Genomic DNA, 57264 nt, shown 5'->3' with positions numbered 1-57264 from the left:
AAAAGCGGGGTTGGCCAACTGCGTGAACGAGTGGTAAGCGCAAGGCAATTCGGGCGTTTCGCGGAAAACCCATGATCACGGGCATGATCACGAGGGTCTGAAATGTCCGTTACGGCGTCAATAAAGGGCCTACGGAAGCGGATTCGGCCCTTCCGGCCCGAACTGTGGCGCAACACACGTTTCTTGATGGGAACCGCGATGCCCTGATAGCGGTTGTCCCATGTCCCACACCGCTCACATACCCAGCCACCGGAAGCCCCGCCGCAGCTCCTCGAAGCTCGCGCTGCGCGCCGGAGTTGCCGGTGGCGTCCTCAGCACCATCGCGGTGGCCGCGTCGCCCGCTCAGGCCGAGCCGGTGACCGAGACCATCGAGATGCCCACGCTCACCAACGTGGACCTGTCCGGTGCGCTCTCCTCCGCCGTCGCCGCCTCCGCCGAGGCGACCCAGCAGGACGCGCTGGTCCAGGACCTCCGGGCTCAGGAGGACGCCGCGGCCGGGAAGGCGGCCAAGGACGCCAAGACGGCCAAGGAGCAGGCGGAGCGCAAGGCCGAGGCCGAGCGCAAGGCCAAGGAGGCCGAGGAGAAGGCCCGGGCCGAGGCCCGGGAGCGCGCCTCCCGCACCGCCGAGCGCACCACCCTGTCCGCGTCGTCGAACAGCGGCGACAGCGACGGTGGCAGCAGCAGCAGCAGCGACAGCGGCTCGTCGCGCTCGACGGCCACCGGTTCCGCCGCCGCCATCGTCGACTTCGCGCGCGCCCAGATCGGCGACGCGTACGTCATGGGCGCCACGGGCCCCAACGCCTGGGACTGTTCGGGTCTCGTCCAGGCCGCCTACCGCCAGGCCGGCATCGACCTGCCCCGCGTCTCCGGCGCGCAGTCCAGCATGGGCACCTCGGTCTCGCTGAGCGACCTCCAGCCCGGCGACATCCTCTACTGGGGCAGCCGCAGCGGCTCGTACCACGTGGCGATCTACGTGGGCGGCGGCAACTTCGTCGGCGCGCAGAACCCCGGCACCGGTGTCGTCGAGCGGTCGCTCGACTACGACGCGCCGTCCGGCGCCGTCCGCATCCTCTGACGCGGCACGGCGGCTGACACGCCGCCGACCACGCACGCCGAGGCCGTCGCTCCCCCGCTCGGGGCGGGAGCGACGGCCTCGGCGTGCGTACGGGCCGTCAGCGGCCGGGCGGCCCGCCGGGGGGCGGCGGCCGGGGGTGGGCACGGGCGCCCGGTGGGCCCCACGCACCCCGGCCCGGCGGACGGGGCGGCTGCGGCTGCGGCTGCGGCTGCGGCGGGCCGATCCCAGCGGGTGCGTGCCCTGGTCCGGTGCCCGGCGCCGGCGGGCCGGTGTCAGCGGAATGCGGAACCCGGGTGCCCCGGCCCCGGCGGCCGGCCCCTGCCGGGCGGGCCCCACGTGAGGCGCCTCGGTGGGTCGGCCCCTGGTGGGTACGGCAGGCGCGGGGTGCCTCGGCCGGCCGGCGTCAGCGGGTGCGGACTCCGGCCGCGTGCACGGCCCCTGCGGCCCGGCACCAGCCGCTGCGGACCCCGCGCGAGGCGCCTCGGTGGTCGGCCCCGGCGGGTGCGGTTGCCGCGCGGGTGCCTCGGCCGGCCGGCGTCAGCGGGTGGGGCGGAACGCCTCGATGAGCCGCGCGTAGCTGTCCCCGCCGTGCCCGTCGGCGACGGCCTTCGCCATCAGCTCCCGGTGCAGCTCCGGGAGGCGTCCGTCGACGCCCCGCTGCGCGCCCGCGTGCAGCAGGTGGTCGACCGCCGCGAGCTGCACGTCGATCGTGGCGTCGTCCCCCGGGTACCGCCCGGCGTCGATCTGCCCCGCGTACCGCTCCACGAACAGGCTCACGGTCGACAGCCAGCGCAGCGCGACCGGGGTGAACGCCTCCGCCGCCACCCCGTCGGCGCCCACGAGCGCGGTCGCGTGCAACCAGCCGCCGAACACCGACCACATCATCCCCAGCAGCCCCGCGTCATAGAGCGAGGCGACCCCCGGGTCCTCGCCGAGGTCGATCGGGTCGCCCAGGACCGCCAGCGTCGCCCGGTGCGCCTCCAGCGCCTCGGTCGAGCCGCTGTACAGGAACATGCTGGCGGCGTCGCCCACCCCGGGCGGCGTCGTCATGATCCCGCCGTCCAGGTACCGCGCGCCCTGCCCGGCGGCCCAGCGTGCCGTCTCCCGCGCCTGCTCCGGCGAACCGGACGTGACGTTGACGAGCGTCCGCCCCGCGAGCCCGTCGGCGAGCGGCTCGAGCAGCTCCCGCACGACCCCGTAGTCCAGGACGCACACCACGACCAGCTCGCTCGCCGCCACGGCGTCCGCGACCGTCCCCGCCCGCCGCGCGCCGTCCGCGACCAGGTCGTCGGCCTTGGCGGGCGTACGGTTCCACACCGTGGTCGGGTGACCGGCCGCCAGGAACGCGGCCGCCAGGGCCGATCCCATCTGTCCCAGTCCGAGCACGGTGACGCTTTCACGGCTCATCGCCTTGTTTCTCCCTCTGCGCGTGGATTTCCTCTGCGTGATCCACCCTCGCAGCGCGCTCCGGGCCCGGACAGTGGCAGGACTGCCCCCGTCCGCAAAATTCCTGCCGTACGCTCCGGAGCATGCCCGCCGGAACCGTCGCCGTGGCCGTCGTCCAGGACGCCGGCCTGTCGCACTGGGAGATGTACGAACTCTCCATCGCCCTCGCCGTCTTCGGCATCCCGCACGAGGACCTCGCCGACCCCTGGTACCGCCTGCGCCTGTGCGCGGCCGAGGCACCGCCCGTGCCCGGCGGGCGGTCGGGGCCGCCCGGCTCGGGGCTGCCGGGGGCGGGCTTCTCGCTCCGTACGGACCACGGACTCGACGGGCTCGTCGGCGCCGACACCGTCATCGTGCCGTCCGTACCGGAGGAGTGCGTCGACGACGGCCGCGAGGTGCCAGCCGAGCTGGTGGAGGCGCTGCGCGCGGCGGCCGCGTCGGGGGCCCGCATGGTGTCGCTGTGCACCGGCGCCTTCGCCCTGGCAGCGGCCGGGCTGCTCGACGGCCGGCGCGCCACGGCGCACTGGCAGCACACGGCCGAACTGGCCGCCCGCCACCCGGGCGTGACCGTGGACGACTCGGTGCTCTACACCGACGACGGCGACGTCCTCACCAGCGCGGGCGCGACCGCCGCGCTCGACCTCTGCCTCCACCTGGTCCGCCGCGACCTCGGCGCACGGGTCGCCAACCAGCTGGCCCGCCGCCTCGTGGTCCACGCGCACCGCGCCGGCGGGCAGGCGCAGTTCATCGACGCGCCGCTGCCGCCGAGCGACGACGAGGGCCTGGGACCGGTGCTCCAGTGGGCGACCGAGCACCTCACGCGACCGCTCACCGTGGACGACCTCGCCCGCCGCGCCCGGATGAGCCCGCGCACCTTCCACCGGCGGCTGTACGAGGCGACCGGCACGACGCCGCTCCAGTGGCTGCTCCAGCAGCGCATCGCCCGCGCGCAGACCCTGCTGGAGTGCACCGACCTGCCCGTCGAACAGGTCGGTGAGCGCAGCGGACTGGGCACGGCGGCGAACCTGCGCCGCCACTTCACCCGGACCGTGGGGGTCTCCCCCACGGTCTACCGCAGGTCGTTCCCGACCGGTGGCCTCACGCCTTCGGGGCGACCTTCGACAGGCCGTTGATGATCCGGTCCATCGCGTCCCCGCCCGTGGGGTCGGTGAGGTTGGCGAGCATCTTGAGGGTGAACCGCATCAGCATCGGGTGGGTGAGCCCGCGCTGCGCCGCGATCTTCATGACCTTCGGGTTGCCGATCAGCTTCACGAAGGCGCGGCCGAGGGTGTAGTAGCCGCCGTAGGTGTCCTTGAGGACCTTCGGGTAGTTGTGCAGCGCCAGCTCCCGCTGGGCGTCCGTCGAGCGGGCGTGGGCCTGCACGATCACGTCGGCGGCGAGCTGCCCGGACTCCATGGCGTAGGCGATGCCCTCACCGTTGAACGGGTTGACCAGTCCGCCCGCGTCACCGACGAGGAGCAGGCCGCGCGTGTAGTGCGGCTGGCGGTTGAACGCCATCGGCAGGGCGGCGCCGCGGATCGGCATGGTCATGTTGTCGGGGGTGAAGCCCCAGTCCTCCGGCATGGACGCGCACCACGCCTTCAGCACCTCGCGCCAGTCCAGCTCGCGGAAGGCGGAGGAGGAGTTGAGGATGCCGAGGCCGACGTTGGACGTGCCGTCGCCCATGCCGAAGATCCAGCCGTAGCCGGGCAGGAGGCGGTCCGGGCCGGGGCCGCGCCGGTCCCACAGCTCCAGCCAGGACTCCAGGTAGTCGTCGTCGTGCCGGGGCGTCGTGAAGTACGTCCGCACGGCGACGCCCATCGGCCGGTCCTCGCGCCGGTGCAGGCCCATCGCGAGGGACAGCCGGCTGGAGTTGCCGTCGGCGGCGACCACGAGCGGGGCGTGGAAGGTGACCGGCGTCTTCTCCTCGCCCACCTTCGCCTGGACGCCGGTGATGCGCCCGGTCCGCGCGTCGAGGACGGGCTCGCCGACGTTGCACCGCTCGTACAGGCGGGCGCCGGCCTTCTGCGCCTGCCGGGCGAGCTGCTCGTCGAAGTCGTCGCGCTTGCGGACCAGTCCGTAGTCCGGGAACGAGGCAAGCTCGGGCCAGTCGAGCTGGAGCCGGACGCCGCCGCCGATGATGCGCAGGCCCTTGTTGCGCAGCCAGCCGGCTTCCTCGGAGATGTCGATGCCCATCGCCACGAGCTGCTTGGTGGCGCGGGGCGTGAGCCCGTCGCCGCACACCTTCTCGCGCGGGAAGGCCGTCTTCTCCAGCAGCAGGACGTCGAGGCCCGCCTTCGCGAGGTAGTACGCGGTGGTGGAACCCGCCGGGCCCGCCCCGACGACGATGACGTCTGCGCGGTGTTCGGAGAGGGTCTCGGTCACGGCGGCTTCTCCCGAGGCTCGAAATTGCGTGCCGACGGCACTGGACATGGGCAGTCTAGGGGGACCCGCTGTTCCCCGACCCGAAGGGCCACCCCCGATGCCCGAGCTGCTCGACGCCGCCGCGGTCCAGCCCGCCGACCGGCCGGCCTTCCGACTGAGGGTGCCCACGGAGGAGGACGCGTACGCCTGGCACCGGGTGTTCGACGACGCCGAGGTGATGGAGTTCCACGGCGGTCGCCCCGCCGAGCTGTCGGTCTACCACGAGTTCACCGCGCGGCAGCGCCGTCACGACGCGGAGCGCGGCTTCTGCCTGTGGACGCTGCTCGACGGGGACGGCGAGGTCGTCGGCTTCACCGGCGCCCAGCCCTGGCCGCACGCGTGGGGTCCGGTGGGCGCCATCGAGATCGGCTGGCGCCTGGCCCGCCCGGCGTGGGGCCGGGGGTACGCGACGGCCGCCGCACGCGAGACGCTGGAGCGGGTGCGGGCGGCGGGCGTCGACCACGTCGTCGCCATGGTCGACGCCCGCAACGCCCGCTCCGTCGCGGTGACCCGGCGCCTGGGCATGGCCCTGGAGGAGACCCTGCCGGTCCCGGGGCGCGACGGCGCGTCGTGCCACCGGTTCGGGCTGCGGCTGTGACGGTGCCGGGCACCGGCGGCGGTGTGGATCCGGCGGCGGTGCCCGTACCGGCGGCGGTGCGGGCCGGGTGCCCGCACCGGTGCGGTGGGGGCTTCAGTCCACGTCGTTCAGCGCCCAGGTCGAGAGCGCGACGTCGAAGGTCTCGCGGGCCGACGACCAGTCACGCTCCCGCGCGGTGAAGTAGATCGCGTACTCGGTGCCGTCCTCGGCGACGTACGCCTGGTCGACCGCGTGCACGGTCTCGCCCGACTCGTCGCGGTAGGTGTACTCCCAGATGGCGCCGGACCGGCCCTGGAACGTGTTCGCCTCCAGCCGCACCCGCTGGTAGCCGGCGTTCCGCTTGCGGGAGTTCGCCTCCAGGCCGGTCAGGTTCTCCAGGGAGGTGTACGGGGCGTTCCGTACGACCCCGACGAGGAAGTGGGCCATGCCGGTGGGGCCGGCGTAGGTGATCTGGCCCTGCTTCGCCGAGACGCGCTCCCACCCGGAGGGCACGGCGAAGGCGAACCCCTCGACGTCGCTGACGAGCGCGTACCCCGCCGGAACGGTCGGTGCCGCACCGCCCGCCGACGGGTCCGGGGCGCCGGCCGAGGGCGCCGCCGAGCCACCGGGCGCCGTCGTCTCCCCCGGTGACGCCTCAAGGGCGCTCGCCGTCGGCGTCACCGCGGGGGCCGGCCCCCGCGTCGCCGCGGGCGTGGCACCGCCGCTCGCGCCCCCCACCGGCTTGGCGTCCGGATCGGGGGCGGGCTGGACGGTGCTCGCGGACCCCCGCTCGTCGCCGAGCACCAGCAGGCCCGTGGTGACGCCGCCGCCGACCGCGAACGCGGCGACGAGTGCCCCGCCCCACAGCAGCACCGCCCGCCGCCGCGCCCTCGGGGCGGGCGGTGCGGGCACGGGCTCGATCGCCGGGCCCCCGTCGGGATGCGGACCGGGGTACGTGCCGCCGGGGTCGGCGGGGTACGGGTGGTGACCCGGCGCGGGCGCCGGGCCCGTGGTGAACGCCGCGCCCGGGCCGCCCCCGGCGGGGCCGGGTACCGGGTCGTGGACGGGGCTCGGGGTCGCGTCGTGGGCGGCGCCGGGTACCGGGTCGTGGACGGGGCCGGCGCCCCGGGCGGGCCCCCCGTCACGGGCCGGCTCCCCGCCCTGCGCGGGCACGGGGCCGGGGGACGGCGCACCGGAGCCGGGCGCCGCCGGATCGGGCGTGGGAGCGGGCCCCGGGGCCGTACCGGGGACGGCGACCGGGGCCGGGGCCGTACCGGCGGCCGGGGTGCTCCACGGAGCCGGCGGCGCCGGGCGGGCGGCGCCCGGCGGGACCGCCGCGTACGGGGCGCCGCCGACACCACCGCCACCGCTGCCGCGCCCGGTGAACCGCAGCAGGTACGGCGCGACGAGGACCGCCGCGCCCACCCACAGCAGACCGAGCAGCAGCGCGTCCGCCACGCTCGGCGCCACCTCGAACCGGCCCTGGCCGCCGAAGCCGTCGACCTCGCCCGCCATCCGGACGCCGATCCCGCTCATGCCGGCCACGAGCAGGTACGCCGCGAGGAACACGCCGCCCGTCAGCAGCCGGCCGCCCCGGTCGGGCGAGCGGCGCGCGGCCCACAGGCCGACCGTGAGCGCGGCGGCGACGCCGAAGGCGACCAGGCCGGTCACCGCCCAGCCGCCCCACTCCTCGCCGATCTCCGACAGCCCCACGGCGCCGCGCTCCGCGCCGGAGCCGAGCATGCCGAGGCTGCCCTGCACGTCGTACTCCAGCGGCGCGCCCCAGGCGACGCCGAGGACGGCGGCACCGAGGTTGGGCAGGATCGCCAGGGCCGGCAGGACCGCAGCGCCGTCCACGCCGTCGGCGTTCGCGTACGTCACCAGGCCGATGACGGCCCCGGCCGCGAGGACGGCGGCGAGCGCCCGCGCCGCCGTCCCGAGGGCCCGCAGGGCCATGGCCGCGGCGGGCCGGGGGGCGGACCACCGGGCCAGCCCTTCGCGGAGCAGCACCGCGGCCGCTACCACCAGGGCCAGTACCAGCGCGACGAGCGCGGCGACCAGGGGTGAGCCGGAGACGGCGACGCCCTGGACCTCCGGCCGGCCGAACAGCCCGAGGAGGAGCACGGCCCCCGCGGCCGGCAGCGCGACGCGTACGGCCGCGTCGACCCCGGCACCACGGGCGCGCAGCGCGCGGGCGGCGAGCCACAGGGCGCCGACCCACAGCAGGGTGACCGTCAGGGGGACCAGCGACAGTCCCGCGCCCCCCTGCGCGGCCCCTTCCCCGAGGCCGGAACCGAAGCCGGAACCGAAGCCCCCGGCATCGGAGCCCCCGGCATCGGAGCCGAAGCGTCCGACGCCCGGCCCGGAGCCGAAGCCACCGGGGCCGTACCCGCCGCCGTCCCCACCCGTACCGGGGCCGTACGGCGCGGCCGTGGAGAGCTCGAAGCCACCGCCGAACGCCTGGAGGAGCAGGGCCAGCGCCACCCGGAAACGGTCGCCCCAGCCCAGGGGCGCCTCCTCACCCGGCTCCTGGCCGTACGAGGGCAGGGACAACGCGACGGCGAGCACCAGCAGCACGGCGGTCGGCCAGGCGGCGGCGCGCACGGCCGGGCCCCACGCCCCGCGGAAGGCCCGGCGGGCGAACTCCGCGGCGGGCGAGGGCGCGACCGGCGCGGGCACGTACCCCGGCGGGGGCGGCGGTACGGCACCCGACGGCGGGACCGCGCCTGCCGTCGGGACCGTCCCGGGCGCGTGGCCGGGCGGCGGGACCGCCGGGGCGGCCGGAGCCGCGGACGGCGCCGCCGCCGGCGCGGGCGGCGGGGCGGCTGCGGGTGGGGGCGGCGCCGTGGCGGGCGCCGGCGGCGTCGACCGCTCCCGGCCGCAGTTCATGCAGAAGCGGGCCTCTGGGGGCGATGAGGCCCCGCAGTGCGGACAGGACGACGCCATGGGTGCTCCCGGTGCCGGTGGACGGGTCGGGCCCTTATCCTCCCGGCTCCGGACGGGACGTCAAAACCGTTACCCGTCCAGGGGTTTGGTGCCGCGGTGCAGGGCGACGATGCCGCCCGTGAGGTTCCGCCACGCCACCTTGGTCCAGCCGGCCCGCTGGAGCAGGGCCGCGAGCTCCGGCTGCCCGGGCCAGCTCTGGATGGACTCGGCGAGGTAGACGTAGGCGTCCGGGTTGGACGACACCGCGCGGGCGACGGGCGGCAGCGCCCGCATCAGGTACTCCTCGTACACCGTGCGGAACGGCGCCCAGGTCGCGTGCGAGAACTCGCAGATCACTACGCGGCCGCCGGGCTTGGTCACGCGGTACAGCTCGCTCAGCGCGGCGTCCGTGTCCTGGACGTTGCGCAGCCCGAAGGAGATCGTCACCGCGTCGAACGCCCCGTCGCGGAAGGGCAGCCGGGTCGCGTCGCCCGCGGTGAGCGGGAGCCAGGGGTGCCGCTTCTTGCCCTCCCGCAGCATGCCGAGGGAGAAGTCGCACGGCACGACGTACGCGCCGTCCTCCACGAAGGGCAGCGACGAGGTGCCGGTGCCCGCCGCCAGGTCGAGGACCCGCTGGCCGGGCCGGGCGTCGACGGCCTTGGCGACCTGCCTGCGCCACCGCCGGTCCTGGCCGAGCGAGAGCACGTCGTTGGTGAGGTCGTAGTTCGCGGCGACGTCGTCGAACATCGAGGCGACTTCGTGCGGCTGCTTGTCCAGGGTTGCTCGCGTCACGCGCCCCATTGTGGCAGGCGGGCGGGACGGCGCCCCGGCGGGCACGGCCCCGACGCGGCACCGGACACACGGCGCTCCCGTCCGGGGCACGCGGCCGCTCCGGCCCTGGGACACGCGGCCCTCCGGCCCGCGGACGTGGCCCTCCGACACACCGTCGCGCCGCTCCGACCCCCGGCCGCTCCGACCACCGGCCGCTCCGACCACCGGACACCCGGCGCCCCGACCCCCCGCCCCCCGGACACGCGGTTCCGGCCCCCCGGCCGCTCCGGCACGCGGCGCCGGCCCGTACCGCCCGTACCGCCCGTGCGCCGCCCGCCCCGCCCGGAGGGGCGGCGCGGTCAGCGACGCCGGTGGACCAGGCGGCCGGCCACCACGGTGGCCACGCACGTCGAGGCGCCCTGCCGCACGAGGGCGGCCCGGTCGGGCACGTCGAACACCGCGAACCGCGCGGGCGCCCCGGGCACGAGCGGCGGCAGCAGGACGAGCGGCACCGGCGAGAACGACGCGGGCCCCGGCAGCACCGCCGGGCGCCGGCCGACCGCGAGCCCGGCCCTGCGCACCGCGTCCTGGGCGGCGCGGCCGCGCAGTTCGCCGGCGATGGCCACCGTCCCGTGCGCCAGCAGGCGCTGCACCCCGCGCCGGGCGCTGGCGCCCTGCCGCGACGGGTCGGCGCGGAACAGGGCCCGCGCCCGCTCCCCGGTGATCGGCTCGGTGCCGAACTCGTCGGCCTCGCGCGGATCGGGGTGGTACGTCTGCTCCAGGAGCTCGGGCCCGTAGGGGTTGAGCAGCCCGGGGGTGAGGATGCCGGGCCACCGCCGCACCCGCGCCATGGGGTGTGCGGCGGCCAGGTCGTCGTACGGGCCGACGGCGGCGACGTGCGCGCCGTCGACCAGGACCGCCGTGCCGGGCGACGCCTCGGCGACGTGGAGCGTCAGCATCGCGGGCTCAGTTGGCGTTCAGCAGCTTCAGCTCGGGGTGCGCGGTGCCGCCCTCGATCGCCGTGGACGAGATGTGCGACACGACGCGGTCGTCGACCGGGTCGTCCGCCGGGTCGTCGTGGACGACGACGTGCTCGTACGTCGTGGTCCGCTGCGCCGGGACGCGGCCCGCCTTGCGGATGAGATCGATGATCTCCATCCGGTTGGAGCGGTGCTTGGCGCCGGCGGAGGAGACGACGTTCTCCTCCAGCATGATCGAGCCGAGGTCGTCGGCGCCGTAGTGCAGCGACAGCTGACCGACCTCCTTGCCGACGGTCAGCCAGGAGCCCTGGATGTGGGCGACGTTGTCCATGAACAGCCGCGCGACGGCGATCATCCGCAGGTACTCGAAGATCGTCGCCTGCGTCCGGCCCTTCAGGTGGTTGTTCTCGGGCTGGTAGGTGTACGGGATGAAGGCGCGGAAGCCGCCCGTGCGGTCCTGCACGTCCCGGATCATCCGCAGGTGCTCGATCCGCTCGGCGTTGGTCTCGCCGGTGCCCATCAGCATCGTGGAGGTCGACTCGACGCCGAGCCCGTGGGCGATCTCCATGATCTCCAGCCAGCGCTCGCCGGACTCCTTGAGCGGGGCGATCGCCTTGCGCGGCCGCTCGGGCAGCAGCTCGGCGCCCGCGCCGGCGAAGGAGTCGAGGCCGGCCGCGTGGATGCGGCGGATGGCCTCCTCGACGGAGACGCCCGAGATGCGCGCCATGTGCTCGACCTCGGAGGCGCCGAGGGAGTGGATGACGAGCTGCGGGAACTCCTTCTTGATGGCGGCGAAGTGCTCCTCGTAGTACTCGACGCCGAAGTCCGGGTGGTGGCCGCCCTGGAACATGATCTGCGTGCCGCCCAGCTCGACGGTCTCGGCGCAGCGGCGCAGGATGTCGTCGAGGTCGCGCGTCCAGCCCTTGGCGGTGTCCTTGGGCGCGGCGTAGAAGGCGCAGAACCGGCACGCCGTGACGCAGACGTTGGTGTAGTTGATGTTGCGCTCGATGATGTACGTCGCGATGTGCTCCGTACCGGCGTACCGGCGGCGCCGCGCGGCGTCGGCGGCCGCGCCGAGGGCGTGCAGCGGCGCGGAGCGGTAGAGGTCGAGCGCCTCTTCCGGGGTGATCCGCCCACCTGCGGCGGCACGGTCGAGAACGGACTGGAGGTCGGCCTTCTCGGTCACCGGTTGCGTACCTTTCGGCAGGTTGTGGACGGGCCGGACCAGCCTACGCCAGGGGGTCGCGGTCGGTTCCCGCGGTCCGGGGCGACGCCGGGCGACGGGTCCGTTCGCCGCCGGGGCGTACCGCGACCGTCCGCCGCCGAGGGCCCGCCGCGCGGGGTGGGCGGCCCGGGGTGCGGATGCCGGCCGGACCCGCGTGCGCCGGACCCGCTCCCACCGACCCGGGCCCGCCGGACCCACGTCGGCCGGCCCGCGGCCCACCAGACGTACGCGTACGCCCCCTTCCCGACACCAGCGTGGCGGGCGGGGGTGCGCGGGATCACCGCGATTGGCCGCGCCGGACGGCCAACCCGTCCGCCCCTCGCGCCATCTATCCGGCCGTGGTCCGTGACGACCCCCGCCCCGTCCGGGACCCGACCACGACCCGACACCTCCACCGGAGTGCACCCATGAAACGTCCCCTCACGGCGCTCGCGGCCGTCGCCGCCCTCGGCTCGCTCGTCCTGACCGCGGGCTGCGCGGGTGAGCCCGTCTCCTTCGACACGCCGGCCGGCGCGTCCGCCCCGGCCGCCCCGGCCGATCCGTCCGCGTCGGGCGGGGCCACCGGCAAGGGCGGCGGTGGCGGGGCCGGTCCGGCGGGCACAGCCCCGAGGACGCTGATGCCGACGGGCCCGAAGGCCGAGTTCACCACCGAGAACACCGTCGACGACGGCACGAAGATCGGCGTGACGACGCTGGAGGGCAGGAAGTCCGGCTTCACGGGCAAGGTGTGGGTGTGGGCGCCGCCGCAGTATTTCGAGCCGAAGTACGCGAACAGCGGCTTCCCCGTGCTGATCGCCCTGCCCGGCGGCAACGGCTACCCGAAGAATTACTGGATGGGCACCGACCTGAAGTTGCAGAGCAGCATCAGCAGGTGGTCGAAGGAGGGCAAGAGCCTGCCGTTCGTCGTCGTGATGCCGGTGCTGAACCCGGATGACGAGTACTACTACGACGGCAGCGACATCCCGGGCCGGGAGAAGATGGGCACCTGGATGACGGAGGACGTTCCCGATTTCGTCAGGGCGAATTTCCGTACGTTCGACTCGCGCGACGGCTGGGCGTTCATGGGATCGTCGTCCGGCGCGTTCGTGGGACTGAAGTCGGTGCTGAAGCACCCGGACAAGTTCAAGGCGGTCATCGCGTCCGGGCCGGACACCGTGCCGGACTCGCCGCTGTGGGCCGGGCACGAGGCCGAGAAGGCCGCCAACCACCCGGAGAAGCTCGCCAAGGCCCTCTCCGCGCAGCCCTCCGCACCGGACCGGGACGTGTACCTGGCCTTCCAGATCGGCACCCGCGAGTCCGGCCTGCAGAACCTGCGCTCCTTCATCCGCGACTACGGCAAGGGCCCGGTGAAGACCCGCCTCCAGGTCATCCAGGACGGCGGGCACAACGCGAAGACGTACGTGAAGGGGATGGAGGACGGCTCGATCCAGTGGATCAGCCGACACATGCAGGCACCGATCCCGTCTCGCTGACCATCCCGGCGGCCCCCGCCCGGCAGCCCGCACCCCGTGGCCCGCGTCCGGCGGCCCGCGTCCGGCGGCCCGCGGGTCCCACACCCCGTGGCCCGCGTCCGATCCGGGCGCGGGCCCGGGCAGGGCCCCTCAGGGCTGGAGCAGGTCGATCCGCACGTCGGCCGGGTACCCGGTGGTCGCGCCCGTCCGGCGGGCGAACTCGCGCACCCCCGCCATCTGCGCGGGACCGAAGCGGAAGTCGAGGGTCGTGAAGTAGCGCTCCAGCAGCTCCGCGTCGAAGGACTCCCAGCGCGCGGCCTGCTCGGCGACCTTCGCGACCTCCTCCAGCGACAGGTCGCGGGAGGCGAGGAACGCCTCGTGGACCTTGCGCACGACGGCCGGCTCGCGCTCCGCGTAGTCGCGCCGCACGGCCCACACGGCGAAGACGAACGGCAGCCCCGTCCATTCCTTCCACATCCGCCCCAGGTCGTGGACCTGGAGGCCGAGCCGCGGCGCGTCGTGCAGGGAGGCGCGCAGGGCGGCGTCGCCGATGAGGACGGCCGCGTCGGCCTCCTGCATCATCACGCCCAGGTCGGGCGGGCAGGTGTAGTAGTCCGGGGTGACGCCGTACCGCTCGGCGAGCAGCAGCTGCGCGAGCCGGACGGAGGTCCGGGAGGTCGAGCCCAGCGCGACCCGCGCGCCGTCCAGCTGCTCCAGGGGCAGCTGGGAGACGATCACGCAGGACATGACGGGCCCGTCGCAGCCGACGGCGAGGTCGGGGAAGGCGACGAGCCGGTCCGCGTGGCGCAGGTACTCCACCAGCGTGACGGGCCCCAGGTCGAGCTCGCCGGCCACGATCTGCTCGCTGAGCCGCTCCGGGGTGTCCTTGGTCAACTCCAGGTCGAGCAGCGTGCCGGTACGCGCGAGCCCCCAGTAGAGGGGCAGGCAGTTCAGGAACTGGATGTGCCCGACGCGGGGCCGGGTCCGCTGTGATTCGTCCACACTCGTGAGGCTAGACCCCCTCCTGTCTGCGGCGTCTCACCGGGTGGACGGGGTCCGCGCCCATGATCCGGCTTCCGCCGGTTCAAACATCCGCATGACCTCTCGATGGAGTGATCTCCGCCTCTACCCATCTCCGCACTCTGCGTGCTACGCTCAACGCAAGTTGCAGTTTGGTTTCCCTTGCAGTACAGAGCCTGCGGAGCATGTAACCCGCAGGCTTTTGTAGTTTTCAGACTTGTTTGCAGGTTCTGGAGCAGGGCAACCCTTTGGCCCAAGGAGGGCTTATGGCTACCGGAACCGTCAAGTGGTTCAACGCTGAAAAGGGCTTTGGCTTCATCGCCCAGGACGGCGGCGGCCCGGATGTCTTCGTCCACTACTCCGCGATCAACGCGTCTGGCTTCCGCTCCCTCGAGGAGAACCAGCTCGTGAACTTCGACGTCACGCAGGGCCCGAAGGGCCCGCAGGCGGAGAACGTCACCCCGGCCTGATAAGCCAGGGTCGGCGATCGCGCTCGACTTAGCAGTACCCAAGGGGTCCCCCTCCCCGCACCAGCCTGGTGCGGGGAGGGGGACCTCTGCCTTTCCCCGCCCGGGCGGCCCCGCCGCCCCGGCCGGCCCCACCACCGCGCGCCCCGGCCGGCACCGCCCGCGGCCCGGCGCCGGCTCCACCACCGGCCCCGCCGACCCGGCCCGCCTTCCCGGCGACCCGCGGACCCGGCCCGCCTCCCCCGGTGGCCCCGCCGACCGGCCCTCCCCCGAAGGGCTGCCCGGCCGCTGCCTCCCTGCGTAAGCTGGGGACCATGACCGAACGGAAACCCCCCGGGATCAGCTTCGAGTCATGGGTCGACCGGCAGATCCGCGAGGCGACGGAGCGCGGGGACTTCGCGCACCTCTCCGGTCTCGGCAAGCCGCTCCCCGACGACACCGCGCCCTACGACGAGCTGTGGTGGGTCAAGGGCAAGATGCACCGCGAGGGCCTCGCCGCCCTCCCCCCGACGCTCGCCCTCCGCAAGGAGGCCGAGGACGCCCTGGAGGCGGTGGGCCGCGCGGTCTCGGAGGCCCAGGTGCGCCGCATTCTGGCGGAGATCAACGAGAAGATCACCGCCACCGTCCGCCGCCCACCCCCGGGCCCCCCGCTGAACCTGAAACCGTTCGACGTGGAAGCCGTACTGACCGACTGGCGCACCACCCGCGACCAGCGGTAGGTCGCGCGCCCGGCCGTTCGGTCCGCGCGCCCCGGTCCCGCGCTCCCCGCACGGGGCGCGGGGCCGGGGCGGCGGTGGTCAGGGGGCGTACAGGCGGTCGATCTCGGCGGCGAAGTCGCGGGTGATCGCCGCGCGGCGGAGCTTCAGGGACGGGGTGAGGTGGCCCGCCGCCTCGGTGAAGTCGCCCGTCAGGACGTGGAAGCGGCGGATGGACTCGGCGCGGGAGACGAGGCGGTTGGCGTCGTCGACCGCGCGTTGCAGGGCGGCGCGGAGGCTGTCGTCGTGGACCAGGTCGGCGAGGGGGACGTCGGTCTTCTTGTGCATGCGGCGCCAGTGGGCGAGGCCGTCCGGTTCCAGGGTGATCAGGGCGGTGACGTACGGGCGGTCGTCGCCGACCACCATGCACTGGCCGACGAGCGGGTGGGCGCGCAGCCGGTCCTCCAGCGGGGCCGGGGCGACGTTCTTGCCGCCGCTGGTGATGAGGACGTCCTTCTTGCGGCCCGTGATGGTGAGGTAGCCGTCCTCGTCCAGGGCGCCCAGGTCGCCGGTGGGGAGCCAGCCCTCGGCGGAGGTGACCGAGGTGGCGGAGCCGGGGGTGGCGGTGGGGCCGGCCGGGGTGGCGGCGGGGCCGGTGGGGGTGGGGCCGTCGGGGTTCCAGTAGCCGGTGAAGACGTGGCCGCCGCGCAGCAGGACCTCGCCGTCCTCCGCGATGCGCACCGACGTGCCGGGCAGGGGCCAGCCGACCGTGCCGAGCCGGGGGCGCTGCGGGGGCGTCACGGTCGAGGCGGCGGTGGTCTCCGTCAGGCCGTACCCCTCGAAGACGGAGATGCCCGCGCCCTCGTAGAACGCCGAGAGGCGGCGCCCCAGCGGTGATCCGCCGCAGATCGCGTACCGGACGTGCCCGCCGAGTGCCGCCCGGATGCGGCGGTACACCAGCGGGTCGTACAGGGCGCGGGCGCCGCGCAGGGCGTACGAGGGGCCGGGGCCGGTGCCGTGGTGGGCCGCCTCGACGGCCTCGCCGTAGCGCCGGGCGACGGCCGCCGCCCGGTCGAAGGAGGCGGCCCGGCCCATCTTCTCGGCCGTCGCCCGCGCGGTGTTGTACACCTTCTCCAGGACGTACGGGATCGCGACCAGGAAGGTCGGGCGGAAGCCGGCGAGGTCGGCGAGGAGGTCGTCCGTCGCGATCGACGGGGCGTGACCGAGGCGGACGCGGGCGCGCAGGCAGCCGATCGCGACCATCCGGCCCAGGACGTGGGAGAGGGGCAGGAAGAGGAGCGTGGACGCCGGTTCCGTGCTGACGGACCGGAAGACGGGGTGGAGCAGTTCGACGGCGTTGTCGACCTCGGCGAAGAAGTTGCCGTGGGTCAGGACGCAGCCCTTGGGGCGGCCGGTGGTGCCGGAGGTGTAGACGAGCGTGGCGACGCAGTCCGGTGAGAGGCCCGCGCGGCGGGCGGTGACCACTTCGTCCGGGATCCGCGCCCCGGCCTGCCGGAGGGTGGCGACGCCTCCGGTGTCGAGGGCCCACAGGTGCGTCAGGCCGGGGAGCGCGCGGCGCTCGGCGCTGATGAGCCGGGCCTGGTCCGTGTCCTCGACGACGCAGGCGGCGGCGCCCGAGTCCTGGAGTATCCAGCGGGCCTGGTAGGCGGACGAGGTCGGGTAGAGGGGCACGGTGACCAGTCCGGCCGCCCACGCGGCGAAGTCGACGAGCGTCCACTCGTAGGTGGTGCGGGCCATGAGGGCGAGGCGGTCGCCGGGGCGCAGGCCGTGCGCGATCAGGCCCTTCGCCACGGCCAGCACCTCGGCGGCGAAGTCGGCGGCCGTGACGTCCCGCCAGACGCCGTCGCGGTCCTTGCGGGCGAGGACCGGGGCGGCGGGCTCCGCGCGGGCGTTGTCGAAGGGGATGTCGGCGAGCGAGCCGTCCGTGACGGGCGGGGCGAGGGCGGGGACGGATGCCTCGCGTACCGCGCCGTCCACGAGGACGCGCTGCGGGGGGACCGGTTCCACTGTCACGTGCGGCTCCTTGCGTCGGCTGCCGTGGTGCTGTGGGTGGGTCGGGATCCGGACCGGGATCGGGATCCGGGTCGGGGCGGAAAGGGGGACGGGGACGGGGCAGGGAGGGGCGGGGGACGGGGGCTTTCCCGCGGGGCGGGGCGATCCGTACCGGGCGGCGCGGGGGCGGCGCGCGGTCGTTGTGCCGGGGTGCGGTCGTGCCGGAGGGCGGTCGTTGCCGGAAGGCGGGGTGCCGGAGTGCGGTCGTCGTGCCGGGCGGCGCGGGGGCGGCGCGCGGCCGTGCCGGAGCGGGGGCGTGCCGGGGCGCGGGGACGCTTGTTGACGGACGAGTCAACTTACTTGTTGGTAAGTTAGCCGCCCCCCACCCCTCTCGGCAATGCCCCGTCCGCACCTGCCGCGCCGGCGTTCAGGCGGCCCCCGGGGACCAGCCCCCGCCCCGCGCCAGGTCCCCCAGGCCCGACCAGGCGAGGCGCATGAGGGTCGCGGCCGCCTCGCGGGCGTCCACGCCCGGCGTGGCGTTGGCCCAGTCGGCCAGGGACTCGGCCGCCCCCACCAGGGCGTGCGCGAGCCCGGCCACGTCCCCGTCCGCGAGCCCCGGGTCCCGGTGGACCTCGCGGGCCGCGGCGCCGATGAGGGACGTGACGTACGCGACGATCTCCTCCCGCAGCGCCGCCACCTCCGCGGCGAACGGCTCGCCGTGGGTGCGGGCCTGACGGTGCAGCACCGCCCAGCCGTCGGGGTGGTCCGCGGTGTGCGCGAAGAACGCCGTCAGCCCCTCCCACAGCCGTCGCTCGACGGGTACGCCGGGCCCGGGGGCGCCCGCGCCCGCCCGTACGGCCGCCGTCAGCGCGGCCGCCTCCCGGCGTATGCAGGCGCTGAACAGCTCCTCCTTGGAGTGCAGGTAGAGGTAGACGAGCGGCTTGGACACGCCCGCGAGTTCGGCGATCTCCTCCATCGACGCCGCCCGGTACCCGCGCCTGCCGAAGGTGCGCACGGCGGCGTCGAGCATCTGCTGCTCGCGTTCCGCCCGCGGCAGCCGCCTCGGCCGTGCTCCGGCACCGGCCGCGCCACCCGTACCGGCCGTCCCACCCGTACCGGCCCTGCCGCCCGCGCCGCCCGTCCCACCCGTGCCGGTCGCGGCACCCGCGCCGGCCGTGCCACCCGTGCTCTCCACCGGCGCCCCGCCTCCTCATGATCGGCAGCCCGTAAGCCTACGGGCCGCTGCCCCGTACCCGAACGCCCGTGCCCCCCGCCGGAGTCGGCGGGGGGCACGGGTCGGGGTACGGCGGTGGTGGCGGGGCGTCAGGCCGCGACCGGCGGCAGCGACACCTTCCGCTCCGCCTCCCGCGGCTCGTCGTCGTCGACCGGGGAGGCCGACGCCGAGTGGTACGCGTCGAGGTCGAGGATCTTCTCACGCGCGGCGACGACGACCGGGACGAGCGCCTGGCCGGCGACGTTGGTGGCGGTGCGCATCATGTCGAGGACCGGGTCGATCGCCATGAGCAGGCCGACGCCCTCCAGGGGCAGGCCCAGGGTGGAGAGGGTCAGGGTCAGCATGACGGTGGCGCCGGTCAGGCCCGCGGTGGCGGCCGAGCCGATCACCGAGACCAGCGCGATCAGCACGTACTCCTTGACGCCCAGCTCCACACCGAAGATCTGCGCGATGAAGATCGCGGCGAGGGCCGGGTAGATCGCGGCGCAGCCGTCCATCTTGGTGGTGGCGCCGAACGGGACGGCGAAGGAGGTGTACTCCTTCGGCACGCCGAGGCGCTCGGTGACCTTGACCGTGACCGGCATGGTGCCGACCGAGGAGCGGGAGACGAAGGCCAGCTGGATGGCGGGCCAGGCACCCTTGAAGAACTGGACCGGGTTGACCTTGGCGACGGTCGCGAGCAGCAGCGGGTAGACGCCGAACATCACGAGGGCGCAGCCGATGTAGACGTCGGCGGTGAAGGTCGCGTACTTGCCGATGAGGTGCCAGCCGTACTCGGCGATGGCGTAGCCGATGAGGCCGACGGTGCCGATCGGGGCGAGGCGGATGACCCACCACAGGGCCTTCTGGAGCAGTTCCAGCACCGCCTCGGCGAACGTGAGGATCGGCTGGGCCCTCTCGCCGAGCTTGAGGGCGGCGATGCCGGCGACGACGGCCATGAAGACGATCTGGAGGACGTTCAGTTCGGTGAACGGGGTGATGACGTCCGTCGGGATGATGCCGGTGAGGAAGTCGAGCCAGGAGCCGGCGTGCTCGGGCTTCTGCCCGTCCTTCGGCGTGAGGCCGGTGCCGGCACCGGGGTTGGTGAGCAGGCCGATGACGATGCCGATGACGACCGCGATCAGCGACGTGATCATGAACCAGAGGAGGGTGCGGGTCGCCAGCCGGGCGGCGTTGTTCACCTTCCGCAGGTTGGTGATCGACACCAGGATCGCGAAGAAGACGAGCGGCGCGACGGCCAGCTTCAGCAGCTGGACGAAGATGTGGCCCACCTTGTCCAGGGTGGTGTGCAGCCACACGACGTCGTAGCTGCGGGTGATCCAGCCGAGGACCACGCCGAGGACGAGGCCCGCGACGATCTGCACCCAGAAGGGCGGCAGGGACATGCGGCGCGCGGGCGGGGACGTGGGCGCGGAAGCGGGCGCGGACACGGACACACTCCAGAAGGGCGTGAAGGGGTACGGACTGGGGGTTCGGGGTGGCGCCCGCGCGCCGGGGCGGCGCGGCCGCGTGGTGCCGGGCGGGGCTGGTTCCGGGCGGGAACCGGTCGCCGGGCGTGAGCGGGAGGCTCAGACCTCGCGGCGACAGGCCGCGGAAACACGGCGGCAGAGGTCGACGTGCAGGCGCGCCACGAGCGGGACGCTCGTGGTCGTGTGGCGGAGGCGCACTGCGGTCTTCATGCCCAGAACGTTAACACCTGAACTTTGAGGAACCCAAAGCCGTACTTTGACAGGCGCGGGAACGGGCCGGCCTGGGAAAACGACAACACCCCAGGCCGGAACGAGCGTTCCTGGACCCGGGGCGGAAGGGTGTCGCGTGCCGTGTGACGAACGTTATACGCCGTCCTCCTGCGTGCGGTTGGCCTCCAGGCGCGCCTTGGCCTGGCCGACCTTCTCCACGATCTGCTCGGACATCGCCTCGCGCTGCCGGCGCAGCAGGACGAAGCTGAGCGGCGCGGAGACGACGATGGAGAGCAGCAGCACCCAGAGCGCGTTGGACTCGCCGAGACCGCGGGGGATCAGACCGACGTACACCAGCGCGTACAGGACGACGAAGCAGCCGGCGAACACGCCGATCCGCATGAGCGTGTACTTGAGGGTGGCGGTCGACCTGGTGGTGGCGGTCACGATGGGCCTCTTCCTTCTCCGTACTCGTGCTGCGGCTGCGCGGTTCTGCCCGACTAGTGAAGCACGCGGTGGAATGGATCACTTCAAGGGGAGGAGCATGACGACGTCGTCCCGGTACTCGTCGTCACCGAGCCGGATGGCGTCGGGGACGCGGCCGACCTCCTTGTAGCCGCACGAGGCGTAGAACCGCTCCAGCCCCATGCCGCCGCGGCAGGTGAGGCGGATCGCCTCCATGCCGTCCATCCCGCGCACGGCGTCCTCGGCGGCGGCGAGCAGCGCCCGGCCGTGGCCCATGCCGTGGTACTTGGGGTGGACCATGACGGTGTACAGCCACACCCAGTGGCTCATGAGGCGGTGGGTGTTGAAGGTGACGAACGCCGTGGCGGCCACCGCGCCGTCCGCGTCGTACCCCGCGAGGAGCCGCATGCGGCCCTCGTCCATCGCGTTGAGGTGGCTCACCCACTGCGGGCGGATGTCGTCGGGCGTCACGGGCGGGACGAAGCCGACGGCGCCGCCGGCGTTGGTGACGTCCGCCCACAGGTCGAGGACACCGTCACGCAGGTGCCGGTCGACAGGCGGGTCCAGTACGAAGTCGAGCGTCATGCCCCGACGATAGGCGGATCGGGCGGGGGCCCGGACGGGGCACCCGGTCAGGGCCCGACGGAGACCGGAGCGGGGACGCCCGGGCGGCGGCCCCGAGGCCGCCGGGTCCGGCCCGGCGGCCTCGGGGGTGCGTCAGAAGCGCATGGGCTGCGGGGCCTCGCGGCGGGCGGTGTCGGGGCCCGGGTACTCGCGGATGATCTCGTAGCGGGTGTTGCGCTCCACGGGGCGGAACCCGGCGTCGCGGATGAGCTCCAGCAGGTCGTCGCGGGTGAGCTTGTTCGGCGTGCCGTAGTTGTCCGCGTCGTGGGTGATCTTGTACTCGACCACCGAGCCGTCCATGTCGTCCGCGCCGTGCTGGAGCGCGAGCTGCGCGGTCTGCACGCCGTGCATGACCCAGAAGACCTTGACGTGCGGGACGTTGTCGAACAGCAGCCGCGAGACCGCGAAGGTCTTCAGGGCCTCCGCGCCGGTCGCCATGGTCGTGCGGGCCTGGAGCCGGTTGCGGACCTTGCCGTCCTGCATGTCGACGAAGTCGTGCTGGTACCGCAGGGGGATGAAGACCTGGAAGCCGCCGGTCTCGTCCTGGAGTTCCCGCAGGCGCAGCACGTGGTCGACGCGGTGGCGGGGCTCCTCGATGTGCCCGTACAGCATCGTCGACGGGGTCTTCAGACCCTTCTCGTGCGCGAGCCGGTGGATGCGGGACCAGTCCTCCCAGTGGGTGCGGTGGTCCACGATGTGCTGCCGCACCTCCCAGTCGAAGATCTCCGCGCCGCCGCCGGTCAGCGACTCCAGACCGGCCTCGATCAGCTCGTCCAGGATGTCGGAGGCGGACATGCCGGAGATCGTCTCGAAGTGGTGGATCTCCGTCGCGGTGAACGCCTTGAGCGAGACGTTCGGCAGGGCCTTCTTCAGCTCGCTCAGCGACCGCGGGTAGTAGCGCCAGGGCAGGTTGGGGTGGAGCCCGTTGACGATGTGCAGCTCGGTGAGGTTCTCGTTCTCCATCGCCTTGGCGAGGCGGACGGCCTCCTCGATGCGCATGGTGTACGCGTCCTTCTCGCCCGGCTTGCGCTGGAACGAGCAGTAGGCGCACGACGCGGTGCACACGTTGGTCATGTTGAGGTGGCGGTTGACGTTGAAGTGCACGACGTCGCCGTTCTTGCGCGTGCGCACCTCGTGGGCGAGACCGCCGAGCCAGGCGAGGTCGTCCGACGCGTAGAGGGCGATGCCGTCCTCGCGGGTCAGCCGCTCCCCGGACCGGACCTTCTCCTCCAGCTCGCGCTTGAGCCCCGCGTCCATACGGACCTGCCTCCCACTACGTCGAACCCGTGTGTCCCACAACGGACGCACCCACCGTACTCCCCCGCCCCGCGGGCTCCGGCACCCACCACCGGCCGGGGTCTTCCGCCTGGACGGGCCCGGCCCGGTCCGGACGGAGGACCCCCGGGGTCAGGGCTGCTCCGGCAGCTCGCCGACGCGGTTCTCCCACTTGGTGGAGAGCACGATCGTGGTGCGGGTCCGCGACACGCCCCGGGTGCCGGAGAGCCGGCGGATGATCTTCTCCAGGCCGTCCACGTCGTTGGCGCGGACCTTGAGCATGTACGAGTCGTCGCCCGCGATGAACCAGCAGTCCTCGATCTCCTGGAGGTCCTTCAGGCGGCGCGCCACGTCCTCGTGGTCGGCGGCGTCGGAGAGGGAGATGCCGACCAGGGCCGTCACGCCGAGACCCAGGGAGGCGGCGTCGACCGTCGCCCGGTAGCCGGTGATGACCCCGGCCGCTTCGAGGCGGTTGATGCGGTCGGTGACGGAGGGCCCCGAGAGCCCCACGAGGCGGCCGAGCTCGGCGTACGAGGCCCTGCCGTTCTCCCGCAGAGCCTGGATGAGCTGCCTATCCACGGCGTCCATATACCTGAAGCCTTCCATTAATCAGCAATCCAGCAAGTACAGGTGTAGAATCTAAGGCACACAGGGGGGATTTCCCTGTGATTCACTCAACGATCAACGACGATCCCAGGAGATGACACTCATCGTGTACACGATCGAGATGGCCTACGCCCACATGCGTTCCATGCAGGAGCAGGCTCATCGCTCGCGTGTCCGCAAGGCAGCCGTCGCGGCCCGCCAGGGGGCGGCCGGCGAGCGGCGCACGTCGACGTCCCGTACGAAGAAGGGCTGACCCCGGCGACGCCGGACCGTCAGTCCTTCCGGGAGCCACCGAGCTCTCCCTTCCAGCGGCGGTACAGCCGGTGCGGCACCCCTGCCGCGTCCAGCACCCGCCCGGCGACGAAGTCCACCAGGTCCTGGATGTGCGTCGCCCCCGCGTAGAACGCCGGCGAGGCGGGCAGCACCACGGCTCCCGCCTCGTCGAGCGCGACCAGGTGCCTGAGGGTCTGCCCGTTCAACGGCGTCTCCCGCACCGCGACCACCAGCGGCCGGCGCTCCTTCAGCACCACGCTCGCCGCGCGCTGGAGCAGGTCCTTCGACAGGCCCAGCGCCACTCCGGCCACACAGGCCGTGGACGCGGGCACGACCAGCATCCCCTTCGCCGGGTACGACCCGGACGACGGCCCCGCGGCGAGGTCCCCCGCCGCCCAGTGGCGTATGTCGGCGCCCGCCACGTCCACGTCGAACGTGCCCGGCACACCGTCCGCGCCCCGCGACAGCCACTCCTGGAGGTCCTCGCGCCAGTGCGCGTCGCGGAAGGAGATCCCGGTCTCGTCCAGCAGCGTCAGCCGCGACGCGCGCGACACCACCAGATCGACGCTCTCCCCCGCGGCGAGCAGTCCGCGCAGAACGGCTGCCGCGTACGGCGTTCCGGACGCCCCGGACACTCCGACGACCCACGGACGACGACGCTGCTCTTCTACCGGCTCCACGCCGCTGAGCCTATCCGCCCACCCGGGCCCGCCACCCCGCCCGGGGGCCGCCCGGGGGCCGCGCGGACCGCCGGGGGCGGGGGGCCGCGCTGGGGGCCGCGCTGGGATGGCCGGAGGCCGTGCCCGGGGGCGGGCCCGCGGGGAGCGGGCCCGGCGGGCTCCGGCCCCCGGGGCGGGCCGGAACCCGCCGGGAAGCATGCGGGGTGGGCCGCACCGGGCGTCGTACCGGGGCCGACGCGGGGCGGCGCCGTTGCGGGGGCGCAACCGCCTGGCGTCATGCCGGGACGGCCCGGGGCCGTGCCCGGGGCGTACCGGAGCCCCGCCGGGTGCGTAGGCCGTGCCCGGGGCGTACCGGAACCGCTCGGTACGTAGGGGCGTGCCCCCGGGCTGTGCCCGGACCGCCGGATTCGTGCCGGGACGTCCGGCACACGCACCCGGGGGCGGGCAGGCACGGCGGGGATCGCGCCCGGGGCGGCGCCGGATCGTGACGGGGGCGTGCCGAACCGCCCGGAGTCGTGCCGGAGGCGGGTCGGAACCGCTGGGGTACGCCGGACGTTCCCGTGGTCCGGGGCCGGCGCGGGACGGGGTCGGGCACCCGCGGGACGGTCGGGCAGGCCCGGGCCCGCCGCGGGGCAGGCGCTCCCGGGGCGGTGCGGGCGAGGAGTGAGGGGGCGTGATGGGCGGTGCGGGCGGCCTGGACGGCGGCGCGGTGACGGCCGGCCGGCGCGGGCGGACGCGGGTGAAGGCCGCGGCGGGCCTGGTGGCCGGGCTGGTCGCCCTGCTGTGGGTGCTGGAGGGCGTCGACGTGCTGACCGGCCACGCCCTGGACGCGTACGGGGTGTCGCCCCGCGAGGTGGTGGAGCTGCGGGACGTCGTCCCGTCCGCGTTCCTCCACTTCGGCTTCGACCACGTCGCGGCGAACTCCGGGCCGCTCCTCGTCTTCGGCTTCCTGGCCGCCCTGCGCGGGGTGCGCCGGTTCCTCGCCGTGGTGGCGTTCGTCGTGGTCGTGGACGGGCTCGGCGTGTGGCTGGTCTCCCCCGCGTACACGAACACGGCCGGCGCCTCGGGCCTGGTCTTCGGCCTCTTCGGCTACCTCGTGGCGCGCGGGTTCGCGGACCGCAGGGCGTTGGACGTCCTGGTCGGTCTGGTGGTGGCGGCGTCCTGGGGGTCCACGGTGCTGCTCGGGATATCCCCGGCGCAGTCCGGCGTCAGTTGGCAGGGGCACCTGTTCGGTCTGGTCGCCGGTGTGGCGGCGGCCTTCGTCCTGCGGCGCCGCCCCGCCGGACGGTCCGGCGCGCCCCCGTACGGGGACGGGGCGGTGCCGGTGCGCTGAGCGCGACCGCACGGCCGGCGACGCGGGCCCGACGACGGCGCCACGCCCCCGCGCGGCACGCCCCGCACGGGCACCGCCCCCGCGCCGTACGCCCCGCACGGCACGGCGCCGGGGCCCGGCCGCCGGAGCGCCCGGCCGTCACACGCCGAGGCCGCGGACCACCAGGTCGAGCAGCGCGCAGACGAAGAGCGCGATGCCGATGAAACCGTTGACCGTGAAGAACGCCCGGTTCAGGCGCGACAGGTCGCCCGGCCGCACGATGGCGTGCTCGTACAGGAACGCCGCGACGACGACCACGAGGCCGATCCAGAACCACACCCCGGCGCCGGTCGCGAGGGCGTACCAGACGAGGAGGCCCGTCGTGACGACGTGGCACGCCCGCGCCCCGTACAGGGCGGCCGGGATGCCGAAGCGGGCCGGGACGGACATGACGCCGTGCGCCCGGTCCGCGTCCACGTCCTGGCAGGCGAAGATCAGGTCGAAGCCGCCGATCCACACGCCGACGGCGAGGCCCAGGACGACGGCGTCCCACGACCACGCCCCGGTCACGGCGAGCCACGCGCCGACCGGGCCCATGGCCTGCGCGAGGCCCAGGATCGCGTGCGGGAAGTTCGTGAACCGCTTGCCGTACGGGTAGACCACCATCGGCACCACCGCGACCGGCGCGAGCGCCAGGCACAGCGGGTTGAGCAGCGCCGCCGCCGCGAGGAAGACCGCGAGGGCGACGAGCGCCCCGGTCCACGCGGAGCGCACGGAGACGGCGCCGGTGACGATCTCCCGGTTCGCGGTGCGCGGGTTACGCGCGTCGATCTCGCGGTCGATGATGCGGTTGCAGGCCATGGCGAAGGTCCGCAGGCCCACCATGGCGACGGTGACGAGCAGCAGCTCCGCCCAGTGGACGCGCCCGTCCTCGCGGAACATCGCGGTCAGGGCGGCGATGTAGGCGAAGGGCAGGGCGAAGACCGAGTGCTCGATCATCACCAGCCGCAGGAAGCCCTTCACCCGGCCGGTCGGCCGCGGCGCGGGGACCGGGCCGGCGAGGCCGTCGGTGGTCGTCATGATGCGAGGCTCCCGAGGAACGCGTCGAGGTCGGCGAGGAGCCCGGCGGTGTCGACGGGCCCCGTCTCCACGGTGAGCGCCGCCGACGTGCCGTCGTCGGGCGGGGTGACGTGGGCCGTGAAGGCGTAGGCGGCCGGGCCGGCCGGGCGGGCGTCCAGGCGCAGCACGGCGCCGCCGTCGACCGTGAACGGCGCGGGCGTGGCGCCGGGCGCGGTGGCGGCGGCCAGCTCGGCGCGCAGCCGCCCGGCGAAGTCGGCGGGTTCGGAGTCGCGGACGCCGGGCAGCTCGAAGCCGTCGCCGCCGTCCTCGGCCTCGACCATGACGGCCCACACGTCACCGGGGCCGGCGAACTCCTCGGGCGTCACTCCCGCCTGCTCGGCGGCGTGCCGGACGCCGGGCTCGGCGGGGTCGAGCTCGGGCCGGACGAGCGCCACGTAGGCGGTGTCGGTGCCGATGAAGAGGGCCGGACCGCCCACCGGGACGGGGCTCACAGGCCGTACTCCTTCCAGCGCCGGGACACCTTCGCGGCGACCTCCGGGTCGGACTCGATCATCTCCGGCCAGCCGCCGTCGCGGACGTAGCCCTCCTCGGGCCACTTGCGGGTCGCGTCGATGCCGGCCTTGCCGCCCCAGAACTTCTGGTACGAGGCGTGGTCGAGGTGGTCGACGGGGCCCTCGACGACGGTGAGGTCGCGGGAGTAGTCGACGTTGCCGAGGGCGCGCCAGGCGACCTCGTGCAGGTCGTGCACGTCGCAGTCGGCGTCGACGATCACGACGAGCTTGGAGAGCGACATCATGTGCGCGCCCCACACGGCGTGCATCACCTTCTGGGCGTGCTTCGGGTACTTCTTGTCGATCGAGACGATCGCGCAGTTGTGGAAGCCGCCCGCCTCCGGCAGGTGGTAGTCGACGATGTCCGGCACGATGATCTTGAGCAGGGGGAGGAAGAAACGCTCCGTCGCACGGCCGAGCGGCCCGTCCTCCGTGGGCGGCCTGCCGACGACGATCGACTGGAGCAGGGGGCGGCGGCGCATCGTCACGCAGTCGATGGTCAGCGCCGGGAAGTCCTCCTGCGGCGTGTAGAAGCCCGTGTGGTCGCCGAAGGGCCCCTCCGGCAGCGTCCGGCCGGGCTCCAGCCAGCCCTCCAGGACGACCTCGGCGTGCGCGGGGACCTGGAGGGGGACGGTCTTGCAGTCGACCATCTCGATCCGCTTGCCCTGGAGGAACCCGGCGAACAGGTACTCGTCGATGTCCTCGGGCAGCGGCGCGGTCGACGCGTACGTCACGGCGGGCGGCGTGCCGAACGCGATGGCCACCGGCAGCCGCTCGCCGCGCCGGGCGGCGACCTGGTAGTGGTTGCGGCTGTCCTTGTGGATCTGCCAGTGCATGCCGATGGTGCGCTTGTCGTGGCGCTGGAGGCGGTAGAGGCCGAGGTTGCGCACGCCGGTCTCGGGGTGCTTGGTGTGCGTGAGGCCCAGGTTGAAGAACGAGCCGCCGTCGTGCGGCCAGGTGAAGAGCGCGGGCAGCCGGTCGAGGTCGACGTCGTCGCCCCGCAGGACCACCTCGTGGACGGGCGCGTCCTTCACCTTGCGCGGCGGGACGTGCGTCATCGCGCCGAGCTTCCCGAAGGCCTCCCGGACGCCGACGAAGCCGCTCGGCAGCTCGGGCTTGAGCAGGCCGCCGATCTTCTCGCTGATCTCGCCGTAGGAGGAGAGGCCCAGCGCCTTCAGGAGGCGGCGGTCGGTGCCGTAGACGTTCATCGCCAGGGGCATCGAGGAGCCCTTGACGTTCTCGAAGAGCAGGGCCGGGCCGCCGGCCTTCTGCACCCGGTCGACGATCTCCCCGATCTCCAGGTGTGGGTCGACTTCGGCTTTGATGCGCTTGAGGTCGCCATCGCGTTCCAGCGCCCGGAGCAGCGAGCGGAGATCGTCGTAAGCCATGCGCCCAGTATCGCGGAGGGCCCCCGCGCGGCCGCGCGCGCCCCACCCGTGGGGCCGTCCGCGTACCGCCGCCGGACCCGGGGGCGGGTGGCGCCCGGGGCGGCGTCCGGTGGCGGGTGGCGGGCGGGCGGGCGCGGACCCGGGGCCGTCCGGGAGGCGTCCCCGTTACGCTGGGTGTGTCACCGGGGCTGTCGAGACGCGGCCCGCCAACGCATCCAGGGGGCTGTCCCACATGCTCAGGGCACTGATGTTCATCCTGCCGATCGCGCTGACGATCTACGCGTTCATCGACTGCCTGAACACGCCCGAGGACGAGACGCGGCACCTGCCCAAGGTGGCCTGGGTCTTCATCATCCTGCTCTTCTGGATCGTCGGACCGGTCGTGTGGCTCGTGGCCGGCAAGGCCCGCCGCGGCCCCGCGGGCGGCCGGGGGACCGGCGAGTGGCGCCGCCGGCGCACGGAGTGGGTCGCCCCGGACGACAACCCCGAGTTCCTGAACTCGCTGCGCGACGGCGGCAAGGAGCGGGGGGCGGAGAAGGACGACGAGGCGCTCCTGGAGGACTGGGAGGCCGATCTGCGCCGCCGCGAGGAGGAGCTGAAGCGCCGCGAGGGCGGCGACGGCCCGTCCCGGGGTGACGACGACCCGAAGCAGTCCTGACCCTGACGCCCCGGGACCACCGCCCCGGCGCCCTCCGGTACCGGCACCCCTGACGCCCCGCCTCCGTGTGGCCCCGGCCCGCCGGCCCCTGCGGCGGTCCGGCGGGTGGCGCCGGGTGCCGCCGGGCCGCCGGGTTCGGGTGGGTGCCGCCGGGCCGCCGGGCCGGCGGGCCGGCGGGCTCACGCGGGTGGCGCCGGGATCACCGGGCCGGCAGGCGTTGCCGGGGCCGGTGGGTGCGGGAAGAGTGGGGGGCATGGATCCCAGCGCCCGCATCCCGACCGTGGACCTCGCCGTCTGGGCGTCCGGTGGCCGCCGCGCCCGTGCCGCGCTCGCGGCCGACGTCGACCGGGCCCTGCGCGGGGCCGGGTTCCTCCAGGTCACCGGGCACGGCGTGGAGCCGGAACTGCCGGCGGCGATCCGTTCCGAGGCGCGGGCGTTCTTCCTGCTGCCCGACGCGGTGAAGGCCCCGTACGGGGTGCGGGTCGGCGGCCGGGGCTGGCTGGGCCCGGGGACGGAGGCCAACGGGTACGCGGAGGGGTCGTTCACCCCTCCGGACCTGAAGGAGTCGCTGTCGTTCGCGTCGGAGGAGCGGATCGGCGACCCCGCGGTGGACGCCGAGTGGTTCCTGCCGAACACCTGGCCCGCCGAGGTGCCCCGGCTGCGGCCGCTGGTGGAGGCGTACGCGGCGCGGATGCGGGGGCTGTCGGACCGGCTGCTCGCGCTGCTGGGCGTGGCGCTCGGCGCCGGGGAGGACTTCTTCACCCGGCACACCCGCCACCCCACCTGGGGGTTCAACGTCAACTGGTACCCGGGGCGCGACCGCGTCGGCCCCCCGGAGCCGGGCCAGTTCCGGATCGGGCCGCACACCGACTTCGGCACGGTCACCGTCCTGGACCGGCAGCCGGGCCGGGGCGGGCTCCAGGTGTTCACCGACGACGGCTGGGCGGACGCGCCGTACTCCGCGGACGCGCTGACCGTCAACATCGGCGACCTCATGGCGCGCTGGTCCGGGGGCCGGTGGCGGTCGGGGCGGCACCGCGTGCTGCCCCCGCCGGCCGAGGACCCCGCGGAGGAGCTGATGTCGCTGGTGTACTTCTACGAGTGCGACCCCGGTACGACCGTGCACGGCATCGACGCGCACGCCTACCTGCGCTCCCAGCTGGACGCCATCACCGCCATCACGGCCGAGTGACGGTCGGGGCACCAGTTCGGAAACTCTCCGCGACACCCCGACCACCCGCCGCTATTCTTCCCCTCAAAGTGTGACGGGACGCGTCCCGTGACGCTGACGCTACGGGGGGTGGCGGATGGACAGGGAGCTCCATGGCCGCGAGGCGGTGTTGGACCCGACCGGCCTCGTCGCGCGACTGACCGGTCTCGCGCCGTACGACTTCGCCGGTGTCGCGTACGAGCACGGCGACGACCCGCCGGTCACCGTCCTGACTGGCGGCCGGGGCACCGGGAAGACCGCACTGCTGAAGCAGATCCGCAACGCCTACCGGCGCGGCACGCCGCTCGCCTTCCTGGACTGCGCCCACGTCGAGGAACCCGCCGACCACGGCCCCGGCTGGACCCCGGTGACGGGCGCGCTGGCCGAGCTCGCGGTCCAGCTGTCGCCGCGCGTCCTGGCGGCGAAGCCCGTGCGGTTCCCGCGGCTGTCGCTGGGGCTGGCCGCCGTGGCCAGCCTCAGCTGGTCGCAGGAGGACGACGAACGCACCCGCCGTGACCTCCAGCGGCTCGGCCCGGTCCTGTCCACGGTCGACGAGGCCCGCGGCACGGCGACGACCTGGGTCGGGAAGGTCCTCGCCAAGCTGGCCGCGACCGCCGCGGACGGCGCCGGGCCGCTGGCGGGACCGCTCGCCGAGGCGACGGTGGAGACGCTCCTGGAGGAGGTCTTCGGCCGTTACCAGCGCCGCACGGAGACCTACTACGGCGGCTACCGCAACGCCGGCGGCAACGGGAAGCTCGGTCTGCACCGGATCGCCGTCGACTTCTCGCAGGGCGGGGCGCGCCGGGCCGACGCGGAGGCGTTCCTCGTCGGCGCCCTCGTGGAGGACCTGCGCCGCGCCTACACGGGCCTGACCCGGTTCGGCACCCGGCGCGGCCGCCCGCTGCTCCTCCTCGACAACGCCCACCTGCCGCTCGGCCGCCGCCTGGTCGAGCCGATCCTGCGGGACCGGGCCGGCGGCCGGCGCGACCAGGTCGTCGTCGTCGCCGCGTCCCGCGACGCCGGCCACGAGGGGCTGCGCCGCGCCACCCGCGCCCGCCTCCCGGAGGTCGCCCACCGCGCGCCCTGCCCGCGCGGCCCGGACGTCACGTCGGGGATCCTCGCCGTGGAGCTGACCCCGCTGAGCGCCGCCCACACCCGCTCCCTGTTCGAGCGGTACGACCCGGCCGGCCGCACCCCCGCCGAACTGCCCGGGGCCGTGCACCGCCTGACGGGCGGCCGTCCGCTGGCCGTGGCCCTGCTGGGGCGCGCGGCGGGCCAGGCGCCGGCCGGGGAGCGCGGCACCCTGACGCCGGGCGCGCTGCTGGACCTGACCGTGGAGGTGCGGGAGGACTCCCCGGGCGTCCCCGTGGCCGAGACGCTGCTCGCCGCGCTCCTGCCGGAGCTGCGGCCGGGCGAGGCGGCCGCACTGACGGTGCTGGCCGCGGCGCACGACGAGGAGTCCGCCCGCGCCCTCGCCCGCACCCGGCTCCGGGCCGCCTCCGCCGACGGCGACGTGGCGCTGCGGCTGCGGGACGCCCTGCGGGCCGACGGCTGGCAGACCGGCACGAGCGGCACGCCCGGTGCCGGCGGCACGGCCCGTACGCCCGGACCCACCGGCTCCACCCCGGCCGCCGGTGGCACGGCGGGCGGCACCGGCGCCGCGCCCGCCCACTTCGTCGCCGATCCGCTGCTGCGCGCGCTGCTCCTGCACCGGCTCCGGTTCCACGACGGCGACGGGCCCGTGTACGCCGCCTGGCGGGCCGTCCACGAGACGCTGCTCGCCCACCACGGGCCGCACCCCGGCCCCTACCGGCTGCGCCAGGAGCTGGCCCTCGGCCGTACGGAGGGTGCCGTGACCCGGCTGAGGGAGACCTTCCCCGACCCGGATGTGGTCGGCTGGCTGGACCGGCTGCTGTTCGTCGCCTCCGCGCCGTACCCGCGCGAACCCCTTCGCGCCGGGCCCGACCCGCGCCGCGCGGTGGCCCTCGGCCGGGACCCGGGCGAGGTCGACGCGCTGGCCGGGCTCGACGCCGAGACGGGCGCGCTGCACCAGTCGGTGCGGCGGCTGCTGCACGCGGTGTGGCTGCTCACCGATCCGCTGGCACTGCCGGACGAGGAGGTCGTCGAGCGGATGGCGCACGAGCTGCGCCAGCTGTCCGGCCGCCACCTCACCGGCAGCAGCCCCCTGTGGGACGCGGCCACCCACTGGCCGAGGGACATCCGAGCCCGGCGGGCGCCGTCGTCGCCGCCGGGGCACGAGGACGGAGCCTGACGAGCATGGACAACCCCTTCCGGTACCGCGTCTTCTACACCGTCCGGCAGAAGGTCGTCACCAGCGCGGTGGTGCTCGCCCTGCTGGCCTGGGGCGGCGTCACCGCCGTGCGGCACCTGACCACGCCGGAGGACCGCTCCTGCGCCCCGGGCGTGGCCCGCCCGGCGGGCAGCGACGAGTGCGTGGGCGTCGCGACCGCCGGCGACGGCTACGACTTCGGCCAGGCCCGGCTGACGGCGGTCACCGCGGCCATCGGCCGGGAGAACGCCACCCTCCGCGAGGGCCACTACGCGACGGTCGCCCTGCTGCTGCCGCTGACGTCGACGAGCCCGGGGCTCCGCGAGAAGGTGGCGCACGAGCTGCAGGGCGCGTTCGTGCAGCAGTACCGGGCCAACCGGCAGAACAACGAGTCGCCGAAGATCCGGATCGTCCTCGCCAACACCGGCAAGGACAACGTGCACTGGCGGACCGCCGTCGAGCAGCTGAAGGGGATGACGGGCGCCCCGCACCAGCTGCGCGCCGTGTCGGGCATCGCCACGAGCAGCGCCGCCGTGCGGGGCGCGGTCGGCGAGCTGACCGGGGCCGGCATCGCCGTGGTGGGCACCACCATCACCGCCGACGACATCGCCAACGGCCCCGGCAGCCTCCGCTTCCCCGGTCTGGCCCGGGTCTCCCCCACCAACGGCGACGAGGCCCGCGCGCTCGCCCACTTCGGACGGGTGGACGCGGCGAAGGCCCTGCTGGTGCACGACACGCGCACCGGCGACCACTACACCGAGACGCTCCGCGCGGCGTTCTCCGACCTCCTCGCCCGCTCCCCGTACGAGCCGCAGCTGTTCACCTCCGCCGAGGACCCGAACGCCGAGGGCACCACGGCCAACACCTTCCGGCAGATCACGCACCTGGTGTGCGACACGCGCGCCGACACGGTGTACTTCGCCGGCCGCCACACCCAGCTGCGGCAGTTCATCAACGCGCTGGGTGCCCGCGGCTGCAAGGACCGCTCGTTCACGGTGCTGACCGGCGACGAGGCGTCGTACCTGGGCGCGGACCCGCAGTTGGACCGCTCCGCGCTGGACGCCGGGCTGACCGTCCGCTATGCGGCGCTGGCGCACCCCGACGCGTGGCGGGCGCGCCCCGGGTACCGGCCGCCGGCGACGGGCGGTTCGGCCGCCGCGTACGACGAGTTCACGCGGCTGCTGGCAGAGGTGTCGGCGGCGCCCGCCGGGCCGGTCGGGCCGGTGTCGCTCGCCGACGGCCAGGCGATCATCGCGTACGACGGGATGGCGACGGCGGTCCGGGCCGTGCGGGAGGCGACCCCGGTGGGCGGCCGCGTGCCGCCGCTCGCGGACGTGCCCCGGCAGTGGCCTCAGGTGAAGGGGTCCTTGAAGGTGGCGGGCGCGAGCGGCTGGATCTGCCTGGACAACTACGGCAACCCGTACGACAAGGCGGTGCCGGTGGTGCAGCTGACGCGGACGACGCCGCGGTTCGTCGCCATGGCGTGGCCCGAGGGCCGGCCGCCGGCCGCGGACTGCCTGCCGCCGCGCCGCCCGTAGGGGGCCCGGGACGCGCGCGGGGGCGGTGGCGGCGGTCCGGAGGGGACCGCGCCACCGCCCCCGCGGGCGGCTGTCCGGGCCGGGTGGTCACCCGGCGGCCGGCACCGGGGTCACTCGACGCCCGGTACCGGGGTCACTCGACGCCCGCGTACGAGTGCAGCCCGTCGACCCAGATGTTGACGCCGTAGTAGTTGAACAGCCAGCAGCCGAAGGCGACCAGCGCCAGGTAGGCGGCCTTGCGGCCCTTCCAGCCGACCGTGGCGCGGGCGTGCAGGTAGCTGGCGTAGGCGATCCAGGTGATGAAGGACCAGACCTCCTTGGGGTCCCAGCCCCAGTAGCGGCCCCACGCGTCGCCGGCCCAGATGGCGCCGGCGATGATCGTGAACGTCCACAGCGGGAACACGGCGGCGTTGACCCGGTAGGCGAGCTTGTCGAAGGTCGCGGCGGCCGGGAGCCGCTCCATGACGGACCGGGCGAAGGCGCTCGGCGTCTCCCCGCGCGCCACCTTCGCCTCGTACGCGTCGCGGAACAGGTACAGCAGCGTGGCGACCGCGCCGATGTAGAAGACCGCGCCGCAGAAGATCGCGGTGGAGACGTGGATCCACAGCCAGTACGAGTCGAGAGCCGGGACGAGCTGGTCGCTCTCGGTGTACAGCCACGTGGTGGCGAGGCCGAGGTCGAGGAGGATGGTCGTGACCAGCGGCAGACCGAGCCAGCGGACGTTCTTCCCCGCGACGAGGAAGGCGAGGTACGCGCCGACCGCGACGGTGGAGAACGTCAGCGAGAACTCGTACATGTTGCCCCACGGCGCCCGCTGCACCGACAGGGCGCGGGCGACGACGCCGCCGGCCTCCAGCAGGAAGCCGAGCGTGGTGAGGGACACGGCGACGCGCCCGTACAGGTCGCCCTTGACGTCACCGCCGGCCGCGCCGGGGCCGTCGGGGACGTTCCGCGCGCCGGCGGCGCCCCGCGTGACGACGGCCGGCTTGTCCAGGACGGCGGTCCCGGCGGCCTGCTGCCCGCCGCGCACCCGGACGGCGGGCGCGGCGGCCGCGGAGGCGGCCGGGGTGAGGGCGGCGGCGGTACGGCCGACCTTGCTGCGGCTGCCGAGCACCCACTCGGCGATGTGCGCGAGGAACGCCAGGGTGTACACGGCCATGGCCGAGTACACGAGGACGTTGCTGATGTGCGCCAGGTTCTCGTTGGTGGCGGCGGCGATGGTCACTGCGTTGCCCCTTCGGCAGGAACAGCCTCTTCGGCAGGTTCGGCGTCGTGGTCGACGACGTCGTCCGCTGGCGCCGACGGCGCCGCGGAGTGGAGCGCGGCCGCCAGCTCGGCCAGCTCCTCGGGGAGCTTCGCGGACTCGCTCCGGCCCAGCCCCGCCATCTCGATGACGGTCACGCCGTCCTCACCGCGGACGGCCCTGACCCAGACCCGGCGCCGCTGGATGAACAGCGACCCGATCAGGCCGAGGATCGCGGCGACGGCGCCGGTCAGCGCCCAGCCGTTGCCGGGCTGCTGGGAGATCTGGAAGCTGGCCCACTCCTTGATCTCCTTCTCGAAGGTGATCGAGCCCGCCCCGTCCGGCAGGGTGAACGTCTCACCGGGCGTGAGCTGCTTGCGCAGGATGTCACCGCTCGCGTCCTTGAACGGCTTCATCTTGCTGGTGTCCAGCTGGTACACGTTCTGCGGCACGCCCGAGTCCACGCGCAGGTCGCCGTGGTAGGCGGACAGGCTCAGCACCGGGTACACGAGCCCCGGGAACTGGGAGAACATGTCGCCCTTGCCCTTGCCCGCGTACGTCGGCACGAAGAACGCCGGGATGCCCAGCTGGTCCTTCTTCCCGTTCTTGTCGGTGTAGCCGTCCATCACCTTCAGGACGCCCTGCGAGGTGACGTTGGCGTCGATCGGCAGCAGCGGCACGGGCCCCTGGCTGACGACCTTGCCGCGCCCGTCGCGGACGGTGACGACGGGGGCGTACCCGTGCGAGATCAGGTAGACCTTGGCGCCGTCGACCTCCAGGGGCTCGTTGACCCGGATGACGGCCTTCTTGTCGGGCCCGCCGCCCTCCGCGTACGTGACGGCCGCCTCGAAGGTGCGGGGGGTGCCGCGCTGCGGGCCGTCCGTCTCGTAGGTGCCGGTGAACGAGTCCAGCTCGAAGCTGAAGTGGCCCAGGTCGTCCAGGCTGAAGAGCGAGCCGGAGCGGAAGTCGTCGTACTGGCTGAGCGTGTTGGCGAAGCCGTCGCCCTCGACGATCAGCTTGCCGCCCTCGGACTTGAAGAGCTGCCCGGCGGCGAACGCCAGCAGCATCACGATCAGCGCGACGTGGAAGAGGAGGTTGCCGACCTCGCGCAGGTACCCCTTCTCGGCGGCGACCGCGTCACCGGCCACATGGGCCCGGAAGCGGTTCCCGCGCAGCAGGCGCAGCGCCTCCTCGCGGGCCTCCTCGGGCGTGGCCCCGGTGCGCCAGGTGGTGTACGCCGGGAGGCGGGTGAGCCGCTTGGGCGCACCCGGCGGGCGGCTGCGCAGCTGGCCGACGAACTGCCAGGTCCGCGGGAGGATGCAGCCGATCAGGGACACGAACAGCAGGATGTAGATCGCGGAGAACCACACCGAGCCGTAGACGTCGAAGAGCTGGAGCTTCTCGTAGATCGGCGCGAGGGTGCCGTGCGCCTTCTTGAAGGCGTCGACCTTCGTCTCGTCCACGCCGTTCTGCGGGATGAGCGAGCCGGGGATCGCGCCGAGGGAGAGCAGGAAGAGCAGGATCAGCGCGACCCGCATGGAGGTCAGCTGCCGCCAGAACCAGCGGATCCAGCCGATGGCGCCGAGCCGGGGCAGGGTGACCCCGGCGGACTCCTCGTCCTGGGCGGGGGCGGTGGACAGGTGCTCGCCGGCGGCGCCGAGCGACTGCTCGTCGCCCGCGTCCGCCCCGGGCCGTCCGGCCTGCTCGGTCTGCTCGGCCCGTCCGGCCCGTCCGGCCCGTCCGGTCTGTTCGGTGTCGCTCATGGTGACCTCAGATCCCCACCTGGAAGCTGCTGGACCAGCCCTGCATCTCCTGCACGAGCGCGTCCCACGCGCCGGTCAGCAGGAGCAGACCGGTCGCGATCATCATGCCGCCGCCGATCCGCATCACCCAGGCGTAGTGCCGCTTGACCCAGCCGAACGCGCCCAGCGCCCGGCGGAAGGCCACGGCGGCGACGATGAACGGCGCGCCCAGGCCGAGGCAGTACGCGAGGGTGAGCAGCGCACCGCGTCCGGCGCTCGCCTCGTTGAGCGCGAGGGCGTTGACGGCGGTGAGGGTCGGTCCGACGCACGGCGTCCAGCCGATCCCGAACAGGACGCCGATCAGGGGCGCGCCGACCAGCCCGGCGGCCGGCCGCCGGTGGAACCGGAACTCGCGCTGCGTGAGCCACGGCATGAGCCCCATGAAGAAGACGCCCATGAGGATCATGACCACGCCGAGGATCTTGCTCAGGATCTCGCGGTACTCCAGGAGCGTCTGGCCCGAGAAGCCGAAGAGGGCCCCGCCGGAGACGAAGACGGCGGAGAAGCCGAGGACGAAGAGCCCGGCGCCGAGCACCATCCGGCCCCGCCGCGCCTCGGCGAGGTCGGTGCCGGTGATGCCCGTCACGTACGAGAGGTAGCCGGGGACGAGGGGCAGCACGCAGGGCGAGAAGAAGGAGACCAGGCCGCCGAGGACGGCGACGGGCAGGGCGAGCAGGAGTGCCCCGCTGAAGACCGTCTCGTTCATCGACTACTGCCCGCCGGCCTTCTCGGCGAGGACCGGCTCGATCATCGAGCGCAGCTCCTTCTCGGAGAGCGCCTTGAGGGAACGTGCGGCGATCTTGCCCTCACGGTCCAGGACGACGGTCGAGGGGATGGCCTGCGGGTGGACGACGCCCTTCGGGAAGCCATTGAGGATGATCTTGCCGTAGGGGTCGCGGATGCTCGGATAGGGAACCGAGTAGTCCTGCTCGAAGGTGACCGCCTTCAGCTTCTCCGGGTCCCGGGTGTTGATGCCGACGAACTCGACGCCCTCCGCCTTCAGGTCGTTGGCGACCTTCGTGAAGTGCGGGGCCTCGGCGCGGCAGGGGTTGCACCAGGAGCCCCACACGTTGAGGACGACGACCTTGCCCTTGAGGTCGGCGACGTCCAGCCTGCCACCGTCGAGCGTCTCGCCGGCGATCCCGTCGGTCGCCGGGCGCTCGCCCTCGGCGATGGTGGAGATGCCGCCGGTGTTCGTGACGAAGTTGGTGTCGCCACCGCCGCCGGACGTGCCCTTGGGGCCTGCGCTGCACGCGGTCAGCGCGAGCGCGGACGCCATGGCGCCGGCGGCGAGCAGGATGCCTCGGTGGGCGCGGCTGTGGCTCATGTGAAAAGTTTCGCATGGCCGTTTGCCGGATCTTGCCCACCCCCCTGCCTGCCCGTAAAGCCCCTTGTGAAGGGGGGCTAAGCCCCGTCAATCGCGCAGGTGGCTCTTCCAGCCACCCGCGGGGGATTCTCCGACACCGAGCGAGCGCAGCTTCCCGAGGATCTTGGGGTCCTGCGCGTCGAGCCAGTCGACGAACTGCCGGAAGGAGACCAGACGCACGTCCTTCTTTCCGGCCATGCCCTTCAGCGCCTCTTCGACGGCGTCCATGTAGATACCGCCGTTCCACTGTTCGAAGTGGTTGCCGATGAAGAAGGGAGCGCGATTCGTTTCGTACGCGCGCGTGAATCCGGCCAGATAGGCCTCGGTGGCCTGGCGCTTCCAGCCGGGATAACGGGAGGGGGCGCCCTTGGTGGAGTTCTTCGACTGGTTGGCGAGGATGTTGTAGTCCATCGAGAGGACCTCGAAGGAGTGGCCGGGGAACGGCACGGCCTGGAGCGGCAGGTCCCACAGGCCCTGGCGCTTGTCCGGCCAGACCTGGCGGCCGCCGGGCGAGGAGGCGTCGTAGCGCCACCCGAGCTTGCGGGCCGTGGGCAGCAGGGCCTCCTGGCCGAGCAGGCAGGGGGTGCGGCCGCCGACGAGTTCCCTGCGGTAGTCGAAGGGCAGCGGGTCGAGGTCGGTCCAGCCGCTGTTGGTCTTCCATTCGGTGACGAACTTTACCGCCTGGTCGATCTCGTTGCGCCAGTCCTCGGACGTCCACTTCCCGACGGATCCGGAACCGCCGCAGAAATGGCCGTTGAAGTGCGTGCCGATCTCGTGTCCGTCGAGCCAGGCCCGGCGGACGTTCTCCAGCGTGTCCTTGATGTGCGCGTCGGTGAGGTAACCGATGTCGGAGGCGCCGACGGGATTGTTCGGCGGGCGGTAGAGGGACTTCTTCGACTCGGGCAGGAGGTATATCCCCGAGAGGAAGAAGGTCATCGCCGCGCCGTGGTCGCGGGCGAGGTCGAGGAAACGGGGGAAGAGGCCGTTCCCGACCTCTCCGGCGCCGTCCCAGGAGAAGACCACGAACTGCGGCGGCGTCTGACCCGGTTCGAGCGGCGCGGGCCGGCCGGGCTGCTTCGGCTGCTTGCCGGTGTCGGCGGTGGAGCCGTCGCCGATCGGCCGCCCCTGCGGCCTGCCGCCGCCCGCGTTCCCGCCGTTCCCGCTCTTCGCGTCGCCCGCGCCGGGCCGGCCGGCGCCGTCCCCGCCGGACCCGCCGAGGACGCCGCAGCCGGCCGCCCCGAGCGCGGCCGCGGCCCCAACTCCCGTTCCCAGCAATCCCCTTCGGCTGATTCCGCGCATCGTCATTCCCCATCCGCACTGGGCATCTGCCGGACGTGAGTCCGGACCGGCACGGAGGAAGATGCGGAAAGGGAGAAGCGGGTTCCGCCGATAATCACACGATTTACCACCCGCTGCGTGACCGCGCGGTCACCCATTTCCCACGCGGTATCGGTCGCCACCGCGGGCGACAACGGTCACACGGCCGGTCATACCGGCACCGGAAAACGTCCGGCGAATCGCGCGGCGGAACGTACGACGGACGCGCCCCGGAGCGTACGGCGGAACGGGTACGGGTACAGCGGAACGGGTGACGGGTACGGCGGAACGGGGCGGTTGTCCACCGCCCCGCTCCGCGTCCGTCACGCGCCGAATGCCTTCGGCTTTCCCTTCACCGGCCTGGCGCCCGCCAGCAGGTGGGGCGGAACCAGATCGCGCGCGGGCTCGGAGTAACCGACCGAAACGATCCTGTCGCCGTGGTACGTGAAGGTCGTCAGGGACGCCAGCGTGCACTGCCGGCGTCGCGGGTCGTGCCACAGCCTGCGCCGCTCGACGAAGCTCCGCACGATCCAGATGGGCAGCTGGTGGCTGACGCACACCGCCTCGTGCCCCCGCGCCGCGTCGCGCGCCGCGTTCAGGGCGCCCGTCATCCGGACGACCTGGTCGATGTACGGCTCCCCCCAGGACGGCCGGAAGGGGTTGGTCAGGTGGCGCCAGTTGCCGGGCCTGCGCAGCGCGCCGTCCCCGACGCCGAAGGTCTTCCCCTCGAAGACGTTGCCCGCCTCGATCAGCCGCTCGTCGGTGGCCAGGTCCAGACCGTGCGTCTTCGCGATCGGCGTCGCCGTCTCCTGCGCCCGCTCCAGCGGGGAGGCCACGACGTACGTGACGTCCCGGCCCGCCAGGTGCTCGGCGACCCGGTCGGCCATGCGGCGCCCCAGCTCGGACAGGTGGTACCCGGCGCGGCGGCCGTAGAGGACGCCGTCGGGGTTGTGCACCTCGCCGTGGCGCATGAGGTGGACGACGGTCACGTCCTCCGGTCGCACCCCGCTCATGCGGCGCCCTCCGTCGCCTCCGCGGCGGCACGGGCGGCCGCCGGCAGCGCGGCGGCGATCCGCTCGACGGCGCGCTCGTCGTGGGCCGCGGAGACGAACCACGACTCGAACGCCGACGGCGGCAGGTAGACGCCCTGCGCCAGCATCGAGTGGAAGAAGGCGGTGAAGCGGAAGGACTCCTGCCGCTTGGCGTCCTCGTAGTCGCGGACCTCGCGGTCGGCGAAGAAGACCGAGAACATGTTGGACGCGTTCTGCAGCCGGTGCGCCACGCCCTCCTTGGTGAGCGCGTCCGTCACCAGGCCCTGGATCTCCCGCGACACCGCGTCGACGCGGGCGTACGCGGCGTCGTCCAGCAGCCGCAGCTGCGCCAGGCCCGCGGCGGTCGCGACCGGGTTACCGGAGAGGGTGCCCGCCTGGTAGACCGGGCCGGCCGGCGCCAGGTGCGCCATCACGTCGGCGCGACCGCCGAACGCCGCGGCCGGGAAGCCGCCGCCCATGACCTTGCCGAAGGTCATCAGGTCCGGCGTGACGCCGTCGACGCCGTACCAGCCGGCCTTCGAGGTGCGGAAGCCCGTCATGACCTCGTCGGAGATGTACAGGGCGCCGTTCTTCGCGCAGGCGTCCTTGAGTCCCTGGTTGAAGCCGGCACGGGGCGGGACGACGCCCATGTTGCCGGGGGACGCCTCGGTGATCACGCAGGCGATCTCGCCGGGGTGGCGGTGGAACGCCTCCTGCACGGCCTCCAGGTCGTTGTAGGGCAGCACGATCGTGTCACCCGCCTGCGCGCCCGTGACGCCGGGAGTGTCGGGCAGGCCGAGCGTGGCGACGCCGGAGCCGGCCGCGGCCAGCAGCGCGTCGACGTGGCCGTGGTAGCAGCCCGCGAACTTGATCACCTTGCTGCGGCCGGTGTAGCCGCGGGCCAGGCGGATCGCCGACATGGTGGCCTCGGTGCCGCTGGACACCAGCCGCACCTGCTCGACCGGCGCCACCCGCGCCACGATCTCCTCCGCGAGCGCGACCTCGCCCTCACCCGGGGTGCCGAAGGACGTGCCGCGCGCGACGGCGTCCTGGACGGCGGCGATCACCTCGGGGTGGGCGTGGCCGAGGATCATCGGCCCCCACGAGCAGACGAGGTCGACGTACTCCCGCCCGTCGGCGTCGGTGAGGTACGGCCCGGTACCGGAGACCATGAAGCGGGGCGTGCCGCCCACGGCGCGGAAGGCCCGGACGGGGGAGTTCACGCCGCCGGGCGTCACCTGCGAGGCGCGATCGAAGAGCGACTGTGAGACTGGGGCTTCGTATGAATACGACACGTGGGTCCTGACCTGCGAGAACGAGTGGACGGACGGCTGGGCTGCGGGCGCTGCCACCAGTGCGGCGGCGGGGCGGTCCCGCGGAAAACGGGGGTGGGCCGTGCTCCCTTTCACGGCTCCGGTTTCACCACATCAGGCCGGTGGCCTTGCTTCGGCGTGACGCCTTCCCTCACGATCTTGTTTCACAAGGGGTTCCCCTGCTCGGCTGTGCCGGGAGTTGCAGAGTTTCCAGACCTCGATTTCGGCAGGGCGTCAGTCCTCCGCGTCTGCGAAACTGGGGCGTCATAGGGAGAGCTCACGGAAACCATGGTGTCAGAGGCCCGGTCGTTCCAGCGGACAGGTGTTTCACCATCCGCTCGCGGGGGAGGTCACTGACACGATGATCGGGTCGCGCGGCGGGGGCCGCGTCACCCAGCAAGCAGTCGGGTGGAGATATGCATCGCGGTGGCGGACTGGGCGAGGGGACCGGCGATCTGGGTCCCGAGCGTGCCCGGCGGGGGAGACACCGGCGACAGCGGGACGACCCCGCCACGCGGGAACCCGTACGGCGGGACGAGCACGTACAGCGGGGGGTCCCCGCACCGGGCGAGCCCATGGGGGTCGATCCCCTGGGGGGCAGGGGTGGGCGCATGGGGGTGACCTACAAGTACTTCGGCGCGCCCAACGGCGCCACGGCCGCGCGCGTGCCGATCTCGATGCGCCCCGAGGAGCTCGGCGGCGACGAACTGGGCATGGGCGGCATGTTCACCAAGATCAAGCCGGAGACCATAGCCGCCATGGTGCTGACCGGTCTGCAGGGCATGCCGCTGCACCGGGTCCCGCCGTTGGAGCTCGTGGTGCTGCACCCCGACTACGCGGTGGTGAAGCTGCCGACGACCGTCGTCGACCCGCTGCGCGGGGTCGGTGAGGAGTCGGTGGGCGCCGCCGCCTTCATCTGGTCCACGGTCCCCGACCGCGGCGGCCCGCGCGACGCGTACAACGTCTACCAGCTGCTGCACGAGTGGCAGGACTTCTCGGTCCGGCTGCACGAGGCGGGCCACCAGCCGTACTGCCTCGTCTGGCCCTGACGGCCGCGGGGACCGAACGGCCCTGACGGCCGCGGGGACCGACCACCGCGGGGACCTCCCCTCCGGCGGCGTGATCGGACGGACGGGGGCCACCACCCCGAACCGCCGGACCGGACCGCCGGACCGCCGGCCTCGTACGGGGGGACTTCCCCGCTGATCGCCCCGTCATCGATCCCCACCTCGACAGGGCCCCCCGCCCTTCGGGCATCGGGCCCGGGAACGCGGTGCGGGGGGGTGCTGCGCGGCGGTGTCGACGCGGGGGCCGCTGCGACGGCGTCGGCGCGGGGCTGCTGCGGCGCGGTGGCCGGGGAGAAATGACCTGGCTGGGGCGCGCGGCCGGTGGCATGCTGGCCGCGTGAAGGGACCGGAGATCCACATCAGCTTCGCGCCCGGACTGGGCCTGTTCGTACCGGCGCCGCGCCGCACCGGCCGTACGGCCGTGAGGACCGACGGCGTGTCGACGCTCGGCCACCTCGTGGAGTCGCTCGGCGTGCCGCTCACCGAGGTCGGCGCCCTGCTGGTCGACGGCGAGCGGGTCCCCGCGGCGCACGTGCCGGCCGCGGGCGCGGAGGTCGAGGTCCGCGGCGTGGAGCGTCCCCAGGAGGTACCGGGCGCGCCGCTGCGGTTCCTGCTCGACGTCCACCTGGGCACCCTCGCCCGCCGGCTGCGGCTGCTCGGCGTCGACGCGGCGTACGAGAGCCAGGACATCGGCGACGCCGCGCTCGCCGCGCAGTCGGCCCGGGAACGGCGCGTGATGCTCTCCCGCGACCGCGGGCTGCTGCGCCGCCGGGAGCTGTGGGCGGGCGGGTACGTCTACAGCCACCGCCCCGACGAGCAGCTGCGCGACGTGCTGGAGCGCTTCGCGCCGCCGCTCGCCCCCTGGACCCGGTGCACCGCCTGCAACGGCGAGCTGACCGGCGCCGACAAGGACGAGGTGGGCGAGCGGCTGGAGCACGGCACGCGGCGCACGTACGACGCCTTCGCCCGGTGCACCGCCTGCGAGCGCGTGTACTGGCGCGGGGCGCACCACGCGCGGCTGGACGAGATCGTGCGCACGGCACTGGCGGAGTTCGGCGGCGCGCCCGCCTGACGGCCCGTCCGGGCGGCGGCCTTCGGGCCAGTCGGTCGGGTCGGTCGGGTCGGTCAGGTCGGTCAGGTCGGTCAGGTCGGTCAGTCCAGGACGTGCCGCAGGTAGGCGTGGGGGTCGGCGAGGTACCGGCGCCAGTGGTCGACCAGCGCCAGCTCCTCCCACCGGACGCGGCGCATGCCGTGCTCGCCGACCTCGATGACGTCCGCGCCCGGCATCGCGGTCAGCAGCGGCGAGTGCGTCGCGCACACGACCTGGCCGCCGGAGCGCGCCAACCGGTCGATGTGGCCGATCAGTTCGAGGCACGAGGTGAACGACAGGGCGGCCTCCGGTTCGTCGAGCACGTACAGCCCCGGCTGGAGGAACTTCCCGCGGAACGCCGCGAGGAACCCCTCGCCGTGGCTCACCGCGTCCGGGGCGAACCCCTCGCGGTCGAGCGCGTCCCGCGCCGTCTCGGCGCGCAGGAAGAACCCCTTGCGCGCCGCCCGGGAGGCCATCATCCGCCGCCCGCGCGGGGACGCCGCCTCGAACCGGACCCGTTCGCCCAACGCCGACCGGCCGCGGCTGGTGGCGTACCGCCAGTCGTGCGAACCGCCCCAGGAGTCCAGACCGAACCCCTCGGCCAGCGCCTCGACCAGCGTCGACTTGCCCGACCCGTTCTCGCCCACGAGGAAGGTGACGGGCGCCGTGAAGCGCAGCCCGTCCGCCAGCAGGGCGCGTACGCACGGCACGGACCAGGGCCACCGGTCGGCGGCCCCGCCGTCGCCGTCGGGGCCACCGTCACCGGCGAGGTCGCCGTCGGGGCCGCCGGTGGGCAGGTGGGCGTACGCGCGTTCGACGATCACGGGCCGAGTCTGCTCACCGGCCCGGCGGCAGGCAAGCCGACGGGCCGTACGGTCGGGTCGCCGGCGAGGGTCCGGTCGCGGCCGTACGGTCAGGTGGCACCCCGGTGCGCTGCCGGCGGCGTCAGAACACGTACGCGTCGCCCGTGGCAGGTACCAGCACGCGGTGGTCGTCGTTCTCCGGGCTCCGGTCCGTCGCGCCGCCGTTCCAGGCGGTGGTCACGCGTACGGTCACCTCGTGGGTCGTGCCCGCCGTGCGCAGGTCCAGCAGGGTCTCGCGGCGCTCTCCGTCGGCGGGCAGCGCCCCCGTGGAGCACAGCACCGTCCGCTCGCCGCCCCACACGCAGCCGGCCGGGAGCCTGCGCCCCGCCGACACCAGCGGCACGGACACCTCCACGCGCAACGTCACGTCCTCCAGGGCGGAGGGCCCGTGGTTGTGGGTCAGCACCAGTACGTCCAGCCGGTCGCCCGAGAGCGTGGCGTAGCCGTGGTGCGCCACGTCCGCCTCGGGGGCGACCGCCCCGGCTCCGCCACCCGTACCGACCACCGTCGCCACCGCGACGGACACCGCCACAGCCGCCCTGCGCATCGTCATCATGTCCGGAAGATACCGATCCGGTACCCGCGGAGCCCCGTCAGCCACGCGGGCCGTACGGGGCCGGGACCGGGCCGGTCGCCCGTTCCGCTGCACCGAAGGGCCCGGGGACGACCCGCGCGCCCCCATCGACCTCGGTCCGGCTCGTCCGGGCCGTACGGGGCCGGTCGCCCGTTCCGCCGCACCGAAGGGCCCGGGGACGACCCGCGCGCCCCCATCGACCTCGGTCCGGCTCGTCCGGCCCCGCCCGGCCGGGCACGGTCCGGTTCGGTCCAACCCCGGGATCGAGCCGGGCCGGCTCCTGCCTGCCTCAGCCCCGGCCCCGGCCCCGGTCGGCTCGGCTCCATCCGGCTCGGCTCGGTCGGGTCGGCCCCGCCGTGCCGGAGTCGGTCCGGGTCGACCCGGCTCCGGCTCGGTCCATCCGGCTCGGTTCGGCTTGGCCCGGTCCGGGTCGACCCGGCTCCGGCTCGGTCCATCCGGCTCGGTTCGGCTTGGCCCGGTCCGGGTCGGTCTGGGTCGGTCTGGGTCGGGTCGATCCCGACCGGTCCGAATCGGTCCGGACCGGGCCGGCTCCTGCCTGCCCCCAACCCCGGCCGGCTCGGTCCTGCCCGGGATCGGGTCGGGTCGGCTCCTGCCTCCGGCCCGGCCGGCGCGGCGGTGATCATGTACACACCGCGCGGTCCCCGGGCCGCGCATATGCTGGCGCCCACCGCCCCGTACCGGCCCGAGGAGCACGCCGACCATGACCGCCGCCGCCCAGCCCGTCGCCGTCGTCACCGGAGCCAGCAGCGGGATCGGCGCCGCGACCGCACGCCGACTGGCGGCCGCCGGCCACCACGTGGTGCTGACCGCCCGCCGCCGGGACCGCATCGAGGCGCTGGCCGCCGAGCTCACCGCCGCCGGGCACCGGGCGGAGGCGTACGCGCTCGACGTCACCGACCGCCCGGCCGTCGACGCCTTCGCGGCCTCCCTCGACCGCTGCGACGTCCTGGTGAACAACGCGGGCGGCGCCCTCGGCGCCGACCCGGTGGCCACCGGGGACCCCGAGGACTGGCGGCGGATGTACGAGGTCAACGTGATCGGGACCCTGCACGTGACCCAGGCGCTGCTGCCCGCGCTCACCGCGGGCGACGGCGGCACGGTCGTGGTGGTGTCCTCGACGGCCGGGCACGCCACCTACGAGGGCGGCGCCGGGTACGTCGCCGCCAAGAACGGCGCACGCGTCCTGGCCGAGACCCTCCGCCTGGAGATCGTCGGCACCCCGGTCCGCGTCGTCGAGGTGGCCCCCGGCATGGTGAAGACGGAGGAGTTCGCCACGACCCGGTTCCGCGGTGACGAGGAGCGGGCCGCGAAGGTCTACGAGGGCGTCCCGGACCCCCTCTCCGCCGACGACGTGGCCGACACGATCACCTGGGCCGTGACCCGCCCGCCCCACGTCAACATCGACCTGCTGGTCGTCCGCCCCCGCGCCCAGGCGTCCAACACCAAGGTCCACCGGGAGCGCTGACCGCCCGCGGCGGCACGGGCCCTTGCGGGGCCCGCGCCGGGCGGAACCGGCGCCGGTCGGGATCGGCGCCCTGCGGCATCCGCACCCCGGCGGGACCTGCCCCCCGGCAGGTCCCGCAGCCGGGCCGTCTCCTTCGACCGGGCGGCGGCCGTCGTCCGGCGCCACGGCGGGGCCGTCGGGGCGGCCCCGCACCTCGCGGGCTCGCGCCGGGCCGGGACCCGCGCCCCGAGCCGGGCAGGGGCGGGGGCCGGCCCGGCCAGGGGCGCAGGGGACGGGCGTCAGCCCTTCACGCAGACGACCTGCTTCAGCTTCGCCACGACCTCGACCAGGTCGCGCTGCTGGTCGATGACCTGCTCGATCGGCTTGTACGCGCCCGGGATCTCGTCGACGACGCCGGAGTCCTTGCGGCACTCCACCCCGCGCGTCTGCTCCTCCAGGTCCCGGGTGGAGAAGCGGCGCTTCGCGGCGGTCCGGCTCATGCGCCGGCCGGCCCCGTGCGAGGCGGAGTTGAAGGACTTCTCGTTGCCGAGCCCCTTCACGATGTACGAGCCGGTGCCCATCGACCCCGGGATGATCCCGTACTCGCCGCTGCCCGCGCGGATGGCGCCCTTGCGGGTGACCAGCAGGTCCATGCCGTCGTACCGCTCCTCCGCCACGTAGTTGTGGTGGCAGGAGATCTCGCGCTCGAAGGTCACGCCGGCCTTCTTGAACTCCTTGCGGACGACGTCCTTCAGGAGCCCCATCATGAGCGTGCGGTTGCGCCGGGCGTACTCCTGCGCCCAGAACAGGTCACCGCGGTAGGCGGCCATCTCCGGCGTGCCGGCGACGAACACCGCGAGGTCGCGGTCGACGAGGTCCTGGTTGTGGGGCAGCCGCCGTGCGACGCCGATGTGGTGCTCGGCCAGCTCCTTGCCGATGTTGCGGGAGCCGGAGTGCAGCATCAGCCACACGGAACCGGTGGTGTCGAGGCAGACCTCGACGAAGTGGTTGCCGCCGCCGAGGGTGCCCAGCTGCCGGGCGGCCCGCTCCTGGCGGAACCTGACCTCCTCGGCGATGCCGTCGAAGCGCGCCCACAGGTCGTCCCACCCGGTGGCCGGGACCCCGTGGACCCGCGCGGGGTCGATCACCTCGTCGTGCATGGCGCGGCCGACGGGGATGGCCCGCTCGATGCCGGACCGGAGCGGTGACAGGTCGCCCGGCAGGTCGTTCGCCGTGAGTGACGTCCGCACGGCGGACATGCCGCAGCCGATGTCGACCCCGACCGCCGCCGGGCACACCGCGTCCTGCATCGCGATCACGGAGCCGACCGTGGCGCCCTTGCCGTAGTGCACGTCGGGCATGACGGCGAGGCCCTTGATCCACGGCAGCGTGGCGGTGTTCCGCAGCTGCCGCAGGGCGCCGTCCTCCACGGACGCCGGGTCCGTCCACATCCGGATGGGCACCTTCGCCCCGGACACTTCGACGTACGACATACCTACCCCATCCCCCGAGAAAGTCAGAAAACGCAAAAACCGGTGCCAGAGTGCACACAAGTGACAGGAAACCGGCAGCGACGGCCGTGCGTGCGATAGACATTGTGTCCACCGGCCGCCGAACACCGGCAAGCCGTTTTCACCGTGACCGCAGGGAAGGGAGCCCCGGACCGTGCAGCGAAGGGCGTACGCAACCGGCCTGGCCGCACTCCTCGCGGCACTCAGCGCGACCACCCTCGCCGGCTGCGACTCCGGTTCCGGGACGGACGGCTCCGACATCGACGCCAAGGCCGGCACGACCGCCGGCACGGCCGTGCAGCCCGGCCGTTACCGCACCCTCTACGAGCCGTGCGGCGCCGTCAGCCGCGGCACCCTGCAGAACATGCTGCCGGCCGTCACCACCCTCACCCCCGAGCAGCGCGAACGCGTACTGCGCGGCACCGCCGCCGTCACGTACGACACGGACCGGCGTGCCGGGTGCGCATGGAAGGCGGAGGGGCCGGACGCGATCCACCACCTCACCCTCGACTTCGAGCGCGTCGTCTCCTTCGACCCCTCCGTCAGTGACGAGACGCGGGCGCAGGAGGTGTACACGACCAAGGAGTCTGCCGCCGGCCTCGCCCCGGCCACCCCCGTCCCGCCCACCGCGGGCACCACCGGTACCACGGGCACTGCGGGCACCACCGGTACGGCAACGCCCTCCGCGACCTCCTCGCCGTCCCCCGGCGCCCCCGGTACCGCCCGCACCGCCGGCAGCACCGTCTCCCCTGCCGGCGCCCCCGCCGCCCCCGCCGCGGATGCCGCCGGCCAGGCGCCGCAGACGGCCTCCCCCGCCGCGCCCGTCCCCGGCGGCACGCCCGCCGCGCCCGCCCGCAGCGGTGCGCCCTCCGCCCCGGCCTCCTCCGCCCCGGCTTCCTCCGCCCCGGCTTCCTCCGCACCGCCGGAGGGGCTCGCGTCCCGGGTGCTGCCCGACCTCGGTGACGCCGCGTTCCTCCACGACGCCCTCGCCCCGGCCGGACCGGCCGCCCAGCAGCGGACCGTCAGCGTGGTGTTCCGCACATCGAACGTCCTCGTGACGGTGCGGTACGCGGCCCAGCCGATGCGTGTCGGAGAGGTTCCGGACAGTGAGGAACTGCAGGAAAAGGCGCGCGATCTGGCGCGCCGTCTGGCCGAGCGGTTCGACGAGTGAGGGGCGCCGGGCCCATCGCCGCCCGGTAGCCGGCCGCCCGCCGCGGTGCGCGGACGGGCCCCGTACGGGCCCCGACTCGGGCTACCGTGGCCGGGCCGGATCGCCCGGACCGTACGACCGGACCGTATGACCGGCCGGTACGACCGACTCGTACGACAAGCGACAGAGCGACTGAAGGAACCATGCACCGATCAGCCCCGCGTCTCACCCGCATACTCGCCTGCGCCGCCGTCCCGGTGATGCTCGTCGCCGCCGGCTGCTCGTCGGACGACTCCGGCCCGGGCCCGTCGGCGTCGCCGTCCTCGCCGGCCGCCGGCGCCTCCGCGGCGCCCTCCTCGCCCGCGCCGGCGCCGAGCGTCCCGCCCGCGAAGTTCGCGAAGCTGCCGGACGCCTGCAAGGCGATCACCGCGAAGACGGTGGAGGCGCTCGTCCCGGACGTGAAGACCAAGGCCGGTACGCCGGGCAAGTCCACCGACGTGGCCAGCCGCGGCAGCTGCTCGTGGAACGGCCTGGAGGACAAGGGCGTCGAGGGCTCGAACTACCGCTGGCTGGACGTCTCCCTGCTCCGCTTCGATTCGGAGCAGGCGCTCGGCAGCGGCGAGAAGCGGGCCCAGGACAAGTACGCGGCGAAGGTCGCCGAGGTGAAGGCGACGGAGGGCGCGATCGACGTGCGCACCTCCTCCGCCCCCGGCGTCGGCAACGAGGCCCGTGCCGTCAGCTACTCCCTCAAGAAGACCGGCGAGACCTTCCGTTACGGCGTGATCGTCGCCCGCACGGAGAACGCCGTGATCACCGTCTCCTACAACGGCACCGGGTACGCGGGCGCCGACGCGCCCTCCGCCGGGGAGCTGATGGAGGGCACGGTCAAGGCGGTCAAGGACGCGGTCGCCGCCGTCGCCACGGCCAACAAGTAGGCACGGCCCACCGGACGGGGCCCACCGGGCCCCGGCCTTCGCTCCGCAAGCCGATCCGCACGCCGACCGGCATGACGACCGGCACGCGGCTCCCCCCGCGCTCGGCACGTGCCCGCACGTGCTCCGCACGGCGACCGGCACGCGTACGGGCGGGGCGCCGAGCGCGACGCCCGGGCCGCGGCCGGCGCCGTGCCGGGGCAGCCGGCGGCGCGATGCCGGGCGGAGTCGCCGGGCGCGACGCCCGGCGGGACGACCGCCGTGACCGGCTCGGCGGCCCGTCGGCGGGATCCGGCCTCCCCCCGGAGCGCCGGATCTCGCGCGCATATGCCAGGCTGTGCCCGCAAGATCGAGCAGGGGAACACGGGAGGGGACCGCGGGTGGCCGCGATGCAGCTGACACGGATGCACCGCGTACTGATCGGTATCGTCGTCGCCGGCGCCCTGGTCATCGCCGGCATCGGCTTCGCCGGCTCCTACGCCGCAGTGCGCGAACTCGCCGAGAAGAAAGGTTTCGGCGACTTCTCGCTGGTCTTCCCCATCGGCATCGACGCCGGCATCTGCGTCCTGCTCGCCCTCGACCTGCTGCTGACCTGGCTGCGCATCCCCTTCCCGCTGCTGCGCCAGACGGCGTGGCTGCTGACCGCCGCCACCATCGCCTTCAACGGCGCGGCGGCCTGGCCCGACCCGCTGGGCGTCGGCATGCACGCCGTCATCCCGATGCTGTTCGTCGTGGCCGTCGAGGCGGCGCGGCACGCCGTGGGCCGCATCGCCGACATCACGGCCGACAAGCACATGGAGGGCGTACGGCTCACCCGCTGGCTGCTCTCGCCGGTCCCCACCTTCCGGCTGTGGCGCCGGATGAAGCTGTGGGAGCTGCGTTCGTACGACCAGGTCATCAAGTTGGAGCAGGACCGGCTGATCTACCAGGCGCGCCTGCAGGCCCGGTTCGGCCGCGGCTGGCGGCGCAAGGCGCCCGTCGAGTCGCTGATGCCGCTGCGCCTGGCGAAGTACGGCGTACCGCTGGCCGAGACCGCCCCGGCGGGGCTGGCCGCGGCGGGCATCGAGCCGGTGCTCCTGCCGCCCCAGCCCACGGTGGTGACGGTCGATCAGGAGGCGCCGGCGGCGCCGGCGACGGTGACCGCGGTCGGTTCGGCACCGGCCGCCGCGGCGGAGCTGCCGCGCACCGCCACACCGGAGCAGCCCCGCCGGCAGCCGCAGGACGCCCGGCCCGAGCCCCGGCCGACCGAGCCGCAGCACACCGAGCCGCAACACACCGAGGCGCAGTCGCCCCGGCCGCAGCACGCGGAGCCCCACCAGCAGCCGCAGCCCCGGCCGCAGCACCCGACTCCTGGGCACGGGGAGCACCCGCAGCCCGAGCAGTACCCGCACCCGCAGGAGCACCCGCAGGAGCAGCGGCCCGAGCGACCGCAGACGGTCACGCAGGCCCCGCAGGACGCGCAGGCCCAGCAGGGCGGGCAGGCCCCGCAGGACGCGCAGGACGCGCAGGAGCCGGAGCCGGTCAACCATGTGAGCCCGTGGTTCGCGGCGCCCACGCTCCCCCAGGACGTCACCTACGCCGGCTCCTACGACCCGGCGGCGCACGTCGAGAAGCCCGCGCCCGTCCCCGGCCCCCGCCGGGAACCGCGCGACACGGCCCCCGCCCCCGCCCCCGCGCCCGCCGAGGGCCCGGCGCCCGGCGAGGCCACGACGCCCGGCCCGGTCCGGGCGTCCGACGCGGAGGACGAAGACTTCGGCCGGGCCGCGTACGAGGTGTTCCGGGAGTACGTCGGCCGGCACGGCGACTGGCCGGACGCCGATGTCCTCGACGCGCAGATCACCGAGGCGTACGGCCACCGGCACCCGCGCGGACAGGTGCTCCTGCGCCGCTGGCTGCCCGACTTCCGGACGCGCTACCAGGCGGAGCTGGAAGCCGAGCACATCGCCTGACGGGCGCCCGCCCCGCCGCGCACCCGCCGGACGCCCGTCCCGCCGCACGCCCGCCACGCGCCGCCGCCCCGCCGACCGCCCGCCGGTCCCGCCCCACCCCACCCGCCTGACGCGCCCGCCCCGCGGCCGCGGGAGCCGAGGCCGAGGCGTTGGCCCGCGGCGGCCAAGCCAGGCCCCGCGGGCGGGAGTCCGCCCACCACACGCCCGCCTGCCGCGCGCCCGACCCACCCCACCGGCACACCGGCACACCCCGAGCTCCGCACCCACCCCACGCCGCCGCCGGCCCCGCGCACGGGTCAGCGGCCGGTGCGGGCGCGGAGCTTGGCGGTCTCGCCGTGGACGGCGAGCACCGCGCCGACGACCGCCAGCGCCACGTATCCCGGTGTCGGGACGTCCCACCACTGCTGGAGCAGCCCCCACGGGTGGTCGCCGAAGTACCGCCCGGCGATGCCCAGGCCGCCCTGGATGCCGGCGACCCAACCGATCAGTGTCACGAGTTCCCTCATGGCTCCACGCTCCCGCGGCCGCCTCCGCGCACGCGTCCTGCCGGGGGCCGAACCGGGGTCGTCCGAAGGATGCAGTGCACGCCGGAGGGCCCCACCCCGCAGGGTGAGGCCCTCCATGTGTGCGCGCCCGCGCGCGACGGGCGCCGCGGCCCGGGGACGTCGCGCGTCCGGACGGGCACGGCGCCGCGCCGGACGGGGGCGGGCAGCAGCGGCCCGGCCCCCGGGGCGCCCCGGGGGTCAGGCGCGCCAGGCGCGTCAGGCGCCGAGCAGCTTGCGCACCCGGTCGGCGCCCACGGCGAGGAGCAGCGTGGGCAGGCGCGGCCCGGTGTCCCGGCTCACGAGGAGCCGGTACAGCAGCGCGAAGAACGTCCGCTGCGCGACCTTCAGCTCGGGCGTCGGCTTGGCCTCCGGGTCGAGCCCGGCCCGCACCTTCGGGACGCCGTAGACGAGGGTGGTGAGCCCGTCCAGCGACCAGTGGCTGTCCAGGCCCTCCAGCAGCAGCGCGAGCGACTCGCGCCCCTCCGCGTCCAGCGAGCCGAGCAGCTCGGTGTCCGGCTCGGACCGGACGATGGTCCGCTGGTCGGCCGGGACCTGCGTGGAGATCCAGTTCTCCGCGCGGTCCAGCCGGGGGCGCGCCTCGTCCAGCGAGGTCAGCGGGTCGGCGGGGTCCAGCTCGCCGAGGATCCGCAGCGTCTGCTCGTCGTGCCCGGCGGTGATGTCGACGACCGAGGCGAGCGTGCGGTACGGCAGCGGGCGCGGCGTGCGCGGCAGCTCACCGGCCGCGGTGCGGACGGCCCGCGTGTGCGCGGCGGCGTCGGCCGGCAGGACCGTGCCGTCGGCGACCTTGGCCTCCAGCTTGTCCCACTCGTCGTACAGCCGCTGGATCTCCTGGTCGAAGGCGATCTTGAAGGCCTGGTTCGGCTTGCGGCGCGCGTACAGCCAGCGCAGCAGCGGCGCCTCCATGATCTTCAGCGCGTCCGCCGGGGTGGGCACGCCCCCCTTGGAGGAGGACATCTTCGCCATGCCGGAGATCCCCACGAAGGCGTACATGGGGCCGATCGGCTGGACGCCGTCGAAGACCTCGCGGACGATCTGCCCGCCGACGACGAACGACGAACCCGGCGAGGAGTGGTCCACGCCGCTCGGCTCGAAGATCACGCCCTCGTACGCCCAGCGCATCGGCCAGTCGACCTTCCAGACCAGCTTGCCGCGGTCGAAGGAGTTCAGCTCGACCGTCTCGGCGAAGCCGCAGGCGCAGGTGTAGGCCAGCTCGGTCGACGCGTCGTCGTACGAGGTGACCGTGGTGAGGTCCTTGCCGCACCGGCCGCAGTACGGCTTGTACGGGAAGTAGCCGCCGGCGCCGCCCGAGCCGTCGTCCTCGCCGGCCGCGCCGGAGCCCTCGGCGGCCTCCAGCTCGGCCTCGTCGACCGGCTTCTGCTGCTGCTTCTTCGGCTTGCCGGTCGCCTTGTCCTTCGTCCGGTACCGGTCGAGGATCGCGTCGATGTCGCCGCGGTGCGCCATGGCGTGCAGGATCTGCTCGCGGTAGGCGCCCGAGGTGTACATCTCGGTCTGGCTGATGCCGTCGTACTCGACGCCCAGCTCGGCGAGCGACTCGATCATCCCGGCCTTGAAGTGCTCCGCCCAGCTCTCGTGCGGGGAGCCGGCGGGGGCCGGGACGGAGGTGAGCGGCTTGCCGATGTGCTCGGCCCAGGAGTCGTCCACGCCCGGGACACCGGCCGGGACCTTGCGGTAGCGGTCGTAGTCGTCCCAGGAGATCAGGTGGCGGACCTCGTGCCCCCGGCGGCGGATCTCGTCGGCGACCAGGTGCGGGGTCATGACCTCGCGGAGGTTGCCGAGGTGGATCGGGCCCGACGGGGACAGGCCGGAGGCGACGACGACCGGTTTGCCAGGCGCACGTCGCTCCGACTCGGCGATGACCTCGTCCGCGAAACGGGAGACCCAGTCGGTCTCGGTGCTGCTCTGAGCCACGATCGGCACGTCCTTGGTTTCTCTGCGGGTTCTCTGCGGGTGGTGGTGGGGCCGGCCCTGGGGTGTCGCCCCTCGCCATTCTCCCAGACGGAACGACGGGTCCCGAGGTTGTCCACAGGCCCCGGAGACCTCGGAGCGGTCCCGGGAAAGAGGTTGCTCGGCCATGGGACACTTGACAACCGGAAAAGCACCACGCGCGGCCGTGCCGGCCGCGCGGCCGGTACCCACAGACCCCGACACAGGAACGGAAGCTCATGGCCTCGGTCCCTTCCCTCGCTTCGACCGTGCAGCAGCGCCTCGCGGACGCCCTCTCGGCAGCCCTGCCGGAGGCCGGTTCCGCCGACCCGCTGCTGCGACGAAGCGACCGGGCCGACTTCCAGGCCAACGGCATCCTGGCCCTGGCGAAGAAGCTCGGCGGCAACCCGCGCGAGCTGGCGGCGAAGGTCGTCGACGCGCTCCCCGACAGCGGTCTGCTGAAGGAGGTCGAGGTCTCCGGCCCCGGCTTCCTCAACATCACGCTCGGCGACGGGGCGATCATGGAGACGCTGGCGGCGCGGGCCGCCGACGACCGCCTCGGCGTGCCCACCGCGCAGGACCCCGGCACGACGGTCATCGACTACGCCCAGCCGAACGTGGCGAAGGAGATGCACGTCGGCCACCTGCGGTCCGCCGTCATCGGTGACGCGATGGTCCGGATCCTGGAGTTCACGGGCGAGCAGGTGGTCCGCCGCCACCACATCGGCGACTGGGGCACCCAGTTCGGCATGCTCATCCAGTACCTGATCGAGCACCCGCACGAGCTGGACCACAAGGACGCGGACGTCTCCGGCGAGGAGGCCATGTCGAACCTGAACCGCCTCTACAAGGCCGCCCGCGCCCTGTTCGACTCCGACGAGGAGTTCAAGGCCCGCTCCCGCGACCGGGTCGTCCAGCTCCAGTCCGGTGACGAGGAGACGATCGCGCTCTGGCAGCGCTTCGTCGACGAGTCGAAGATCTACTTCTACTCGGTCTTCGACAAGCTGGACCTGCCGATCGACGACGCCGACGTCGTGGGCGAGTCCGGGTACAACGACATGCTCGACGAGACGTGCCGCCTGCTGGAGGAGTCCGGCGTCGCCGTCCGCTCCGAGGGCGCGCTGTGCGTGTTCTTCGACGACGTGAAGGGCCCGGACGGCAAGCCGGTGCCGCTGATCGTCCGCAAGTCGAACGGCGGCTACGGCTACGCGGCCACCGACCTGTCGGCCATCCGCGACCGCGTCGGGAAGCTGGGCGCCGACACGCTCCTGTACGTCGTGGACGCCCGGCAGTCGCTGCACTTCAAGATGGTCTTCGAGACGGCCCGCCGGGCCGGCTGGCTCGGCGAGGGCACCAAGGCCGTCCAGCTCGCCTTCGGCACGGTCCTCGGCAAGGACGGCAAGCCGTTCAAGACCCGTGAGGGCGAGACGGTACGGCTGGTCGACCTGCTCGACGAGGCGATCGAGCGCGCCTCCGCCGTGGTCCGCGAGAAGAACGAGAGCCTCCCCGAGGACCAGCGCCTCACCGAGGGCGAGATCGCCGAGCGCGGCGCGCAGGTGGGCATCGGCGCGATCAAGTACGCCGACCTGTCGACGTCCGCGTCGCGCGACTACAAGTTCGACCTGGACCAGATGGTGTCGCTGAACGGCGACACGTCGGTGTACCTCCAGTACGCGTACGCGCGGATCCGGTCGATCGTCCGCAAGTCCGGCGAGGCCCGCCCGGTCGCCCACCCGGAGCTGGCGCTGGCCCCGGCGGAGCGCGCCTTCGGCCTGCACCTGGACCGGTTCGGGGAGACGGTGGCGGAGGCCGCCGCGTCGTACGAGCCGCACAAGCTGGCCTCGTACCTGTACCAGCTGGCGTCGCTCTTCACGACCTTCTACGCCGAGTGCCCGGTCCTCAAGGCGGACACCCCGCAGCAGGTCGAGAACCGGCTGTTCCTGTGCGACCTGACCGCCCGCACGCTGGGCCAGGGCATGGCGCTGCTGGGCATCCGGACGCCCGAGCGCCTCTGACGACACGGGACCGGAGATCGGAGGGGGGGGGGGGCCGCGGGGCCCCCCCCCCCCCCGCGGGGGGCGGGGCGGGGCGCGCGGGGGGGGGGGGGGGGGGGGCGGGGGGGGGCGCGGGGGGGGGCGGCGGGGGGGGC

At 74.2% G+C, this 57264-nt stretch carries 49 protein-coding genes; 19 read left to right on the top strand and 30 right to left on the bottom strand.

Annotation, left to right across the window (positions count from 1 at the left end; translation table 11 throughout):
* Positions 1-220: 220 nt before the first annotated feature.
* Positions 221-1075 (top strand): C40 family peptidase, encoded by an 855-nt coding sequence (locus ACF053_RS18690; RefSeq protein WP_391954930.1) that lies wholly within the window; start codon positions 221-223, stop codon positions 1073-1075.
* 537 nt (positions 1076-1612) lie between these two features.
* Here the strand turns inward: ACF053_RS18690 and ACF053_RS18685 are convergent.
* Entirely contained in the window at positions 1613-2482 is an 870-nt protein-coding gene (locus ACF053_RS18685; RefSeq protein WP_391954929.1) for an NAD(P)-dependent oxidoreductase, read from the bottom strand.
* A 122-nt stretch (positions 2483-2604) separates the two neighbouring features.
* On the opposite strand from ACF053_RS18685, the gene ACF053_RS18680 reads away from it, so the two are divergent.
* Positions 2605-3654 (top strand): helix-turn-helix domain-containing protein, encoded by a 1050-nt coding sequence (locus tag ACF053_RS18680; protein WP_391954928.1) that lies wholly within the window; start codon positions 2605-2607, stop codon positions 3652-3654.
* Here the strand turns inward: ACF053_RS18680 and ACF053_RS18675 are convergent.
* On the bottom strand, positions 3620-4906 hold the full coding sequence (locus ACF053_RS18675; protein ID WP_391954927.1) for a geranylgeranyl reductase family protein: 1287 nt from the start codon (positions 4904-4906) through the stop codon (positions 3620-3622). The two genes, ACF053_RS18680 and ACF053_RS18675, sit on opposite strands and share 35 nt — an antisense overlap.
* A 97-nt stretch (positions 4907-5003) precedes the next feature.
* On the opposite strand from ACF053_RS18675, the gene ACF053_RS18670 reads away from it, so the two are divergent.
* Entirely contained in the window at positions 5004-5543 is a 540-nt protein-coding gene (locus ACF053_RS18670) for a GNAT family N-acetyltransferase (protein ID WP_391954926.1), read from the top strand.
* Positions 5544-5636: 93 nt separating this feature from the next.
* On the opposite strand, the gene ACF053_RS18665 is transcribed toward ACF053_RS18670, so the two are convergent.
* The 4 genes from ACF053_RS18665 to mqnC all read right to left on the bottom strand — a co-directional run bounded on the left by ACF053_RS18665 (position 5637) and on the right by mqnC (position 11384).
* On the bottom strand, positions 5637-8201 hold the full coding sequence (locus tag ACF053_RS18665) for a hypothetical protein (protein WP_391954925.1): 2565 nt from the start codon (positions 8199-8201) through the stop codon (positions 5637-5639).
* Positions 8202-8537: 336 nt separating this feature from the next.
* A complete protein-coding gene (locus tag ACF053_RS18660; protein WP_391954924.1) occupies positions 8538-9239 on the bottom strand; it encodes a demethylmenaquinone methyltransferase in 702 nt (233 codons plus the stop codon).
* Positions 9240-9577: 338 nt separating this feature from the next.
* On the bottom strand, positions 9578-10177 hold the full coding sequence (locus ACF053_RS18655; protein WP_391954923.1) for an imidazolonepropionase-like domain-containing protein: 600 nt from the start codon (positions 10175-10177) through the stop codon (positions 9578-9580).
* A gap of 7 nt (positions 10178-10184) precedes the next feature.
* Positions 10185-11384, bottom strand: a complete 1200-nt coding sequence (gene mqnC / locus ACF053_RS18650) for a cyclic dehypoxanthinyl futalosine synthase (protein WP_391954922.1) — start codon at positions 11382-11384, stop codon at positions 10185-10187.
* A gap of 446 nt (positions 11385-11830) precedes the next feature.
* Between mqnC and ACF053_RS18645 the strand changes: the two genes are divergently transcribed.
* Entirely contained in the window at positions 11831-12895 is a 1065-nt protein-coding gene (locus ACF053_RS18645) for an alpha/beta hydrolase (protein WP_391954921.1), read from the top strand.
* Positions 12896-13024: 129 nt separating this feature from the next.
* Here ACF053_RS18645 and ACF053_RS18640 read toward each other — a convergent pair whose 3' ends face one another.
* A complete protein-coding gene (locus ACF053_RS18640; protein ID WP_391954920.1) occupies positions 13025-13876 on the bottom strand; it encodes a menaquinone biosynthetic enzyme MqnA/MqnD family protein in 852 nt (283 codons plus the stop codon).
* Positions 13877-14160: 284 nt separating this feature from the next.
* On the opposite strand from ACF053_RS18640, the gene ACF053_RS18635 reads away from it, so the two are divergent.
* Together ACF053_RS18635 and ACF053_RS18630 are read left to right on the top strand one after the other, a co-directional pair.
* Positions 14161-14364, top strand: a complete 204-nt coding sequence (locus ACF053_RS18635) for a cold-shock protein (protein ID WP_008738468.1) — start codon at positions 14161-14163, stop codon at positions 14362-14364.
* Between the two features lie 311 nt (positions 14365-14675).
* Positions 14676-15080 carry a DnaJ family domain-containing protein gene (locus tag ACF053_RS18630; protein ID WP_391954919.1) on the top strand — a complete coding sequence of 135 codons (405 nt, stop codon included), beginning with the start codon at positions 14676-14678 and terminating at the stop codon, positions 15078-15080.
* Between the two features lie 78 nt (positions 15081-15158).
* Here the strand turns inward: ACF053_RS18630 and ACF053_RS18625 are convergent, their stop codons facing one another.
* The 7 genes from ACF053_RS18625 to ACF053_RS18595 all read right to left on the bottom strand — a co-directional run bounded on the left by ACF053_RS18625 (position 15159) and on the right by ACF053_RS18595 (position 22934).
* On the bottom strand, positions 15159-17090 hold the full coding sequence (locus ACF053_RS18625; protein WP_391954918.1) for an AMP-dependent synthetase/ligase: 1932 nt from the start codon (positions 17088-17090) through the stop codon (positions 15159-15161).
* A gap of 406 nt (positions 17091-17496) precedes the next feature.
* Positions 17497-18099 carry a TetR/AcrR family transcriptional regulator gene (locus ACF053_RS18620; protein ID WP_391955135.1) on the bottom strand — a complete coding sequence of 201 codons (603 nt, stop codon included), beginning with the start codon at positions 18097-18099 and terminating at the stop codon, positions 17497-17499.
* Between the two features lie 293 nt (positions 18100-18392).
* The gene (locus tag ACF053_RS18615) at positions 18393-19733 is read right to left on the bottom strand and encodes a dicarboxylate/amino acid:cation symporter (protein WP_391954917.1); all 1341 of its coding nucleotides are present in this window, start codon (positions 19731-19733) and stop codon (positions 18393-18395) included.
* A 402-nt stretch (positions 19734-20135) separates the two neighbouring features.
* Positions 20136-20429, bottom strand: a complete 294-nt coding sequence (locus tag ACF053_RS18610; RefSeq protein WP_391954916.1) for a DUF4229 domain-containing protein — start codon at positions 20427-20429, stop codon at positions 20136-20138.
* 78 nt (positions 20430-20507) lie between these two features.
* Complete coding sequence (locus ACF053_RS18605) at positions 20508-21032, bottom strand: GNAT family N-acetyltransferase (protein WP_391954915.1); 525 nt, start codon at positions 21030-21032, stop codon at positions 20508-20510.
* A 132-nt stretch (positions 21033-21164) separates the two neighbouring features.
* Positions 21165-22328 carry an aminofutalosine synthase MqnE gene (gene mqnE, locus ACF053_RS18600; protein WP_391954914.1) on the bottom strand — a complete coding sequence of 388 codons (1164 nt, stop codon included), beginning with the start codon at positions 22326-22328 and terminating at the stop codon, positions 21165-21167.
* Between the two features lie 150 nt (positions 22329-22478).
* On the bottom strand, positions 22479-22934 hold the full coding sequence (locus ACF053_RS18595; protein ID WP_058944470.1) for an Lrp/AsnC family transcriptional regulator: 456 nt from the start codon (positions 22932-22934) through the stop codon (positions 22479-22481).
* A gap of 112 nt (positions 22935-23046) precedes the next feature.
* On the opposite strand from ACF053_RS18595, the gene ACF053_RS18590 reads away from it, so the two are divergent.
* Positions 23047-23205: a hypothetical protein gene (locus tag ACF053_RS18590; RefSeq protein ID WP_391954913.1), complete on the top strand. Its 159-nt coding sequence runs from the start codon at positions 23047-23049 to the stop codon at positions 23203-23205.
* Positions 23206-23224: 19 nt separating this feature from the next.
* On the opposite strand, the gene ACF053_RS18585 is transcribed toward ACF053_RS18590, so the two are convergent.
* Positions 23225-23905, bottom strand: coding sequence for a UbiX family flavin prenyltransferase (locus tag ACF053_RS18585; RefSeq protein ID WP_391954912.1), 681 nt, complete (start codon positions 23903-23905; stop codon positions 23225-23227).
* Positions 23906-24581: 676 nt separating this feature from the next.
* Here ACF053_RS18585 and ACF053_RS18580 point away from each other — a divergent pair.
* Positions 24582-25238 carry a rhomboid family intramembrane serine protease gene (locus tag ACF053_RS18580; protein WP_391955134.1) on the top strand — a complete coding sequence of 219 codons (657 nt, stop codon included), beginning with the start codon at positions 24582-24584 and terminating at the stop codon, positions 25236-25238.
* A gap of 138 nt (positions 25239-25376) precedes the next feature.
* Here the strand turns inward: ACF053_RS18580 and mqnP are convergent, their stop codons facing one another.
* The 3 genes from mqnP to ACF053_RS18565 are packed head-to-tail and all read right to left on the bottom strand — an operon-like array spanning position 25377 to position 28236.
* Positions 25377-26297: a menaquinone biosynthesis prenyltransferase MqnP gene (gene mqnP, locus ACF053_RS18575; RefSeq protein ID WP_391954911.1), complete on the bottom strand. Its 921-nt coding sequence runs from the start codon at positions 26295-26297 to the stop codon at positions 25377-25379.
* Entirely contained in the window at positions 26294-26788 is a 495-nt protein-coding gene (locus tag ACF053_RS18570; protein WP_391954910.1) for a hypothetical protein, read from the bottom strand. The genes mqnP and ACF053_RS18570 overlap by 4 nt, the downstream gene beginning before the upstream one ends.
* Complete coding sequence (locus ACF053_RS18565; RefSeq protein WP_391954909.1) at positions 26785-28236, bottom strand: menaquinone biosynthesis decarboxylase; 1452 nt, start codon at positions 28234-28236, stop codon at positions 26785-26787. Before ACF053_RS18565 ends, ACF053_RS18570 begins: the two co-directional genes overlap by 4 nt.
* A gap of 232 nt (positions 28237-28468) precedes the next feature.
* On the opposite strand from ACF053_RS18565, the gene ACF053_RS18560 reads away from it, so the two are divergent.
* The 4 genes from ACF053_RS18560 (at position 28469) to ACF053_RS18545 (ending at position 33932) form a co-directional block, all read left to right on the top strand.
* Positions 28469-28894, top strand: coding sequence for a PLD nuclease N-terminal domain-containing protein (locus ACF053_RS18560; protein ID WP_391954908.1), 426 nt, complete (start codon positions 28469-28471; stop codon positions 28892-28894).
* Positions 28895-29147: 253 nt separating this feature from the next.
* On the top strand, positions 29148-30086 hold the full coding sequence (locus ACF053_RS18555; RefSeq protein WP_391954907.1) for an isopenicillin N synthase family dioxygenase: 939 nt from the start codon (positions 29148-29150) through the stop codon (positions 30084-30086).
* Positions 30087-30201: 115 nt separating this feature from the next.
* Positions 30202-32376, top strand: a complete 2175-nt coding sequence (locus ACF053_RS18550) for a hypothetical protein (RefSeq protein ID WP_391954906.1) — start codon at positions 30202-30204, stop codon at positions 32374-32376.
* Positions 32377-32381: 5 nt separating this feature from the next.
* Positions 32382-33932 (top strand): hypothetical protein, encoded by a 1551-nt coding sequence (locus ACF053_RS18545; protein ID WP_391954905.1) that lies wholly within the window; start codon positions 32382-32384, stop codon positions 33930-33932.
* Positions 33933-34065: 133 nt separating this feature from the next.
* On the opposite strand, the gene ccsB is transcribed toward ACF053_RS18545, so the two are convergent.
* The 7 genes from ccsB to hemL all read right to left on the bottom strand — a co-directional run bounded on the left by ccsB (position 34066) and on the right by hemL (position 41986).
* A complete protein-coding gene (gene ccsB, locus ACF053_RS18540; protein ID WP_391954904.1) occupies positions 34066-35157 on the bottom strand; it encodes a c-type cytochrome biogenesis protein CcsB in 1092 nt (363 codons plus the stop codon).
* Positions 35154-36938, bottom strand: coding sequence for a cytochrome c biogenesis protein ResB (gene resB / locus ACF053_RS18535; RefSeq protein WP_391954903.1), 1785 nt, complete (start codon positions 36936-36938; stop codon positions 35154-35156). Before resB ends, ccsB begins: the two co-directional genes overlap by 4 nt.
* Positions 36939-36945: 7 nt before the next feature.
* On the bottom strand, positions 36946-37683 hold the full coding sequence (locus ACF053_RS18530) for a cytochrome c biogenesis CcdA family protein (RefSeq protein WP_391954902.1): 738 nt from the start codon (positions 37681-37683) through the stop codon (positions 36946-36948).
* Between the two features lie 3 nt (positions 37684-37686).
* Positions 37687-38304 (bottom strand): TlpA family protein disulfide reductase, encoded by a 618-nt coding sequence (locus tag ACF053_RS18525; protein ID WP_391954901.1) that lies wholly within the window; start codon positions 38302-38304, stop codon positions 37687-37689.
* Between the two features lie 87 nt (positions 38305-38391).
* Positions 38392-39642: a hypothetical protein gene (locus ACF053_RS18520; RefSeq protein WP_391955133.1), complete on the bottom strand. Its 1251-nt coding sequence runs from the start codon at positions 39640-39642 to the stop codon at positions 38392-38394.
* A 341-nt stretch (positions 39643-39983) separates the two neighbouring features.
* The gene (locus ACF053_RS18515) at positions 39984-40673 is read right to left on the bottom strand and encodes a histidine phosphatase family protein (protein WP_058945094.1); all 690 of its coding nucleotides are present in this window, start codon (positions 40671-40673) and stop codon (positions 39984-39986) included.
* A complete protein-coding gene (hemL, locus tag ACF053_RS18510) occupies positions 40670-41986 on the bottom strand; it encodes a glutamate-1-semialdehyde 2,1-aminomutase (RefSeq protein WP_391954900.1) in 1317 nt (438 codons plus the stop codon). The genes ACF053_RS18515 and hemL overlap by 4 nt, the downstream gene beginning before the upstream one ends.
* A gap of 434 nt (positions 41987-42420) precedes the next feature.
* Between hemL and ACF053_RS18505 the strand changes: the two genes are divergently transcribed.
* Together ACF053_RS18505 and ACF053_RS18500 are read left to right on the top strand one after the other, a co-directional pair.
* On the top strand, positions 42421-43053 hold the full coding sequence (locus ACF053_RS18505) for a hypothetical protein (RefSeq protein WP_391954899.1): 633 nt from the start codon (positions 42421-42423) through the stop codon (positions 43051-43053).
* Positions 43054-43408: 355 nt separating this feature from the next.
* Complete coding sequence (locus ACF053_RS18500) at positions 43409-44143, top strand: Mut7-C RNAse domain-containing protein (protein ID WP_391954898.1); 735 nt, start codon at positions 43409-43411, stop codon at positions 44141-44143.
* An 80-nt stretch (positions 44144-44223) separates the two neighbouring features.
* Here ACF053_RS18500 and ACF053_RS18495 read toward each other — a convergent pair whose 3' ends face one another.
* Both ACF053_RS18495 and ACF053_RS18490 read right to left on the bottom strand, forming a co-directional pair.
* Positions 44224-44871, bottom strand: coding sequence for an AAA family ATPase (locus tag ACF053_RS18495; protein ID WP_232791270.1), 648 nt, complete (start codon positions 44869-44871; stop codon positions 44224-44226).
* 235 nt (positions 44872-45106) lie between these two features.
* On the bottom strand, positions 45107-45580 hold the full coding sequence (locus tag ACF053_RS18490) for a hypothetical protein (protein WP_391954897.1): 474 nt from the start codon (positions 45578-45580) through the stop codon (positions 45107-45109).
* Positions 45581-46319: 739 nt separating this feature from the next.
* Here ACF053_RS18490 and ACF053_RS18485 point away from each other — a divergent pair.
* Entirely contained in the window at positions 46320-47084 is a 765-nt protein-coding gene (locus ACF053_RS18485; RefSeq protein WP_391954896.1) for an SDR family NAD(P)-dependent oxidoreductase, read from the top strand.
* A 278-nt stretch (positions 47085-47362) separates the two neighbouring features.
* On the opposite strand, the gene ACF053_RS18480 is transcribed toward ACF053_RS18485, so the two are convergent.
* On the bottom strand, positions 47363-48556 hold the full coding sequence (locus ACF053_RS18480; protein WP_391954895.1) for an RtcB family protein: 1194 nt from the start codon (positions 48554-48556) through the stop codon (positions 47363-47365).
* Positions 48557-48728: 172 nt separating this feature from the next.
* On the opposite strand from ACF053_RS18480, the gene ACF053_RS18475 reads away from it, so the two are divergent.
* From ACF053_RS18475 to ACF053_RS18465, 3 genes are all read left to right on the top strand, one after another.
* A complete protein-coding gene (locus ACF053_RS18475; RefSeq protein ID WP_391954894.1) occupies positions 48729-49745 on the top strand; it encodes a DUF3558 domain-containing protein in 1017 nt (338 codons plus the stop codon).
* A gap of 182 nt (positions 49746-49927) precedes the next feature.
* Positions 49928-50659, top strand: coding sequence for a DUF3558 family protein (locus tag ACF053_RS18470; protein WP_391954893.1), 732 nt, complete (start codon positions 49928-49930; stop codon positions 50657-50659).
* A gap of 377 nt (positions 50660-51036) precedes the next feature.
* Positions 51037-52605 (top strand): DUF2637 domain-containing protein, encoded by a 1569-nt coding sequence (locus ACF053_RS18465; protein WP_391954892.1) that lies wholly within the window; start codon positions 51037-51039, stop codon positions 52603-52605.
* 296 nt (positions 52606-52901) lie between these two features.
* Here ACF053_RS18465 and ACF053_RS18460 read toward each other — a convergent pair whose 3' ends face one another.
* On the bottom strand, positions 52902-53111 hold the full coding sequence (locus ACF053_RS18460) for a hypothetical protein (RefSeq protein WP_391954891.1): 210 nt from the start codon (positions 53109-53111) through the stop codon (positions 52902-52904).
* Positions 53112-53366: 255 nt separating this feature from the next.
* Positions 53367-55109, bottom strand: a complete 1743-nt coding sequence (gene lysS / locus ACF053_RS18455; protein ID WP_391954890.1) for a lysine--tRNA ligase — start codon at positions 55107-55109, stop codon at positions 53367-53369.
* Positions 55110-55354: 245 nt separating this feature from the next.
* Between lysS and argS the strand changes: the two genes are divergently transcribed.
* A complete protein-coding gene (argS, locus tag ACF053_RS18450; RefSeq protein WP_391954889.1) occupies positions 55355-57130 on the top strand; it encodes an arginine--tRNA ligase in 1776 nt (591 codons plus the stop codon).
* Positions 57131-57264: the final 134 nt, after the last annotated feature.

The sequence above is a fragment of the Streptomyces kanasensis genome (assembly GCF_043077165.1).
GTDB classification, from domain to species: domain Bacteria; phylum Actinomycetota; class Actinomycetes; order Streptomycetales; family Streptomycetaceae; genus Streptomyces; species Streptomyces changanensis.
The sequence above is the reverse complement of the archived record's forward strand: the minus strand, read 5'-3'. Positions and strand labels throughout refer to the sequence as shown.

Coding starts and splice junctions, on each gene's coding strand:
- ACF053_RS18690 (WP_391954930.1), top strand. CDS start 221: ATGTCCCACACCGCTCACATACCCAGCCACCGGAAGCCCCGCCGCAGC.
- ACF053_RS18685 (WP_391954929.1), bottom strand. CDS start 2,482: ATGAGCCGTGAAAGCGTCACCGTGCTCGGACTGGGACAGATGGGATCG.
- ACF053_RS18680 (WP_391954928.1), top strand. CDS start 2,605: ATGCCCGCCGGAACCGTCGCCGTGGCCGTCGTCCAGGACGCCGGCCTG.
- ACF053_RS18670 (WP_391954926.1), top strand. CDS start 5,004: ATGCCCGAGCTGCTCGACGCCGCCGCGGTCCAGCCCGCCGACCGGCCG.
- ACF053_RS18655 (WP_391954923.1), bottom strand. CDS start 10,177: ATGCTGACGCTCCACGTCGCCGAGGCGTCGCCCGGCACGGCGGTCCTG.
- ACF053_RS18645 (WP_391954921.1), top strand. CDS start 11,831: ATGAAACGTCCCCTCACGGCGCTCGCGGCCGTCGCCGCCCTCGGCTCG.
- ACF053_RS18635 (WP_008738468.1), top strand. CDS start 14,161: ATGGCTACCGGAACCGTCAAGTGGTTCAACGCTGAAAAGGGCTTTGGC.
- ACF053_RS18630 (WP_391954919.1), top strand. CDS start 14,676: ATGACCGAACGGAAACCCCCCGGGATCAGCTTCGAGTCATGGGTCGAC.
- ACF053_RS18620 (WP_391955135.1), bottom strand. CDS start 18,099: ATGCTCGACGCCGCCGTGCGCACCTTCGGCAGGCGCGGGTACCGGGCG.
- ACF053_RS18605 (WP_391954915.1), bottom strand. CDS start 21,032: ATGACGCTCGACTTCGTACTGGACCCGCCTGTCGACCGGCACCTGCGT.
- mqnE (WP_391954914.1), bottom strand. CDS start 22,328: ATGGACGCGGGGCTCAAGCGCGAGCTGGAGGAGAAGGTCCGGTCCGGG.
- ACF053_RS18595 (WP_058944470.1), bottom strand. CDS start 22,934: ATGGACGCCGTGGATAGGCAGCTCATCCAGGCTCTGCGGGAGAACGGC.
- ACF053_RS18590 (WP_391954913.1), top strand. CDS start 23,047: ATGACACTCATCGTGTACACGATCGAGATGGCCTACGCCCACATGCGT.
- ACF053_RS18580 (WP_391955134.1), top strand. CDS start 24,582: ATGGGCGGTGCGGGCGGCCTGGACGGCGGCGCGGTGACGGCCGGCCGG.
- mqnP (WP_391954911.1), bottom strand. CDS start 26,297: ATGACGACCACCGACGGCCTCGCCGGCCCGGTCCCCGCGCCGCGGCCG.
- ACF053_RS18565 (WP_391954909.1), bottom strand. CDS start 28,236: ATGGCTTACGACGATCTCCGCTCGCTGCTCCGGGCGCTGGAACGCGAT.
- ACF053_RS18560 (WP_391954908.1), top strand. CDS start 28,469: ATGCTCAGGGCACTGATGTTCATCCTGCCGATCGCGCTGACGATCTAC.
- ACF053_RS18555 (WP_391954907.1), top strand. CDS start 29,148: ATGGATCCCAGCGCCCGCATCCCGACCGTGGACCTCGCCGTCTGGGCG.
- ACF053_RS18550 (WP_391954906.1), top strand. CDS start 30,202: ATGGACAGGGAGCTCCATGGCCGCGAGGCGGTGTTGGACCCGACCGGC.
- ACF053_RS18545 (WP_391954905.1), top strand. CDS start 32,382: ATGGACAACCCCTTCCGGTACCGCGTCTTCTACACCGTCCGGCAGAAG.
- resB (WP_391954903.1), bottom strand. CDS start 36,938: ATGAGCGACACCGAACAGACCGGACGGGCCGGACGGGCCGGACGGGCC.
- ACF053_RS18530 (WP_391954902.1), bottom strand. CDS start 37,683: ATGAACGAGACGGTCTTCAGCGGGGCACTCCTGCTCGCCCTGCCCGTC.
- ACF053_RS18525 (WP_391954901.1), bottom strand. CDS start 38,304: ATGAGCCACAGCCGCGCCCACCGAGGCATCCTGCTCGCCGCCGGCGCC.
- ACF053_RS18520 (WP_391955133.1), bottom strand. CDS start 39,642: ATGCGCGGAATCAGCCGAAGGGGATTGCTGGGAACGGGAGTTGGGGCC.
- ACF053_RS18515 (WP_058945094.1), bottom strand. CDS start 40,673: ATGAGCGGGGTGCGACCGGAGGACGTGACCGTCGTCCACCTCATGCGC.
- ACF053_RS18505 (WP_391954899.1), top strand. CDS start 42,421: ATGCATCGCGGTGGCGGACTGGGCGAGGGGACCGGCGATCTGGGTCCC.
- ACF053_RS18490 (WP_391954897.1), bottom strand. CDS start 45,580: ATGATGACGATGCGCAGGGCGGCTGTGGCGGTGTCCGTCGCGGTGGCG.
- ACF053_RS18485 (WP_391954896.1), top strand. CDS start 46,320: ATGACCGCCGCCGCCCAGCCCGTCGCCGTCGTCACCGGAGCCAGCAGC.
- ACF053_RS18480 (WP_391954895.1), bottom strand. CDS start 48,556: ATGTCGTACGTCGAAGTGTCCGGGGCGAAGGTGCCCATCCGGATGTGG.
- ACF053_RS18470 (WP_391954893.1), top strand. CDS start 49,928: ATGCACCGATCAGCCCCGCGTCTCACCCGCATACTCGCCTGCGCCGCC.
- ACF053_RS18460 (WP_391954891.1), bottom strand. CDS start 53,111: ATGAGGGAACTCGTGACACTGATCGGTTGGGTCGCCGGCATCCAGGGC.
- argS (WP_391954889.1), top strand. CDS start 55,355: ATGGCCTCGGTCCCTTCCCTCGCTTCGACCGTGCAGCAGCGCCTCGCG.